The sequence below is a fragment of the Agrobacterium sp. 22-221-1 genome, from assembly GCF_053522445.1.
In genome coordinates this window covers 114,851-170,586 of record NZ_JBNWCL010000004.1, presented here as the reverse complement: position 1 = coordinate 170,586, position 55,736 = coordinate 114,851, and the positions used below count along the sequence as shown (strand labels likewise).

Genomic DNA, 55,736 nt, shown 5'->3' with positions numbered 1-55,736 from the left:
TGACGATCCCTATCGCGTCACCTATCTTCTTGAGCATCTCGGTCTCACCGGGCAGGAACATCCGGCGAGCCTTTCCGGCGGTGAAGCGCGACGTGCGGCTCTTGCCCGCGTCATGGCGCCGGAACCCGATATCCTGATGCTGGACGAACCGACCAACCATCTCGATTTGCCCACCATCGAATGGCTTGAAAGCGAGCTGCAGCAGACGCGCAGCGCGCTGGTGCTGATTTCGCATGACCGGCGTTTTCTCGAAAAGGTCTCGACCTCGACCGTCTGGCTGGATCGTGGCCAGTCGCGCCGTCTCAATCGCGGTTTTGCTCATTTCGAGGAATGGCGCGACAAGGTGCTGGAAGAGGAAGAGCTGGAACAGCACAAGCTCGGCAAGGCCATCGAGCGTGAAGAACACTGGATGCGTTATGGCGTGACCGCAAGGCGCAAGCGCAACATGCGCCGCGTCGGCGAGCTTCAGGCCATGCGTGCGGAATATCGCGGCCATAAGGGGCCGCAGGGCACGGTGCAAGCGACCGTTACCGAAGGGCGTGAATCCGGCAAGCTCGTCATCGAAGCCGAGGCCATCACCAAGGCTTATGGCGAGCGCGTGATCGTCGCACCGTTTTCGCTGCGCGTCCATCGCGGCGATTGCATCGGTTTCGTCGGCCCGAATGGCGCCGGTAAAACCACGCTTCTGAAGATGCTCACCGGCCAGATGGAGCCCGATAGCGGCACGGTGAAGCTCGGCACCAATCTGGAAATCGCGACGCTCGACCAGAAACGCGAGGATCTCAATCCCAACGATACGCTCGCGCATTATCTGACCGATGGTCGTGGTGAAAATCTGCTGGTCAACGGCGAATTGAAGCATGTGACGGGCTATATGAAAGACTTTCTGTTCCAGCCGGAACAGGCCCGCACACCGATCCGCAACCTTTCCGGGGGCGAGCGCGCGCGCCTTATTCTGGCGCGCATTCTGGCGCGGCCGACCAATCTTCTGATCCTCGACGAGCCGACCAACGATCTCGATATCGAAACGCTCGATCTGTTGCAGGAAATCGTTGCTGGCTTTTCCGGCACCGTTATCCTCGTCAGCCACGACCGCGATTTCCTCGACCGCACCGTCACCTCCACCATCGCGCCCGTCAATCCGGATGAGCCGGACGGACGATGGATCGAATATGCCGGCGGCTATTCGGACATGATGGCGCAGCGCAAGGGCGCGGCGGAAGAAAAACGCAAGGCTGAGAAACAGGAAAAGGCGAAGGCCGCACCTTCCGCCTCCGCATCGCAGGATCCTTCAAAGGCCAAGGGCAAGCTTTCCTTCAAGCAGAAATTCGCGCTCGAAAATCTTCCGAAGGAGATGGAAAAGGCGCAAGGCGAAATCGCAAAACGCGAGCAGCGCATGGCCGATCCGGAGCTTTTCACAAAGGACCCGGCGGCCTTCAACACGCTGGCGCAGGAAATGTCGAAGCTGCGCGACAAGCTGGAGGCCATGGAAGAAGAATGGCTGGAACTGGAGATGCTGCGCGAGGAACTGGAGGGCTGAAGGCAATCAGTTCCCCGTTTGACCGGTCCTCCTCCCGCCTTTGATAGAAAAGCAGAATTGCCGTTCTATGCCGGCGTTCGTTTGGAGGAGTTGTGAAAATGCGCATGATTTTCGTCAATCTGCCGGTCAAGAATATCGAGACATCAAGAAACTTCTTCACCGCTCTCGGTTTCAGCTTCAACCCGGAATATTCGGATGACCGCACGCTCTGCATGATCGTGGAAGAGAATATCTTCGTGATGCTTCTCCAGGAGGGACGTTTCCGCGATTTCATCAACGGCGACATTGCCGACGCGACGCGAACCACCGAGGTTCTGACCTGTCTTTCCGCCGGAAGCAGGGAGGAAATCGACCGGATGATCGCGACGGCGCTCGCCTCCGGCGGCAGCGGCTGGAAGCCCGTTCAGGACCATGGCTTCATGTATGCCGGCAGCTTTCAGGATCCCGACGGGCACGTCTGGGAACTGGTGCATATGACGGAACAGGGCTGACCTCGGCCATCTTGCCAATCAGGGACGGCGGGACTACACCATCATCTTGATCTAACGGGGTGTCTTTTGCGCTTGGGTGTAAAAGGCTGAGAGGCTTGCCAACCCGAAGAACCTGATCCGGTTCATACCGGCGGAGGGATTAGACGGCTTTAATGCAGGCGGCTATTTCCCTATCGTTTTTTTGAGGAGATACCCGTGCGCCGTCGTCTTTTCCTGAATTCCCTCGTTGCCGCCTCGCTGTTTCTGCCCGGTCTTGCTGTTGCACAGGATAGACAGGAACTGACCGTCTACACCTATGAGAGCTTCGTTTCCGAATGGGGTCCCGGTCCCAAGGTGAAGGAGGCCTTCGAGAAGGTTTGCAATTGCACGCTCAATTTCGTCGGCGTGGCCGATGGCGTGGCGCTGCTCAATCGTCTGAAGCTTGAAGGGGCGGGGTCCAAGGCGGATGTCGTCGTCGGTCTCGACACCAATCTTGTCGCGGAAGCAAAACAGACCGGTCTGTTCGATGTCAGCGGCATCGATGCATCGGCGGCCAAGGTGCCGGGCGGCTACACGGACGATGTTTTCGTTCCCTATGATTACGGCCATTTCGCTGTCATCTATGATACGCAGACGGTGAAAAACCCGCCGGCGAGCCTTAAAGACCTTGTGGAAGGCGACCCCTCGCAGAAAATCGTCATTCAGGATCCGCGCACCTCCACACCGGGGCTTGGCCTGCTGCTATGGGTGAAATCGGTTTACGGCGACAAGGCCCCGGAGGCCTGGGAAAAGCTCAGGAAGCGCATTCTCACCGTTACGCCGGGCTGGTCGGAATCCTATGGCCTCTTCACCAAGGGTGAGGTGCCGATGGTGCTCTCCTACACCACCTCACCCGCCTATCACATGGTCGCTGAAAAAACGGATCGTTATCAGGCCGCCGCCTTTTCCGAAGGGCATTACATCCAGATTGAGGTTTCCGGTCTCCTTAAAAACGCGCCGCACAAGGAACTGGCAAAGCAATTCCTCGCTTTCACGCTGACATCCGGTTTTCAGGATGCCATTCCGGAAAACAACTGGATGATGCCGGTCGCGGCGACCTCCAAGCCCTTGCCGGAGGCGTTTTCAAAACTCGTGGTGCCGCAGAAGACTTTCCTGATGGATCCGGAAGAGGTGGCGAAGAACCGCAAGGCATGGATCGATGAATGGCTTGCCGCCATGAGCATGAATTGAGGAAGAGGCACACTCGCGCATGATGCTGCGTCGCGATTACCGGCGGTCGATCATTTTCGGAACGGCGGCTTTTGCCGCCGTTTTCCTGTTCATGGCGCTCGCGGTTGCGGCTCTCCTGTCCTTCGATGCTGGCGCGTCCGCTGCCGGCATCATGGATGCCTATACGCTGCGCATCCTGCGTTTCACGCTTTATCAGGCAATGCTTTCCACCCTTCTTTCCATTGTTCTCGGCCTGCCGGTGGCGCTGGCGCTTTGCCGTCGGCGCGAGTTTCCGGGAAGAATCTGGATCGTCAGGCTGATGGCGGTACCGATGGGTCTGCCTGTCATCGTTGGCGCCTTCGGCATCATCACCATCTGGGGCAGGCAGGGCGTTTTGAATTCGGCACTCGTTTTTGCCGGGGAGGATGAACCTTTCAGCATTTACGGCCTGTCTGGTATTCTTATTGCCCATGTGTTTTTCAATCTGCCGCTTTCGGTGCGGCTGATGCTGGCAGGGCTGGAGCGCATTCCGGGCGAATATTGGCGCATGGCGGCGAGCCTCGGCATGGGGCCGGTTTCGATTTTCCGTTTTATCGAATGGCCGGCGGTCGCGCGTCTCGTCCCCGGCATTGCCGGGCTTGTCTTCATGCTGTGCGCCACCAGCTTCACGCTCGTTCTTCTGTTGGGCGGCGGGCCGGCAGCAACGACGCTGGAGGTGGCGATCTATCAGGCGCTGCGGTTCGATTTCGATCCGCAGCGGGCGATTGCGCTTTCGGTTTTGCAGATTGGCCTCACCGCAATCCTGCTCGGCCTTCTTGCCTTTTTGCCGTCGCCCGAAGCGGAAATTCCCTCGCTTGGTCGTTCCCTTCGCCGTTTCGACGGAAAGGGCATCGGTGTCCGCCTCTGGGATGGGGCGGCAATCGTTTTCGCTGTTCTGCTGATCGGCCTGCCGCTTGTCGCCATCGCTGTCTCGGGTTTGAGGGCCGATCTGCCGCGTCTTCTGTCCGCGCCGATTTTCCTGCGCGCGGCGGCGACCAGTCTTGCAATCGCCGCACTCTCCGCAGCCCTCGTCGTGCTTTGCTGCATGGCGATCATCGGCGCACGCCAGGCGATAGGCTCCAGACGGCAGGCAGGGCAACCCCTGCGCTTCCTCTCCGCCATGCTGGGGGCAGGGTCTTCGCTGGTGCTTTTGGTGCCGCCAGTCGTAGTGGGAAGCGGATGGTTCCTGTTATTGCGCGTTTTCGGCGATGTCAGCTTTTACGCGCCAGTTCTCGTGGCGCTCATCAATATGCTGATGGCTTTGCCGCTTGCCATGCGGGTGCTTGAGCCGGCCTGTACCAGTCATTTTTTGCGAACCGGCCGGCTTTCCGCCAGTCTCGGGCTTCAGGGCCTGACGCGGCTGCGGTTCGCCGATCTTCCGGTTCTGTGGCGGCCGCTGGCCATGGCGTTTTCCTTCGCCATGGCCCTGTCTCTCGGCGATTTAGGCGCGGTTGCCCTGTTCGGGTCGGAAAGTTTCGTCACCCTGCCATGGCTGGTTTATAGCAATATGGGCAGCTATCGTACCAATGACGCCGCCGGTTATGCCTTCCTTCTCGGTGTCGTCTGCCTGCTGCTTGCCGCAGGCGGTGTTGCACGGCAATCCCAATCAGCAAGGGCGAGCATATGACAGGCGATGATTTTGCCGTTGAACTGGACAAGGTCAGGCTGCGGCTTGGAACACAGGATTTCGACCTCGATTGCGCATTCCCGCAGAGCCGGACAACTGCCGTCGTCGGCGCGTCCGGTTCGGGCAAGTCGACGCTTCTCAACCTCGTCGCCGGTTTCGAGGCGCCGGATTCCGGCCGCGTGATGATCGGCGGGCAGGACATGACGGCGCTCGACCCTTCGGAAAGACCGGTCTCATCGATCTTTCAGGACAACAATCTGTTTGCACATCTCGATATCTTCACCAATGTCGCTCTCGGTGTCAGCCCCGGGCTGAAATTGCGGCTGGAAGACCGGGAACGGATTGAGATGGCGCTTGTACGTGTCGGTCTGGCGGGTTTCGACAAACGTTTGCCGGGCACGCTTTCCGGCGGAGAAAGGCAGAGAGCGGCGCTGGCGCGTGCGCTGGTCAGGAAAAAACTGGTCATGCTGCTCGACGAGCCTTTTGCGGCACTCGATCCGGGACTGCGGGCGGGTATGACCTCCCTGCTTCTCGACTTGCATAGAGAAACAAAAAACACGGTGATTATTGTCACCCATCATCCCGAAGACATAAAGAAGCTGGCGCAGCAGGTGGTTTTTCTTGATCGCGGCCGGGTTGTCTATGTCGGCCCGACCGCAGATTTCTTCGCCACACAAAATGTGAAGGCGGTGGACAGTTTTCTGAACGGGTGATCGCCTTATTTTCGACGTGTGCCGCTGGCAATCGCTTTAGATGACTTCAATGGCGCTAATTTGCACTTGCCAGTTTCAAGTTGTTGCCCGAGAAAAGATGGGAATTATTGCGTTCTTCAGGAATAATCCGGACTTGATGGATCGTTTTTACCGTTTCGGCATTCATCGCCCGTTGGGGCGAATCTGTTATTCTGGTCTGCAATTAACGGATGATCAGGAACGTTAGGGGCAGGCATAGAGAATGAGAAATAGCATGACTGCACAGTGGAGGCTCTTCTCCCGTTCAGGCCTTCGCCGTTCGGGCAGGATGGCTGTCGCCTGTTCCGTGCTGACCGCGTCTGCGGTGTTCCTGTCGTCGTGCCAGTCTCTCTTCAGCCCGGCCTACCAGTCCACCCTGCGCCCGTCGGATAATCCGCAGACTGTGGAAGAGGTGCAGAAGAATGATCCCCGCGCCCAGATGGGCGCGCGCGAGCATCCGCGCATCGTGGCGAGTTATGGCGGCGAATATCGTGACGCCAAGACGGAGCGGCTTGTCGCCCGTATTGCCGGCGCTCTGACCGCCGTTTCGGAAAATCCGCAACAGTCTTACCGCATCACTATCCTCAACTCGCCGGCCATCAACGCCTTTGCTCTGCCGGGCGGATATCTTTACGTGACGCGCGGGCTTCTGGCGCTTGCCAACGATGCTTCGGAAGTGGCCGCCGTGCTTTCGCATGAGATGGGCCATGTCACCGCCAATCACGGCATCGAACGCCAGCGCCGCGAAGAGGCGGAGGTGATTGCCAGCCGCGTGGTTGCCGAAGTGCTGTCGAGCGATCTTGCCGGCAAGCAGGCGCTTGCGCGCGGCAAGCTGCGGCTCGCGGCCTTTTCGCGCCAGCAGGAATTGCAGGCGGATGTGATCGGTGTGCGGATGCTGGGTGAGGCCGGTTACGACCCCTTTGCCTCACCGCGTTTTCTGGATTCCATGGCGGCCTATGCGCGGTTCTCTTCTGCCGATCCCGAAAACGACCAGAGCCTCGACTTCCTTTCCAGCCACCCCAACACGCCGCAGCGCATCGAGCTCGCGCGCCGTCATGCCCGCGCCTTCGGCCAGGACGGTCAGGTCGGTGATCGTGGTCGCGACTGGTTTCTGGATGGCATAGACGGCCTGCTTTATGGCGATAGCCCGCAGGAAGGTTATGTCCGCGGCCAGACATTCCTGCACGGAACGCTCGGCATTCGTTTCGATGTGCCGGAAGGCTTCGTCATCGACAACAAGGTCGAGGCCGTTCTGGCGACAGGACCGGGCGATATGGCGATCCGTTTCGACGGCGTTGCCGATCCGAAACAGACGAGCCTTGCCAATTACCTGACCAGTGGCTGGGTTGCCGGCCTGTTGCCGGAAACAGTCAAGGAAACCCAGATTAATGGTCTGGAGGCCGCGACAGCCCGGGCAAGTGCGGATAAATGGGACTTCGACGTGACCGTCATTCGTGTCGGCCAGCAGATATTCCGTTTCCTGACGGCCGTGCCGAAGGGCAATACGCAGCTCGATTCCATCGCCAATACATTGCGCACCAGCTTCCGCAAGATGACGCCGCAGGAAATCGCCTCGCTGAAGCCGCTCAGGGTACGGGTGGTGACGGTGAAGCCCGGTGAAACCGTGGCGACGATGGCGGCGCGGATGATGGGAACCGACCGGAAGCTCGACATGTTCCGCATGATCAATGCCATGAGCGCTACGGCCACCATTCAGCCGGGTCAACGGGTGAAGATCATTTCGGAATGAGCTTACGGCCTCTTATTCACCGGTTGCCTGAGACAGGTAGGCGTGAACGAGTGCAATCATTTCCCGTCTGACTTTGGGCGACTGCAACTCTCCGCGGCGGGCGGCATTGTGAATGATGCCGTCAATGGCATCGGATACGATCAGCGCCGCGGTTCTGCTTTCGCCCTTTGTGCCGGCCGTCATATGTGCCGCGAGCGCTGCAGCGTAGAGACCGAGATATTCCTGTTCGAAAACGCTGTTGGGATCGTTCGTCCCTTCGTGGCTGGGCGCATCGTCCAGAAGGACCTTGTGAAGACCGGGATGGATGCTGTGGACCCCGATCATGCCGGTCACGAGCTCTTCCACGAATTTCGCAAGCGATTGCCGCTTTTGCGAGACGCTCTTCATGACGGAGAGACAGTCTTCGAGGTGACGATGGCGCACCGCTTCCACGATTGAAATCTTGTCCGGGAAATATTGATAGAGCGAGCCGATGCTGGCGCCGGCCGTTTCGGCGACCCTGTTCGTGGTAAAACCCGCCCAGCCATGATCGCTCAAAATGCGAGCCGCCGCGTGAACGACGGCATCGACCGTGGCGCGGGAACGCTCCTGACGCGGCTCCTTGCGCATCTCGGTCTTCCGCTTTGCAATGCGAGTAGACAAGACACCCTCCATGACGAAAATATAAACATAGTGCTCACATTTTTCAGATGTAAAGGATATTGTGATGAGGGATCTGCTCAGGAGCCTGCTCGGCTATCACCAATGGGCGAACAGGGACTTGTTCGAGAAGCTGAAACACCTCGATCCCGTCCAAAATGCATCCGAACGGCACACGGCAATCCGGCTGATCAATCACTATTACGTCGTCGCGAGGATTTTTTCGGGTCACCTCACGGGAACGGCACATGGTTTTCTCTCGGATAATACCGAGGCAACGCCGCAGCTGGATGATCTTGCGAAGGATGTCGCCGCTCTCGATAGCTGGTATCTCGACTATCTCGAGAAAACATCGCCGGTATCGCTTGGCGAATTTGTCGCCTTCACCTTCACGGATGGGGACAAGGGTTACATGTCCCGCGCTGAGATGATCTCACATATGGTCCTGCATGCGGGCATTCACAGGGGCGAGGTCGCGCGTATTCTGAGCCAGCTCTCCATCACGCCGCCCTGGGATACTTTTGCCGTGTTTCTGCACGGCACGCAGCCGCAGCGGCGTTTGCAGGGACTATAATAAAAACCACCCGCCCCCTGCGGGGGACGGGTGGCTTTCGTGAAACGATGGCCTCAGGAACTTATTGCCACTCACGCACGTCGACGAAATGACCGGCGATCGCCGCCGCCGCCGCCATGGCGGGGGAGACGAGGTGGGTGCGGCTCTTATAGCCCTGACGGCCCTCGAAATTGCGGTTCGAGGTGGAGGCGCAGCGTTCGCCGGGTTTCAGGCGGTCGTCATTCATGGCAAGGCACATGGAGCAGCCTGGCTCGCGCCATTCGAAACCGGCTTCGAGGAAAATCTTGTCCAGACCTTCCTTTTCCGCCTGTTCCTTCACGAGACCGGAGCCGGGCACGATCATGGCCGAAACGGTGGGAGCGACTTTACGGCCGTCGACGATCTTCGCCGCCGCGCGCAAATCCTCGATGCGGCCATTGGTGCATGAGCCGATGAAGACACGGTCGATGGCGATATCGGTGATGCGCGTGCCGGGCTTCAGGCCCATGTAGTCAAGCGCACGCCACTTGGAAGCGCGCTTGTTTTCTTCCTCGATGTCATCGGGATTGGGAACAATGCCTTCAACGGAGGTCACGTCTTCCGGAGACGAACCCCAGGAGACGATGGGCGGCAGGTTGGCCGCGTCCAGCACCACGACCTTGTCGTAATGGGCGCCTTCGTCGGATTTCAGCGTTTTCCAATAGGCGATAGCCTGTTCCAGCGTTTCGCCCTTCGGCGAGCGCGGCTTGTCCTTGATGTAATCGAAGGTGGTTTCGTCCGGTGCGATAAGACCCGCACGGGCGCCGCCCTCAATGGTCATGTTGCAGACCGTCATGCGGCCTTCCATGGAGAGCGAACGGATCGCCTCGCCGGCAAATTCGATGACGTGGCCGGTGCCACCAGCGGTGCCGATCTCGCCGATAATGGCGAGGATAATGTCCTTGGCGGTAACGCCATCGGGAATTTTGCCGTCGACACGCACCAGCATGTTCTTGGCTTTCTTCTGGATCAGCGTCTGGGTCGCCAGAACGTGCTCCACTTCCGAGGTGCCGATGCCATGCGCCAGTGCGCCAAAGGCGCCGTGGGTCGAGGTGTGGCTGTCACCGCACACGATCGTCATGCCCGGCAGGGTGAAGCCCTGTTCGGGGCCGACGATATGAACGATGCCCTGGCGCTTGTCGCGCTCGGAATAATATTCGACACCGAAATCCTTGGCATTCTGCGCAAGCGCTTCCACCTGAATACGGCTTTCCTCGTTCTTGATGCCTTCCAGCCGGTCGGCCGTGGTCGGAACGTTATGGTCGACGACGGCCAGCGTGCGGGCAGGCGAGTGCACAGGGCGACCGGCCATGCGCAGGCCTTCGAAGGCCTGCGGGCTCGTCACCTCGTGGACGAGGTGACGGTCGATGTAGAGAAGACAGGTTCCGTCCGGGTCACGATTGACGACGTGGTCGTCCCAGATCTTGTCATATAAGGTGCGGGGTGCGCTCATGGCTCTATGCCTTGTCATGGAAAAGGGTAATCAGGGTTCAGGAAGGCGTGGACAGCAGTGCTGTCAGGCGAGCCTAAGTCGGCTGGTGAGCGCCCCGGAAACACGCGCAAAGAACCGTGCCGGCAGACGCTTGTGGTCCTGCAGCACATAAACATTCTGCGCGAGACATCCGAATTTAGATCCCATGGCAGCCTTCATAGCAGATCGCCGGTTTTACGGCAATATGAATGCGCATAGCCCGGAACGCGACGGCTCGGCATTCTCTATGTGCGCTGCATCACGGCTGAAGGCCCGTAATGGGCCTGTCCTGCTGGGGTTCTCCAATGGTTATGATGCAATGCAACTTGCGTATTTTGCGATGCACATATAGATGGGTTCCCTTATCATTTGCGTTTCGACGAGAAATCGAAGGGAGGGAAAAGCATATGGTATCCGAAAAAGCCCTTATCTCGAAGATCACCTGGCGGCTGATGCCGTTTCTTGGCCTTCTCTATCTCATCGCTTATATCGACCGCCAGAATGTCAGCTATGCCAAGCTGCAGATGGTCGATGCGCTGAGCCTCAGCGAATATGCCTACGGTCTTGGCGCTTCGCTGTTCTTCATCGGTTACTTCATCTTCGAAGTGCCGAGCAACCTGTTCCTAAACCGTTTCGGCGCCAGCAAATGGTTTGCCCGCATTCTGGTTTCCTGGGGCGCCGTCACCATCGCGCTTGCCTATACGCAGAACGCCACGATGTTTTACATCCTGCGCTTCCTGCTCGGGCTTTGCGAAGCGGGCTTCTTCCCCGGTGTGCTCTTCCTGATGACGCTCTGGTTCCCGCGCGATTATCGCGGCCGCATGATCGGTCTGTTCATGATTTTCAGCGCGCTTGCCAATGCCATCGGCGCGCCGCTCGGCGGCATGCTGCTCGATCTGGATGGTTTCCTCGGTTATGCCGGATGGGAATGGGTATTCCTCGCCACGGGTATCCCGGCTGTCATCGCCGGCGTCGTCACCTTCTTTTATCTCGACGACACCCCGGAAAAGGCGAAGTTTCTGACGCAGGATGAGAAAACCTGGTTGAGGAACCGGCTGGCCGAAGAAAACAAGGGCATGGAAGAACATGCGGAGGACGGCTTCAAGGCGCTGGTCAATCCGCGCGTTCTGTTCATGGCGCTCTGCTATGTCGGCTTTCCGCTGGCGGCCTATGGTCTCAGTTACTGGCTTCCGACCATCGTGAAGAGCTTCGGCGTTTCCAACACCGCCAATGGCTTCATCAACATCATCCCCTGGGTGATCGTGGCCATCGCCCTGTTCGTTGTGCCCCTGGCCGCCGACAAGGCAAAGAACAAGACGCCCTATATCGTCGGTCCTGCCTTCATCGGCGCCTTTTGCCTGTTGATGTCGGCATTGCTGAGCGATCCGGTCTTGCAATTCGCCTTCCTCTGCATCGCCGCCGCAGGCATCTTTGCCGGCCAGCCGGTGTTCTGGAGCCTGCCCGGCCGCTTCCTCAAGGGAGCAGGGGCGGCCGCCGGCATCGCCGCGATCAATTCCGTCGGCAATCTGGGTGGCTTCGTGGCGCAGAACGTGGTGCCCTGGATCAAGGATCAGACCGGCAGCACCATTGCGCCGATGTTCTTCCTTGCTTTCTGCCTAGCGCTTGCTGGCGTGCTGGTCATCGTCGCAACGCGTAGAATGAGCACTCAGGTCAAGCCTGCCTGACTTTGGAAGATTGCGACGGCTGCCATGAGTGCCGGTGGTCGCATATGTAAAAAATCGTGGCCCGGATGTTTCCGGGCCACGATCATTTTAAGCGGCAAATAATGAAATTCTCTTCGAGAGAATTACGCGGTGAACCAGTCGCTACCGGTCAGGTGAACACCGGCGACAACGATCTTTTCGCCCTTGTGCTCGCCAGTGACGTTGTAGGTGAGGACGGTGTCGCTATCGATCGTCGACACCGCCCAGTTATCGATTACCGTGCCGACCAGCTTGAGCTTGTCCACAGCGGCGTTGAAGCCTTCAATGCTGTCGGTGGCAATGCTCTTGGCCATGTCGCCGAGATTGAAGACGAAGGTATCGGCGCCACCGCTTGCAATGATGCGGTCGATGCCCTTACCGCCGGTTACCAGCGAGGAGGCAAGGTTCACGCCACTCAGGTCTATTTTATCGTCACCCGCACCGGCGTCGATCTTGACGGAGGTGAAGCTGCCGTCGGTGATGCCAGCGCCGCCGTTCACAGCGCCGGTATTGGCGGCAAGACCACCCGTGCCAGCCGCAGACGCGTCATTGAATGCAGCGCCGGCCTTGACGGTGATCGTGTCGTTGCCCGCGCCGGTGTCGATGTTGAAATTGTTTACCCAGGTCTTTTCATTCGAAACGACAGAGACAGTAACCGTGTCGTTACCTGCACCGGTCGAGATGTTGCCACGCTTGGCATTGAGAACTTCCACGGTGGACGAACCGGTGCCGCCGAGATGAACGTCGACCTGAACGAAATCCTTGAAGATGAGGTTTTCAGAAGTGTCGGACTGGGCGAGAGCGTTCTTTACCGAATTCCATGCCGACGACACGTCAAATTTGAAGCCGTTCGAGCTGGGGTCATAGCCAACATCGACCGTGCCGCCCGCGCCGGTGCCGGGAACGGATACCGCGCCGACATTGACCACGCCGGAGTCGAGCGAAGAACCGTTTTTGACCTGTGCTGTGGATTCGGTGAGGAGCTTATAAGCTTCCTGATCGACCAGGTTGGTGAGCGAAGAGACCGAAGCAGCGCCACCATTACCAAAAGTTACTTTTAACGCCATTTTACACTCCCATAAATTTTTGAGAAATCGATGAATTGAAATTAAATTTATAATAAATATTGCGGGTGATATTTAATACGTAAAAAATGATAATACAATATAAGAAATTGTTTTTTTGAATAAAGTGCGTCTTTAACGTGCTGCGGAAATTCCTTTCGCAAAATTATGCAATGGAAACTGTTTATTCCTGCACGAAGGTCTTTTTGAGCCTGTCCTGGAACGGCTTCACAAAATAAGAAAGAACACTCCTTTCGCTGGTTTGTATGAATACTTCGGCCGGCATGCCGGGATATAATTTCCCGCCAGGCAGATGACCCATTCCGGCCTTGTCGGGTTTGATGCGCAGCGCGTAATAAGGTGTGCCAGTTCGGGAATCCGTCTGCAGATCGGGTGCAACGACAGCAACTTGCGCGCTCAAGTCCGGCGTCGTGCTTTGATTGAATGCCGTGAAACGAATGGTAACCGGCTGTCCGACGTAAATCTGGTCGATGTCTCGCGGGGTTATATTGGCCTCGATGGCAAGCTCATCCTGCTCTGGCACCACCAGCATCAGCACTTCACCCGGTTGAATGACGCCGTTTATATTGTGCACCGAGAGCTGGTAGATGCGACCGGCAATCGGCGAGCGGATGTCGAGGCGATCCAGCTGGTCGCGCGTTGCCGCCAGCCGCTCTTCATATTCCGCGACGGTCGCTTCGATCGATGTCAGATCTTTCGTGACTTCCGATTTGCGGTCTTCATCGAGCTGAAGCAATTGCAGGTCCAATTCGCTCAGCTTGCCCACCGTCTGTGCCCGGGCGGCGATATATTGGCCCTGCTGACCTTCGAGATTGGAAAGCTGGCGCTTGAGGAGATTGAGGCGCTGAAGCGTGACAAGCCCTTTTTTGAAAAGCTCGTCCGTCTTGAAAACGTCTTCCTTTACAATGGCAAGCTCATTGTCCGTTGCCTCCACCTGCACCTCGAGGCCACGCGCCTCGTCGGCGAGCTGGTCCTTGCGTGTTCCCAGCTGCTTTTTCATGCCGATCAAGGCGTTGCGGCGGCTGCTGAAAAGGTTCTGTTCGCTGTCGATAAAGGTCTTGGCAGCCTTCGAACTCGTCAGTGCCGCCAGATCTTCCTGCACGGTGAAAGACGGCGCTTCGGCAATTTCCGCACGCAGACGAGCCCGACGCGAATAAAGCTGCGCAAGCGTATTTTCGACGATGGAGAGGTTCGCCTGCACGACGGTGGCGCTCAGCCGCAACAGGACCTGATTGGCCTCGACCCTGTCGCCTTCGGCGACATTGATCTCGCTGACGATGCCACCGGAAAGATGCTGGATTTTTTTTGAATTGCCTTCAACGACAACCCGGCCGGTGGCCACCACTGCGCCGGCAAGCTTTGCAAAAGCCGCCCAACCGCCCAATCCGACCAACAGGCCAAGGGCGAGAACGACCACTGCGGTCGAGTGTTTGAGAATGGAGGCATTCGTCATACCGGGTTTTTCCGCCTCAACCATTTTCGCTCACCCGGTTTTCAATCTTGCGCGTTTCTTCCTCCTCAGGCACCTGGCGGATGTTCTGCCGCAGGATTTGCGCGAGCACCTCCTCCTTCGTGCCAAAGCGCAGCATTCGGCCGTTGCTCATCACCATCACCAGATTGACGCTTTCGATAGCGCTGGGGCGATGGGCAATGACGACGACAATGCCGCCACGCGCCCTGATGTCGCCCATGGCATTGCGCAAGGCCGCTTCGCCTTCGCTGTCCAGATTGGAGTTCGGCTCATCGAGAAGAACGAAGAAGGGTTCGCCAAACAGTGCGCGGGCAAGGCCAATGCGCTGTTTCTGCCCGCCCGACAAGGCCTCGCCCCGATCGCCAATGTAGGTATCGTAACCGTTGGGCAGGTTGAGGATCAGCTCATGCACCTGCGCGGCCTTGGCTGCGGCGACAACCGCTTCCGCTGTCGCATCGCGGTCGAAGCGTGCGATATTCTGCGCCACGGTCCCGGGCATCAGCTCCACCTGCTGGGGCATATAGCCGATGGATTTGCCGAGAAACTCGAAATCCCACTGGTTGAGCGCGGCCCCGTCGAAACGGACGGAACCGCGTTCATAGGGCCAGATGCCGGTCATCAAGCGTGCCAGCGTGGATTTGCCCGAGGCGCTTGGGCCGATGATGCCGAGACCATCGCCTGCGTTCAGCGTGAAGGAAATATCGGCGACCGTATCGCGCGCGCCGTTTGGCGGCCCACCGGTTACACGGTCAACGGCGACGGTATATTGCGGGCGGGGCAGGGAGAGCGGCGGCGAGGGTTCGGGCACCAGTTCCAGGAACTCGTTGACGCGTTTCCAGCCCTGTCTTGCGGTCATGAAGCTGCGCCAGTTTGCAATCGCATGTTCGACAGGGCCGAGCGCCTTTGCCGAGAGGATCGAGCCTGCGATGATGCTGCCCGCCGATGCATTGCCGTCGATGACAAGCACGGCGCCGATGGCCATGACGCCGGATTGCAGCAACAGGCGGAAGGTTCGCGACATGGCGCTTAGCATGCCGGCCGTATCGGAGGTCGACAGGGTGACGGCGCGATATCTGGAGTGCAATTCGTCCCACATGGATGTCACCGCCCCCATCATGCCCATTGTCTTGATGGATTCGATGTTGCGCTGGCTGCTGCCGACGAGGACGTTTCTCTGCCCTCGTGCGGTATAAGCCTGCTTTGTCGCCCGTTCGGTCAGCCAGTTCGTGAGGAGCGTCAGCACGATGAGAACTACGGCTCCGCCGAGCACAGCGAACCCGATCCACGGATGCAGGGCAAAACAGATCAGCAGATAAATGGGCAGCCAGGGAATGTCGAAAAAGGCGGCCGGGCCCGGTCCCGAGAGGAACTGGCGGATCTGATCGAGATCGCCGACGATCTGCAACCCATCGACCTTTCCCGAGGCAAGGAGTGGCGCACTGATCGACGCCCTGAAAAGCTTCTGATTGAGCGCGTCGTCCATATTGTCCGAAATACGCGCCAATATACGGCCTCGCAGCGCATCGAACCCCATAAGGAACGCGTAGAGAACGATCAGGAGAACGACCAGTGCCACAAGGGATGGAATGCTCTTGCTTGGCAGAATGCGGTCGTAAACTTCCAGCATGAAAAGCGAGCCGGAAAGATTAAGAATGTTCATCAACGCGCTGGCGAGACCAACGGCGAAAAAAGCGGACTTATTTTTTGTTAAAAAAGAATTAAATAAAAACATAATAACACCTGAAACGGCAAGAAAATCGCACAATAAATGCAATTAGGCAATGCTGTTCGAGGATGGGCTAAAACACTCGAGCAAGAAATCAGGCGGGCATTTGTTGCCGGTCGAAATCCGCCGCATCTTTCCGCAAAGGAAATGACTGAAAGAGTTTCGGTATTCTCTGGCCAGCCAATGTTCGCCAAACGCGGTTTTCAAGCCGCATGCGTGCCTTGCTACGTTATATCGGCGCAACAAAAAAGGCGGCCCGAAGACCGCCTTTTAATCAATCCATCGAAATGGAAATCTTATTCCGCTGTGGCTTCCGCAGCCTTTGCTGCTTCTTCCGCTGCCTTGGCTTCTGCGGCTTCGGCTGCTGCCTTCTCGGCGGCGAGAGCCTGTGCTGCTGCTACCTTTTCGGCTTCCAGACGTGCCTTTTCGTCGGCAAGCGCCTGACGCTCGGACTCGTTCAGCTTGCGGGCGCGCGTACCGGTGTTCTCAACGATACGGGCAGCCTTGCCGCGACGGTCGCGCAGGTAGTAGAGCTTCGCGCGGCGAACCTTACCGCGGCGAACGACTTCAACGCCTTCGACCAGCGGGGAGTAGATCGGGAATACGCGCTCGACGCCTTCGCCGTAGGAAATCTTGCGAACGGTGAAGCTTTCGGAAAGACCGCCGCCGGAACGGGCGATGCAAACGCCTTCGTAAGCCTGTACGCGGGTACGGTTACCTTCGGTAACGCGCACGTTGACGCGCAGGGTGTCGCCCGGAGAGAACTCGGGCAGGGTGCGCTTTGCTTCGATCTTGGCGGCCTGTTCGGCTTCCAACTGCTGAATGATGTTGGTCATGTTAACCTCTGATTTCTTCTGAAACAGCCAGAGCGCTCAACGGTTCGTCTGTCGGTCAATGCCTTCAGACCATGCCTTGCGGCAGGAGCGGGTTCGCCATTCTTTGCTTTCGGTTGGGATATTTCCCATTTCCACGCGGGCACATACACGAGGATGCGCCGTTTGTCATCCCTTTCATGACAATATTTTATCAATTACGCGCCGCGTTCCGGCAGTTGCGAAGCGGCGCGCTGGCGGATATGGCATGGGAACCTTGGGAGGGGCCATGTCCATATTCATTATTATCATGCTGTTCGCCACCGGCTTTCTGTCGGGTGTCGTCAATGCGATTGCCGGTGGCGGCACCTTCCTGACCTTCGGGGCGATGACGCTGGCCGGCCTGCCGCCCATCGTCGCCAACGCCACGTCAGCCATCGTGCAGTTTCCGGGCTACATCACCTCCGTGATCGCCTATGGGCCGGAAATCCGCGCCCATTGGCGCGAGGCGATCCTTCTGTCGGGCGTTTCAGTCGTCGGCGGGCTGGCCGGAGCGCTTCTGCTTTTGTCGCTCGACAATCCTTCCTTCCGCCAGCTTGTGCCATGGCTGCTTCTCGCTGCAACCGCCGTTTTCGCTGCCGGCCCGTGGCTGCGGCCGAAGGCGAGCGCCGAACGTTCACCCGGCAATCTGCCGAGCCTCGTCTTTCAGGGTCTCGCTTCCGTCTATGGCGGGTTTTTCGGCGCCGGCATGGGCATCATGATGCTGGCCATCCTCGGAATAACCTCGGGCGGCAGCTATCATCATCTGAATGCGCTGAAAAACCTCTTGTCAGTCGTGATCGCTGTCATCGCAATCACGATCTTCGTCAGCGGTGGCGTCGTTTCCTGGTGGGCGGCGCTCATCATGTTCCCCGCGGCCGCACTTGGCGGCTATGCGGGCGTCCATACGGCACGGCGGGTGCCGCAATGGATCATTCGCTGGCTGGTGATCGCCGTCGGGCTGGTGCTGACGGCCTATTATTTCGTTTCGGCCTGAGCCTTTACCAGAAGGTCCGGACGTCTTTCCTGCGTCAGCTTCAGCGCCTGTTCATGACGCCACCTGTCGATGACAGCGTGGTTGCCGGAGGTGAGAACGGCTGGAATGTCACGGCCTTCCCAGACCTGCGGGCGGGTATAGTGCGGATGTTCCAGCAGTCCGCCTTCGAAGCTCTCATGCACACCGGAAAGATCGTTGCCCATGACGCCCGGCAGGATGCGGACGATGGCATCAAGAAGCGTCAGCGCCGCCGGCTCACCGCCGGAGAGGATGTAATCGCCGATCGACACTTCCTCCAGCCCGCGCGCCTCTATCACCCGCTGGTCGACGCCTTCGAAACGGCCGCAGACGATGATCGCGCCTTCTCCGGTTGCCAGTTCGCGCACACGGTTTTGCGACAGCGGCTTGCCGCGCGGGCTCATCAGCAGCCGCGGCCGTGTATCGCCATCCGAAACATGGTCGATGGCGGCTGCCAGGACGTCGGGCTTCAGCACCATGCCGGCGCCGCCGCCTGCCGGTGTGTCATCGACGCTTCTGTGTTTGTCGGTGGCAAATTCGCGGATCTGTACGGCGTCCAGCGACCATTGCCCCCGCTCCAGCGCCTTGCCCGCCAGCGAATATCCGAGATGCCCCGGAAACATTTCCGGGTAGAGCGTCAGAACGGTAGCCTTGAAGGTCATTGTTTATTTCTTGCCGAAAGGCGATACGCCGGTTTCGTCCTTGTCGTCGGGATTGTCGATCAGTCCGGCGGCCATCGGATCGATGAGAATGCGACCAGCTTCGAGGTCGATTTCCAGCACGGCCGCTTCCGAAAAGGGAATGAGGGCAGGGCGACGGCCTGCACCTTTCAGTTCCAGCAGGTCACCAGCGCCGAAATCATAGACGGCGCTGACGGCGCCATAACTTTTGCCATCGGCATCGACGGCTTCCAGCCCTTCGAGGTCGGCATAATAAAACTCGTCATCGTCAAGCTCGTCGTCAGGCAGATTGTCGCGCTCGATGAACAGTTCCAGACCGTTCAGGCTCTCCGCCGCATTGCGGTCGTTGATACCTCTGAAACGGACAACGACGACATTCTTGCCCTCGCGGACTTCCAGAATTTCGAAGATGCGGCCATCGGCGGTAACCAGATTGCCATAATCGCCGAGCGCCATCGGATCGGCCGTATAGGTGCTGACACGGACTTCGCCGCGCAGGCCCTGTGCGCCGCCGATTTTTGCCATGAGTACCGGGTTTTCCAGCTTTGCCATCGGGCCGTCCGTCTTCTGGTGTTGGTTGCGTCAGCTTTAAGGTTTGTTGACGCCAAAATAAACAAAAAACGGGCGGCATGGAAAACCACACCACCCGTTCTTCAAAAGTTTCCGTGCAGATTATTCTGCAGCAGAGGCTTCCGCAGCAGCAGCGGCTGCATCTTCAGCCTTCTGCTTCTTTTCAGCGATACGCTCGAGAGCGCGCTTGCCCGGCTTTGCCTTTTCCGGGTTGCTGCGAGCGGCGCGCTCGGCAAGGCCGGCTTCTGCGAGGAAGCGCAGAACGCGGTCGGTCGGCTGTGCGCCCTTGGCGATCCATTCCTTGATGAGGTCAGCCTTCAGCTCAACGCGCTGCGGGTTGTCCTTGCCGAGCATCGGGTTCCAGGAACCGACCTTCTCGAGGAAACGGCCGTCGCGGGGCGAACGGGCGTCAGCAACGACGATCTGGTAGTACGGGCGCTTCTTGGAACCACCGCGTGCGAGACGAATTTTCAGTGCCATGTTATTTACTCCTTAGGATGGCTTGTCCGCCGTTCAGGCGGTCTTTTCAGTGCCGCCATGTTCGGCGGCGATTGCTTCATGATGCCGGATGACTTCCTTGATGATGAAGTTCAGGAACTTCTCGGCGAAATCCGGGTCCAGATTGGCATCCTTCGCCAGGCGGCGGAGGCGTTCGATCTGGTATTCCTCGCGCGCCGGGTCGGCCGGCGGCAAATTGTACTTTGCCTTCAGCACGCCCACCGCCTTGGTACAGCGGAAACGTTCGGCAAGAATGTGAACCAGTGCGGCATCGATATTGTCGATCGACTGGCGGTATTCGGAAAGCTGGGCTTTCACCTCTGCATTGTTCACTGGTGTCCCCCTCACTTCTTTTTCGGAAAGCCGGGCAGGCCCGGCATGCCGCCAAGACCGGGCAGCTTGGCGCCACCCAGACCCGGCAATCCGCCCGGCAGACCGCCAAGACCGGGCATGGCGCCCGGCTTGCCGAGACCGGCGGCTTCCGCCTGTTTCTGGAGCGCTTCAAGCTGCTTCGGATCGATGTTCGACAGATCAGGCATGCCGCCGCCAAGGCCACCGAGGCCCATCTTGCCGGCAAGGCCGCCCATCATCTGCTTCATGATGCCGCCTTTGCCCTTGCCGCCCATGGCCTTCATCATGTCGGCCATGCCGCGATGCATCTTCAGAAGCTTGTTGATTTCAGCGGCATCGGTGCCGGAACCGGCGGCGATGCGCTTCTTGCGGCTGTGTTTCAGAATGTCCGGGTTGGCGCGCTCGGCCTTGGTCATGGAAGAGATAATGGCGATCTGGCGGTCGAACATCTTGTCGTTCAGACCGGCCGAAGCCATCTTGTCCTTCATGCCGGCCATGCCGGGCATCAGCCCCATGATGCCGCCCATGCCGCCCATCTTCTTCATCTGGGCAAGCTGGTCGGAGAGATCGTTGAGGTCGAACTTGCCCTTGGCCATTTTCTCGGCCATGGCGCGGGCTTTTTCCGCATCGATGTTTTCGGCGGCCTTTTCGACCAGCGAGACGATGTCGCCCATGCCGAGAATACGGTCGGCGATACGGCGCGGATGGAACTCGTCGAGTTCGTTCATGCGCTCGCCGATACCGATCAGCTTGATCGGCTTGCCGGTGACGGCGCGCATGGAGAGGGCCGCACCACCGCGTCCGTCGCCGTCCATACGGGTCAGCACGAGGCCGGTGATGCCGACGCGCTCATCGAAGTTGCGCGCGAGATTAACGGCGTCCTGACCGGTCAGCGAATCCGCGACCAGCAGGATTTCATGCGGGTTGGACTTCTTCTTGATGTCGGCCATTTCCAGCATCAAGGGTTCGTCGATATGGGTACGGCCGGCGGTATCGAGAATGACGACGTCATGGCCGCCGAGTTTTGCTGCCTGTACGGCACGCGCGGCGATATCGGTCGGCGACTGGCCGGCGATGATCGGCAGCGTGTCGATGCTTGTCTGGACACCGAGCTGGCGAAGCTGTTCCTGCGCGGCGGGACGGCGCGTGTCGAGAGATGCCATCAGCACCTTCTTCTTATCGCGGTCGGTCAGGCGCTTGGCGATCTTGCCGGTGGTCGTCGTCTTGCCCGAACCCTGCAGACCCACCATCATGATGACGACGGGGGCAGGGGCGTTGAGATCGATGGAGACGCCTTCGGTGCCGAGCATCTCGACAAGCTCGTCATGTACGATCTTGACGACCATCTGGCCGGGCTTGATGGACTTCAGGACGGCTGCGCCGACAGCCTTTTCACGCACCCTGTCGGTGAAGGAACGCACGACTTCCAGTGCAACGTCCGCTTCCAAAAGCGCACGGCGAACCTCGCGCAGCGCGGCAGCAACATCGGCTTCCGTCAGCGCGCCACGGCCGGTCAGTCCATTCAGAATGGAACCAAGGCGGTCCTGGAGGTTTTCAAACATCGTTTCTTCCTTCTTCGTTCCGGGGTCTCCGAAACGTCGGTGCTTTCGCTGGCAAAAACAAGACGCAAAGCCAAAAAGCACCCGAGGGCGCATCGCGCTGTCGGGTGTTGACCTCCGGGATCTCTTTATACCTTTGCGGGTCCCGGTCGGCGGCTTGGAGTCGTGAAACTGCCAGCTGATGGGCGGGATAAACAGGAAAGTGCGGGAAAAGTCAAGGCGGCGCGGGTTTGTGGCCGAAAAGGCCCGTATTTCATCTTTGCGTGATTGGCCGCAGGCTGCCATTGGCGGCGCTTGAACGGGCCCCTTTCGCTCCCTATACCTTTGTCATGAAACGTCGAAACTTCTTTCGTTTTTCCGCTCTTGGTCTGCTCGCTCTGGCGGGTGGGGGCCTCTATGCCCGCCGTTCGAACGCGAGCGCCTATTATAGCGGCCCGATCTCCGATCATTTCGACGGGGTGCGCTTCTTCAATCCCGGCGGTTCGCCGCCCGGCAATTTCATGGGCCTTATGAAATGGCGCCTCAATGGCGAGCGCGCCACATGGCCGGAAAGCTATCCGAGCCCCTTTCCCTTCGCAAAACCGGAAGCCCGGATCGAAGGCAGGGACATGCGCGTCACTTTCGTCGGCCATGCCTCCTTCCTCATCCAGACGGCGGGGCTGAATATTCTCATCGATCCGGTGTGGTCGCAGCGCACCAGCCCGTTCAGCTTCGCCGGTCCCAAGCGGGTCAATCCGCCCGGCATCCGTTTCGAGGACCTGCCGCCCATCGATCTGGTACTCGTGACGCATAATCACTACGACCATCTGGATATGGAGACGCTGAAGCGCCTGCATGTGGCGCACAAGCCGCTTTTCATCACGCCGCTCGGCAATGACGCCATCATCCGTACCGGGGTCGAGGCAGCCCGCATCAAGGTGGGCGACTGGGGCGATGTGGTGGAGACGGGGCCGGTTAAAATCCACTTCGAGCCGTGCCATCACTGGTCGGCCCGCGGCCTGAACGACCGGCGCATGGCGCTATGGGCAGCCTTCGTCATCGAAACGCCCGGCGGCAAAATCTACCATATCGGCGACACTGGCTTCCACGAGGGCCTCAACTACCACGCCGCGCGCAAGAAGCACGGCGATTTCCGCCTCGCCAACCTGCCCTTCGGTGCTTATGAACCGCGCTGGTTCATGAAAGGCCAGCACCAGAACCCGGCCGAAGCCGTGGAAGGCATGAAGCTTTGCGGTGCGGCGCATGTCTGCGGGCACCATTGGGGCACCGTGCAGCTGACCGATGAGGCGGTGGACGCCCCGCTCGTGGCGCTCAAGGCGGCACTGAAAGAGCAGGGGGTGGATGAGAGCCGTTTTCAGCCCATGCGCCCCGGCGAGGTTTTTGACGCTCCTTCCGCCTGATCGCTGCCCCGTTTGCGCCGTAACAGTCTGGTAATTTGCCGGCCTTTCCGCCATATAGGGCGAAAGCGCGGGGAAATACCCTATGCAATCCGATTTTCAGACAGTTTTCAGGTTTAGGGCGATGGCGGATACGGTCGAATTTGCAAAGATGAACGGGCTTGGCAACAAGATCCTCGTTATCGACATGCGCGGCCGTAAGGATATGGTCACGCCAGCGGCGGCGATTGCGCTGAACGCCGATCCTGCCACACAGTTCGACCAGATCATGGCCATCCACGATCCGCGTGTCAGTGGCACGGATGCATTTATCGACATCCTCAATTGCGATGGCACGAAGGCGCAGGCCTGCGGCAACGGCACGCGCTGTGTGGTGCAGGCTCTGTCTTCCGAAACCGGCAAGACCAGCTTCACCTTCCAGACGGTGGCAGGCATCCTGAATGCCGTCGAGCATGAAGACGGCATGATATCGGTCGATATGGGTTTGCCGCATTTCCGCTGGAGCGACATTCCGCTTTCGGAAGAGTTCCACGATACGAGCCGCATCGAATTGCAGATCGGGCCGATCGACGCACCGATCCTGCATTCGCCGGCCGCCATGTCCATGGGCAATCCGCATGCGATTTTCTGGGTGGATCGCGATCCGATGGAGTTCGATCTCGAACGTTTTGGGCCGCTGCTCGAAAATCACCCCATGTTCCCGGAAAAGGCCAATATCACGCTGGCGCAGGTGATTTCCGACAGCGCGCTGCGCACCCGCACCTGGGAACGCGGCGCGGGGCTGACGCTCGCCTGCGGTTCGGCCGCCTGCGCTTCAGCGGTTTCTGCAGCGCGCACGGGCCGCACCGGCAGGAAGGTTGCCATCGATGTCGCCTCCAGCCCCATCCGTGTGCCGCTGACCATCGACTGGCGCGAGGACAACCACGTCATCATGACCGGCCCTGCCGAATGGGAATGGTCGGGTTCCGTCGATCCCGTCACCGGCGCATGGTCGCGGGATGTTGCGGCCGAGCAGCAGGGGGCCGTATGAGCGGCGTCGAGGTCATAACCTTCGGCTGCCGTCTCAACACCTATGAATCGGAAGTGATGCGGACGGAGGCTGAAAAGGCCGGGCTCAACAATGCCGTGCTGGTCAATACCTGCGCGGTGACGGGCGAGGCCGTACGTCAGGCGCGCCAGGCCATCCGTCGGGCGCGGCGGGACAATCCGCATGCCCGTATCATCGTCACCGGCTGTGCCGCGCAGACGGAAAAACAGACCTTTGCCGAAATGCCGGAAGTGGATGCCGTGCTGGGCAATGAGGAGAAGCTGAAAAGCGCCTCCTATCGCGCGCTGCCCGATTTCGGCGTTTCGGCGGAAGAAAAGTTGCGCGTCAACGACATCATGAGCATCAAGGCGACCGCGCCGCAGATGGTGAAGCACATAGACGGGCATGTGCGCGCCTTCATTCAGGTGCAGAACGGCTGCGATCATCGCTGCACCTTCTGCATCATTCCTTATGGGCGCGGCAATTCCCGCTCCGTGCCGATGGGTGCCGTGGTGGATCAGGCGCGCAGGCTGACGGAAAGCGGCTATTGCGAGATCGTTCTGACGGGGGTGGACGCGACGAGCTATGGCGCGGACCTCCCGGGCGAGCCTTCCCTTGGCTACCTCGCCAAGACATTGCTGAAGCAGGTGCCGGATATTCTGCGCCTGCGGCTGTCTTCGATCGACAGCATCGAGGCCGACCGCCATCTGATGGATCTGATTGCCGATGAGCCGCGTTTCATGCCGCATCTGCACCTGTCCCTCCAGCATGGCGACGACATGATCCTGAAACGCATGAAACGCCGCCATTTGCGGGCTGATGCCATTCGCTTCTGCAACGAGGTGCGATCACTGAGGCCCGATATCGCCTTCGGTGCGGATATGATTGCCGGTTTCCCGACCGAGACGGAAGAGATGCTCGAAAACGCCGCGACGCTTGCGGAAGAATGCGGCATTTCCAGCCTGCATGTCTTTCCCTACAGCCCGCGTGCCGGTACGCCGGCGGCACGCATGCCGCAGCTTGACCGGGCTTTGGTGAAGGAGCGGGCGGCGAGGCTTCGGGAGCGCGGCGAGGCGCTGAAGCTGGCGCATCTGCAAAATATGGTGGGGTCGGTGCAGACGATCCTCGTTGAAAACAACGGTTTTGCCCATACCGACAATTTCACGCTGGTGGAGGCGCTGCATCTTGCTCCGCGCACTCTTGCGCAGGTTGCGATTACCGGCCACAACGGCAAACATCTGAACATGAAGCTTCTGGCGGCGGATGCGGCCTGAGGCGACCAAAGAGAAAAGACACGGGAACGACCATGGCCCTCGGCTTCATCAAAAAAGTCTTTTCGTTCGGCAAGGACAAGGCCGAAACGGACGACCGGCCGCAAGAGGACGCCGCGCCCGAGCGCGGCAATGAAAACGCTTCCTTCGAAGCGGCGCTGAGCGATGCCGAAGCGCATGGCCCTGTCGATAAGGACCCGGTTTCCGAATTGGAGATGGAGACGGCCGGCGGACCAGCCCCGGACGAGGCGACAGAAACGCTCCTTTCCGACGATGACGAGGAAGAGGACGCACCGCTTCTGCCCGGTGCCGAGCTTTCCGGCGATATGGGTGTAGTGCCGCTGTCGTTGCTACAGGCGGAAGCCGCCGCCGAAGAGCAGGTCGAATCTGCCCCAGAAGCAGCGGATGTCGTGCTTGATGCGGATGCGATGGATGCGCTGCTTGATGAGGCCGAAGCCGCGACTGCCGCCGAGCCCTCCGCTACACCGCCAGCTCTACCAAAGGGTTTTTCGTCCGCCAGTGAGCGGCAGGAGCCTGCCCCTGCCGCACCGCAGGTAAAACTGACATGGTTTCAGCGCCTGCGGGCCGGGCTTGCCCGCACGTCGTCGCAGCTGACCACGCAGATTTCGGCGCTTTTCACCAAGCGCAAGCTGGATGAGGATACGCTCGACGAGCTGGAGGATCTTCTCATCCAGTCGGATCTCGGCGTCGAGACCGCCATGCGTATCACCGGCGCCCTGTCTTCCGAGCGTTACGGCAAGGATGTGAGCGGCGAGGATGTGGCGCGCATCATGGCGGGCGAGATCACCAAGGTCCTGAAGCCTGTGGCCAAGCCGCTGGAGCTTGATCTTTCACACAAGCCGCATGTCATTCTCGTTGTCGGTGTGAACGGTACGGGCAAGACGACGACCATCGGCAAGCTTGCCGCCAAGCTTTCCGGTTCTGGCCTCAAGGTCATGCTGGCGGCGGGCGATACGTTCCGCGCGGCGGCCATCGAGCAGCTCAAGATCTGGGCGGACCGTACCGGTTCGCAATTCATCGGCACCAAGCTTGGCGCGGATGCGGCCGGGCTTGCTTATGACGCCTATGAGCAGGCGCGGGCGCAGAAAAGCGACGTTCTCATCATCGATACGGCCGGTCGCCTGCAGAACAAGACAGAGCTGATGGCGGAGCTGGAAAAGATCGTGCGCGTGCTCGGCAAGCTCGATCCGGATGCGCCGCACACCGTGCTGCAGACGCTGGATGCGACAACCGGCCAGAACGCCATGAACCAGGTGGAAATATTCCGCAATGTCGCGGGTGTTTCGGGCCTGATTATGACAAAATTGGATGGCACGGCGCGGGGCGGTATCCTCGTTGCCATCGCTGCTAAACACAAGCTGCCGGTTTATTTCATCGGTGTGGGTGAAGGTGTTGATGATCTGGAGCCCTTCGAGGCGGAAGATTTCGCCAAGGCCATTGCGGGAGTTTGAGTATGGATATTGAAAGCAATTCCAAGGAAAGCGAAAAGATGGTGGCGGAAATCAGCCCGCTCCTGAAATTCGTGCTCGAGCTTGGCCCGCTCATGGTGTTCTTCTTCGCCAATTCCCGCGGCGAATGGCTGGCCTCCACCTTCCCCGTGCTGACGGAATTCGGCGGGCCGATCTTCATCGCCACCGGTCTGTTCATGATCGCAACGGCTCTGGCGCTTTCCGTCTCATGGGTGCTGACGCGCAAGTTGCCGATCATGCCGCTGATATCGGGCATCGTGGTGTTTGTATTCGGCGCGCTGACGCTTTGGTTGCAGAACGACACCTTCATCAAGATGAAGCCGACCATCGTCAACACGCTGTTCGGTGTCATTCTGCTCGGCGGCCTGTTCTTCGGGCAATCGCTGCTCGGTTATGTCTTCAATTCGGCCTTCCGGCTGACGGATGAGGGCTGGCGCAAGCTCACCCTGCGCTGGGGCGTATTTTTCCTCTTCCTTGCGGTGCTGAACGAGGTGGTATGGCGCATGTTCACCACCGACACCTGGGTTGCCTTCAAGGTGTGGGGCACGATGCCGATCACCATCATCTTCACCATGGCGCAAATGCCGCTCGTCATGCGCCATTCGCTGGAACCGCTTAACAAGGACGAAAAATGACAGTTGCAGAGATGTCGGCTTCCCGTTCGCGCTCGCTTAAATGGTTCGGCGTGGCCGCCGGGCTGCTTCTCCTGCAGATCGTCATCCTTTATTTTATGGGCCGCATTCCGATCTGCGAATGCGGTTATGTGAAGCTGTTCGAGCCGGGCGTGAACACGCCGGGCAATTCCCAGCATCTGGCCGACTGGTATACGCCCTCGCATATCATTCACGGCTTCCTGTTCTACTGGTTCGCCTGGCTGCTGTTCCGTAACAGGCCGCTTTCCATGCGGCTTTCGCTTGCGGTTCTCGTGGAAGCGGCATGGGAAATTCTTGAAAACTCGCCTCTTATCATCGATCGTTATCGGACCGCGACGATGGCGCTGGGTTACGCCGGCGACAGCATCCTGAACTCGGCGATGGATACCGTCTTCATGGTGCTGGGTTTCCTGTTCGCCGCCCGTGTGCCGGTGTGGCTGACGGTGGCGATCGCCATCTTCTTCGAAATCTTCACCGGCTGGCTGATCCGTGACAACCTGACGCTGAACGTGGTGATGCTGCTCTGGCCTGTGGACGCGATCAAGGAATGGCAGAACGCGCTCCCGCAAATGTGAACGGGTTTTCCTGGGCCGCAGTCCGAAAGGCACGGAAGCCGCGCAATATATGCAGGTTTTCTTAATGGCATTGCGGTAGTGTCAGGCAAAGGCTCGTCTCTCCCTCCGGCAGAACCCATTGCAAGACAACTTCGCCTATCTTCTCCCCTTCATCATGCTGACATTCGGCGTGGTGTTCCTGTTCCTGCAAAGGATCGGCCACGCTTCTGCCCGCTATTGGGGTATAGGATATCTTTCGGCGGCCTTCGGTTTTGCGACGCCTTTGGTGCTTGGCGGCCTGCCCTTCGAAATACAGGCGATTGTTTCGAACCTGTTGTTCTTCTCCGCCTTCTTCCTCTATGGCCACGCTCTGCTCGTCCATTTCGGGCGGCCGCTTTATATCATGGCCAGGCTGTCGATCGTGGTTGCCGCGGTTTTACTGGTCTCTTTCCATGTCTTCGTCACGCCGGATCTGAAACGCGAGCTCGTCATCGGCGATCTCGTCTGCGCCCTTTTGCTCGCGATCCCGGTCTGGATCGTGCGGAAGCGGCCAGTGGCGCTTGCCGACAGGCTGATGGTGGGAATTGCCTGCCTTGTGGTGCTGGAGACGCTGGTGCGTATCGGCATGCTGTTGGTGATGACGCCGAGCGGCTCGATGATCGAACTCAGCGAATTCTTCGAATCCGACTATGCTTTCTACATGCAGCTTGCGGCGAGCATCTTCGGTTTCCTGCTGGCGCTCTCCGTGCTCGCGAGCCAGATTTCCGTCACCGTCGACCGGCATCTGCATGCGGCAGAGCATGATCCGCTGACGGACGTACTGAACCGGCGCGGCTTCGACCGCCGAGTTCCCGATTTTCGCAACGATACCCCTGAGGGTGCGGTCATCGCCTGCGACATAGACCACTTCAAGCGTATCAACGATGTTTACGGCCATGCGGCCGGAGATATCGTTCTCATCGGCCTTTCCGATCTGCTCAGGCGAAATGCGCCCGAGGATGCGCTGGTGGCGCGCTTTGGCGGTGAGGAATTCGTGGTCTTCCTGCCCGGCCAGACAGCCGCCGCAGCCGGCCAGCTTGCCAATGCCATGCGGACAGGTCTTTCGTCGCTCGATTGGCGCAACCGGGGTGTAACCAGCCAGATCACCGCGAGCTTCGGTGTCTCGGCCGTCGCGAGGGGAGATCATTCCATTCATGACGCCATCAAGCGGGCCGATGACAGCCTCTATGCCGCAAAACGCGGCGGTCGCGATCAGGTGGTGCTGGAAGGCATACGTCTGCCGGCTGAAGGCCCTTCGCTGAGGGTCGTTACCAAGGGGTGATGCCTTACCGAGCGGGTTATTTCCCGGCTGCGGCCGCGATGGCTGGCAGCAGGTCGCGCTCGACGCTGCGGGCATCGAAGGGGCCGACCTTTTTATAAAGGATCGTGCCGTCCGCGCCGACCAGATAACTCTCGGGAATGCCATAGACGCCCCAGTCTATCGCGGCCTTGCCGTTCGGATCGACGCCTATCGCAGCAAAGGGATTGCCGAGCTCGCCGAGGAAGCGCAGCGCATTATCCTGCTTGTCCTTGTAATTGATGCCGACGACGGTGATGCGGCTGTCTTTCGCCAATTCCTGAAGCAGCGGATGTTCCTGCCGGCAGGGAATGCACCAGGAGGCGAAGACGTTCACCAAAGTCAGCTTGCCCTTGATGGCGGCATCGGTCAGTGCCGGCAGGTTGGAGCCCTCCAGCGGCGGTAGCGACAGGGTCGGCGCCCTGGTGCCGATCAGCGCCGAGGGAATGGCGCTGATATCCAGCCCGTTCACATCCTGATCGTAAAGCATCTTGCCGGCGACAAGGGCGAAACCGCCGAACAGCAGCAACGGCAGAAGCGCAAGCGCATAGCGTGCACGGCCTGTCGTTTTGGCCTTGGTGTCCCGGTCAGCCTGCGTCATTGCGCGTCACCTGCGGAACCGGCTCTCGCCCTGCGGTGTACGCCGGATGCTTCGAGTTCCTTCAGTTCCCGTTTGCGTGCCTGACCGTCCACGACGACCCAGGCGATGAGACAGAGAACGACAAGGCCGGTCGCCGCATAGGACATGCCGATATAAAAGGCGTGCGTCATCACTTTAGCCCTCCCGGTTCGCCATGCGGGCGGCGAGACGCCGCTGCGCGGCCACGCGCCGACGCCAGATTTCGTTACGCATCGCGGCGATGTGTAGGGTGAAGAACAGCAGCGTGAAACCCACGGCCATGGTCAGCAGCGGCCAGAGGAATTCCGCATCGATGGCGGAGCCGCCCATCCGGATGACGCTTGCCGGCTGGTGCAGCGTGTTCCACCATTCGACCGAAAACTTGATGATGGGAATATTCACGAAACCGACAAGGATCAGCACGGCGCTGACGCGGGCGGCTCTCGACGGATCGTCCATGGCGCGGTTGAGCGCGATCAGTCCCAGATACATCAGGAAAAGCACGAAGACGGAGGTCAGCCGCGCATCCCACACCCACCAGGTTCCCCACATGGGCTTGCCCCAGAGCGAGCCGGTGACGAGCGCAATCAGCGTGAAGGCCGCGCCGATGGGGGCAGCGGCCTTGTGGCTGACATCCGCCAGCGGGTGACGCCAGACGAGGGTGCCGATAGCGGAGACCGCCATGACCGAATAACACATCATGGCGAGCCAGGCTGAGGGCACATGCACATACATGATGCGCACCGTATAACCCTGCTGATAATCGCCTTCGGTGGTGAAGGACAGATAAAGACCGACGGCCAGCACCAGCGCCGTCAAGGCAGCGAGCCATGGCAGAATGCGCGCCGCCAGCGCCAGAAACCGGGTGGGATTGGCGAGATCACTGAATTTGGTGATGGTGAAGGTCTGCTCGTTCATGCCGTTTGTGTAACCCGAGAATGGCCGCCCCGCAATTGATCCCTGTCAATCGGGGATCGTCTGGCGTGGTTTCATCAATCCATAACATTGCGCAGCGCCAAAGCGGCGAAGAAAGGTCCGGTCACGGCTGAAAATAACGTGATCGCGCTCAAAATGAGAAATGGCGGCATGAAGGGCGCCGGGTCCTGTACCGCCGCATAGGAGGCGCTGACGCCGAAGATCAACACGGGGATGGCGAGCGGCAGGACGAGGATGGAAACCAGAAGCCCTCCGCGCGGCAGGGCAACGGCAACCGCCGCGCCCACCGCGCCGATGAAGGTGATGGCGGGCGAGCCGACGAGAAGGGTAAGCATCACGGCGCCGATAGCCACTTCGTCCATGTTCATGAAGAGGCCAAGCAGAGGGGAGGCAAGCACCAGCGGCAGACCGGTCGTGACCCAGTGCGCCAGGCATTTCACGAACACGGTCAGGACCAGCGGGGTTTCCTGCATCAGGATCAAATCGAGGGAGCCGTCATCCCGCTCGGCTTGAAACAGCCGGTCGAGGCCGAGAAGGGCGGAGAGCAGCGCGCCAATCCAGACGATGGCCGGGCCGATGCGGGCGAGCAGGTTGAGATCGGGGCCGACGCCGAAGGGAATGACGGCAACCACTGTCATGAAAAACAGCACGCCGATCAGCGCGCCGCCGCCGGCGCGGATGGAGAGTTTGATGTCACGGAGGAGGAGGGCGGTCATTGGGACGCCCTCGAGTTCGCGGCGTTACCCCCCTCTGCCCTGCCGGGCATCTCCCCCTCAGGGGGGGAGATCGGCAAGAGGCTCTTCCGCCGCTTTATTCTCAGGCGTAGAGATGGCCGAGACCTTGCCGCAGATCGGTCTCCCCCCTTGAGGGGGAGATGCCCGGCAGGGCAGAGGGGGGTATGCCCCGCGCACATCGCCCTCATGCCCAAGCCTCCACACCCGCAAACCCCGTCATCCGCAATTCCCGCGCATTCTCCAGCCCCAAAGGCTGATGGGTCGCGGCCAGAACGATGCCGCCTTTCCCAAGGTGGTTTTTCACGAGATCGGTAAACATCCCGTCCGCAGCCTTGTCGAGCGCCGCCGTCGGCTCATCGAGAATCCACACCGGTCGCCATGCAATCAAAAGTTTCGCCATGGCAAAACGCCGCTGCTGGCCGGCGGAGAGATAACCGAAGGGCAGGTGGGTAATGCCGGCGAGGCCGACGATTTCCGCCGCCTCATCGATCGCCACGCCCGCACCACCGGAAAAATCGCCGAGGAAGTCTTTCCAGAACCGAAGATTCTCCGAAACGGTCAGTTCGGTTTTCATCGCATTGCGATGGCCAAGATAGTGGCAGGCCTCCGACGGGCGCATGTCAGCGTCTATTTCTTTGCCGGCTATCTTTATTCGTCCCTGTTCGGGCCGCAGCAGGCCGGCCACCGTGCGCAGCAGAGTGGATTTTCCTGAACCGTTGCGGCCGGTCAGCACAAGAGCCTCACCGTCACTTAACTTGAAGGAAATATTCATGAATATGAAATCTTCGCCGCGTCGCACGCCAAGATTTTCCGCCGTCAAATCCATGCTGCGGTTCCGATTACGATTTCGTCGTCTCGATCATAAAAAAATCGATTAGGTTCGTTGAATGGTCTGGCACGTTTTAGAGAAATTATCTATATGGGTGTCAACACGCCAGCGGCCGGCGTGAACATCATCTTGCGCCGGACTTGACGATTGCGAGGAGCAATTTTCACGTGCGGACAGCGGAAATGGTCGTACCCGCATCCTGATGTGCATGAGTGCATAGGTGTCCGCACGCACGTGTTGGCTATCAGAGTAAGCGGGGTTTTTATCCATGCCCAAATCACTCGACAGTTTCCAATGTCGTTCCGTCCTTACCGTTGACGGTAAGGAATACGTCTATTTCAGCCTTCCCAAGGCTGAAGCCAATGGCCTGAAGGGCGTTTCCAAGCTGCCCTATTCCATGAAGGTTCTCTTGGAAAACCTGCTGCGTTTCGAGGACGGCCAGTCCGTCACCAAGGAACACATTCTGGCGGTTTCCGAATGGCTGAACAACAAGGGCCTGACCGAAACCGAAATCGCCTATCGCCCCGCCCGCGTTCTGATGCAGGACTTTACCGGCGTTCCCGCCGTTGTCGACCTTGCCGCCATGCGTGACGGTATCAAGGCCCTTGGCGGCGATCCGGAAAAGATCAACCCGCTGGTTCCCGTCGATCTCGTCATCGACCACTCGGTCATCGTCGACGAATTCGGCACGCCGAGCGCCTTTGCCCGCAACGTCGAGCTGGAATATGAGCGCAACGGCGAGCGTTACCGCTTCCTGAAGTGGGGCCAGCAGGCGTTCGAGAATTTCCGTGTGGTTCCGCCCGGCACCGGCATCTGTCACCAGGTCAACCTCGAATATCTCGGCCAGACCGTCTGGACGAAGGAAGAGGATGGCGAGACGATTGCTTATCCGGATACCTGCGTCGGCACCGATTCGCACACGACCATGATCAATGGTCTCGGCGTTCTCGGCTGGGGCGTTGGCGGTATCGAGGCTGAAGCGGCTATGCTTGGCCAGCCGGTCTCCATGCTTCTGCCCGAGGTTATCGGCTTCAAGCTGACCGGCAAGGTGAAGGAAGGTGTGACTGCGACCGACCTCGTGCTGACCGTGGTGCAGATGCTGCGCAAGAAGGGCGTTGTCTCCAAATTCGTCGAATTCTTCGGCCCCGGCCTCGATTCGATGTCTCTGGCCGACCGCGCCACCATCGGCAATATGGGTCCGGAATATGGCGCGACCTGCGGCTTCTTCCCGGTCGATAGCGAGACCATCAATTACCTGACCATGTCCGGTCGTGCGAAGGATCGCATCGCGCTCGTCGAAGCCTATTCGAAGGCTCAGGACATGTGGCGCACCGGCGACGGTTCCGACCTCGTCTTCACCGACACGCTGGAACTCGACCTCGGCGACGTCGTGCCGTCGATGGCGGGCCCGAAGCGTCCTGAAGGCCGCCTGCCGCTCGAAACCATCGCGCCGAATTTCGCGACGGCTCTTGAAAACGACTATAAGAAGCCCGGCCAGCTTTCGAGCCGTTATGCGGTCGAAGGTGAGGCTTTCGATCTCGGTCACGGTGATGTGGCGATTGCCGCCATCACCTCCTGCACTAACACTTCCAACCCCTCGGTTCTCATCGCTGCCGGCCTTCTCGCCCGCAACGCCGTCGCCAAGGGTCTGAAGTCCAAGCCGTGGGTGAAGACATCGCTCGCGCCCGGATCGCAGGTCGTTGCCGAATATCTCGACAAGTCCGGTCTGCAGAAGGATCTCGACGCGATCGGCTTCAACCTCGTCGGCTTCGGCTGCACGACCTGCATCGGTAACTCCGGCCCGCTGCCGCCGGCGATCTCCAAGACGATCAACGACAAGAGCCTGATCACCGCCGGTGTTCTCTCGGGCAACCGCAACTTCGAGGGTCGTATTTCGCCGGATGTTCAGGCGAACTATCTGGCCTCGCCGCCGCTCGTCGTGGCCTATGCTCTTGCCGGCACGGTCCAGAAGGATCTGACGAAGGAGCCGATCGGCGACGATCAGAACGGCAATCCGGTCTACCTCAAGGATATCTGGCCGACCTCCAAGGAAATCCAGGAATTCATCCTGAAATACGTCACCCGTGAGCTTTACGAAACAAAGTATGCCGACGTGTTCAAGGGTGATGCGAACTGGCAGGCCGTTCAGGTTCCGCCGGGCCAGACCTATGCCTGGGACGACCAGTCGACCTATGTTCAGAACCCGCCCTATTTCGTCGGCATGGGCAAAAAGGGCTCGGGCCTCAAGAACATCAAGGGCGCGCGCGTCCTCGGTCTCTTCGGCGACAAGATCACCACCGACCATATTTCTCCGGCCGGTTCGATCAAGGCTGCTTCGCCTGCCGGCGCCTATCTGACGGAACATGGCGTCGCCGTGGCCGACTTCAACCAGTACGGCACGCGTCGCGGTAACCATGAAGTGATGATGCGCGGCACCTTCGCCAATATCCGCATCCGCAACCACATGCTTGGCCCGAACGGCAAGGAAGGTGGCTACACCATCCACTATCCGTCCAAGGAAGAGATGTCGATCTATGATGCGGCCATGAAATACAAGGCGGAAGGCGTCCCGCTCGTCATCTTCGCCGGTGTTGAATATGGTAACGGCTCGTCCCGCGACTGGGCGGCGAAGGGCACCAACCTGCTCGGCGTCAAGGCTGTCATTGCGCAGTCTTTCGAACGTATCCACCGTTCGAACCTCGTCGGCATGGGCGTCGTTCCCTTTGTCTTCGAGGAAGGCACGACCTGGGCGAGTCTCGACCTCAAGGGTGATGAAATCGTCGAGATCGACGGGCTCGAAGGTGAAATCAGGCCGCGTGAAAAGAAGATCGCCAAGATCACCTATAGCGACGGTTCGGTGAAGGAAGTTCCGCTTCTTTGCCGCATCGATACGCTGGATGAAGTGATCTACATGAACAACGGCGGCATTTTGCAGACCGTTCTTCGCGATCTGGCCGCATAAAGCTTCAACAATCGAAGACGCCGGGAGAAATCCCGGCGTCTTTGCATTTCATCGTCTCTTTTTTTGTGATTGTCGCTCACCCCTTCGTGACTTTCTATTGAAGGGCAATAGACGTTATTTTCCGGTTTGCATCCCGGCAGGATTGATCGCATCAATTCGTCTGGATCTCTTCCGGACAAAGGTTTTTGTAATGCCGCTGAAATTTCCCCTGTCGATATGTCTTCTCGGCACGTTCCTCGTCACCTCCGCGCAGGCGCAGGAGGCCGTGAAGGGCGTCGTCGAATTGTTCACGTCGCAGGGATGCTCATCCTGCCCGCCGGCCGATGAAGCCCTGCGCAAGATGATCCAGAAGGGCGACGTCGTCGGTCTTTCCTACCATGTCGATTACTGGAACTATCTCGGCTGGACGGATTCGCTCGCCTCGAAGGAAAATACCGACCGGCAATATGGTTATATGCGCGCGCTCGGCCGCAACGGGGTCTATACGCCGCAGGCCATTCTGAACGGCCGCGACCACGTCAAGGGTGCCGATGTCCGTGGCATCTATGAGAGGCTCGATGCGTTCAAGCGCGAGGGCAAGGGACTGAACGTGCCGGTCTCGTCGAAATTTGCCGGTGACGAGGTGGAGATCGATATTGGCGCCGGCAGCGGTAAGGCCGATGTCGTCGTCGCCTATTTCACGCGCGAACAGACCGTGGATGTGCAGAAGGGCGAAAACCAGGGGAAAAAAATGTCCTACTGGCACAGCGTCTATGATGTGCAGACAGTCGGCATGTGGGATGGCTCGCCGATGACGGTGAAGCTTCCGGCGAGCGTGGTGGCCAAGGTGAAAAAGGGCGGCTGCGCCGTGCTGTTGCAGACGGCCAATGCCGGCGGCGATCCCGCGGCAATCGTCGGCGCAAGTATTCTGCTTGGAAATGAAAACCCCTGATCGCCTGTCGGGCGATGGAAGATCCGGTCCGGGCATTGGGGGCTGGGGGTAAAGGGTCAATGCACCGGACCGGGTCATCTTGGTGCCTAGGCATCAATTGACAATAGGACTATTCCACCCAATTCGGGCCATGGTTTGACCGAAATACGGCAGCCCATGTGAAAATGGCTGCCTAAATGGTTACCATTTTTAACCCCTGCTTTTGCCGTTGGCAGCGCTTGTCGGGGAATCGGCGGGCGCAATTCTGTGCTGCCGTCTTCCGGTTCCGCTGCGCATCGAAGGCTTGTCGAACCTTTCCCGGAATTCCCCGTCCTGTGCGCCATGCCGGTGCAAAGACTTGCAATTTCGCCCTCTCAGGCTCACACTGCATGGATGATTTGGGTGGAATCGGAGGTATTGGATGACCGATCAACCGGATGTGCAGCAGGTGCAGACCGCTTCACGTGACAATTCCACCGTTATCGATCTCCGCGAATATAAAAAGAACAAGGACCCTTTGCCGGTCACCTTTCACCGCCGCGAACTGGATGCGATCCTGCGCATCTATGGCCGCATGGTGGGAGAGGGCGAATGGCGTGACTACGCCATCGATCACCTGAAGGAAAAGGCGGTGTTTTCCGTCTTCAAGCGTTCAGGTGAAATGCCGCTTTTCAGGATCGAGAAAAACCCCAAGCTGGCTGCGAAACAGGGCGCCTACTGCGTGGTGAATACGGATGGCCGCATTCTCAAGCGAGGGCATGAGTTGCCGCAGGTTCTGAAGGTCTTCGACAAGGTTTTGAAGCTCATCGAGTGAGCTTTCGCAAAAGCGGACTGCCCGCCTCTGGCGGATAAGAGTGAAGAATCTTCCCAAATAAAAAGGCGGCCGAAGGGCCGCCTTTCGTATGTCTGGCAATCGAACCCTTAACCTTAGTCGTCGCGGTTTCCGAGGAACTGCAGGAGGAAGGTGAAGAGGTTGATGAAGTCGAGATACAGCGTCAGTGCGCCCATGATGGCCTTGCGGCCAGCGACGGCAACATCGTCAGCATCGAAATACATTTCCTTGATCTTCTGGGTGTCGTAGGCGGTCAGGCCTGCGAAGATCAGCACGCCGATCGCGGAAATCGCGAACTGCAGCGCGGAGGATGCAAGGAAGATATTGACGATGGAAGCGATGATGAGGCCGAACAGACCCATGATCAGGAACGAACCGAAACCGGAAAGGTCCTTCTTCGTCGTATAACCGTAAAGCGAGAGCGCGCCGAACGAGGCAGCGGTCACGAAGAACGTCTGCACGATGCTTCCTTCAGTATATCGCAGGAAGATCGACGACAGCGAAACGCCCATCAGAGCAGCGTAAACCCAGAAGGTGGTCTGAGCGGCGGAAACGCTCATGTTCTGAATACGGAAGCTAAGGAAGAAAACCAGTCCGAGCGGAGCCAGCATGACGACCCAGCGCAGCGGTGACGCATAAACCAGGGCACCGAGGGAGGTCAGCATCTTGCCGTTCGGCAGCGTGGCAACCGCCGCTGCGGGATCACTTGTCGTCGCGAGCATGGCAAAGCCGAACGCTGCAACGCCGGTGATGACCAGAGCCAGCGCCATAAGGTTATAAACCTTGAGCATATAGGCGCGAAGACCTTCATCGATCATCGCACCAGTCTGAGCACGGTTCTGCGCCATGCGGTTCTGGTAGTTATTGAAGTCAGCCATTGTTTCCTCTTTTGAGCTCCGTGATTGCTACGGTGTCGGGATACCTCCCGGGCGCCGCTGCGGAGCTTCAGCAAGCCTGATCAAGAATATGATGGCAGAACGTGTTCTATACAAGGCCTTTTCCTTTCGAAAAGACACCATATGCGCGAAAAGCGCTCACGTTTTGGCGATCATTACAAAGAATTAATCGTTAAAGTTAAGCGGCGCACAACCGACGATCATTCACCTGCCTGCCGGAGAACCGGGGCCGCTTTCTGCCCGAGAATCCGCCATGTGCCGATGAGGCCGATGCCCACCGTCATGACGAGGGCGACGACGAGCGTTCCGATCGCCACATCCGGCAGGAAGCTGGAGGGCAGCTTCATGATGCGGGCGATCACGAACCATGCGGAGACGCCGCCGGCGAAAAGTGCGAAGACGGCGGTGGCGAGGCCGAGCATCATATATTCGTAGGAGAAGGCGCGGATGAGCAGGTTTCGTGTGCCGCCCAGCGTTTTAAGAATGACCGCGTCATGGGTACGGGCGCGGTTTCCGGCGGCAAGAGCGCCGGCGAGAACCAGGACGGAGGCTATCAGGGCAACGGCTGCGGCGGCGCGAATGGCGGTGGCAAGCTGGCCGACAAGCCGGTTGACGACGTCGAGCGCATCCTTCACGCGCACGCTGGTGATCGTCGGATAGGCGTTGGTGACGGCGCGCAGGATACGGCCTTCGTCGGCGGCGGTTGCGGAAGGGTCGGCGAGTGTCGCCAGCCATGCATGCGGCGCGCCGCGGAAGGTGTTTGGCGAAAACACCATGACGAAATTGATCGACAGGGATTCCCATTCGACATTGCGCAGATTGGCGATCCTTGCCGTTATGCTGCGGCCGAGCACGTTGACGGTCACCGTGTCGCCAATCTTGAGACCCAGTTCCCCGGCTTCCTCGGCCGCGAAGGAGACCAGCGGCTCGCCGCTATAGTCCGGTCCCCACCAGCTTCCTTCTGTGAGAGTCGCGTTTTCGGGAATATCCTGCGAATAGGTGATGCCCCGGTCGCCGCGCAGCACCCAGCGCCCGGCCGGAGGTACCTCCATCTTCGTGACGTCCTCGCCGTTGAGCGCCAGAATGCGGCCGCGCAGCATCGGCACTTCGGTCAGCGCGCCTTCCGGCGCTTCCCGTTTCAGAAGATCGCGGAAGCCCTGAAGTTCGCTGCCCTGAATATCCACGAAGAAGAAATTCGGTGCGCGGTCCGGCAGGCTGTCTGTCAGTTCGCGGCGCAGATTGCCGTCGATCAGCGTGAGCGTCACGAGCAGGGTCAGGCCGAGGCCGAGCGAAAGGACGACCGAGGGGGTGAGCGCACCCGGCCGGTGAATATTGCCGATCGCCAGCCTGAGCGCAGCCGAATGAACGCGCGGGCTGCGCTTGGCGATGGCTTTCACGCCAGAGGCAACGAGCCTCAGCACCACGAAGGCAAAAGCGATGGCCGCGAGGAAGACCGAGGCGATGAAGCGGTCTTCCGCCGAGAAGATGGCCAGCGCGGCGAGCGCCGCCAGCAGCAGGCCGGTTGCGGCCAGATAGGGCCAGGATGGCCAGCTTCCCTCCTCGAAACCCTGTTCGCGGAAAAGCGCCGTTGCCGGCACTTCGCGCGCCTGGCCAAGCGGCACGATGGCGAAGGCGAGCGTCGTCAGGAGGCCGAACAGGGCGGCGAGGCCGAGAGCGCCGGGATAGAAGGCAAGCTCCTCCGGCACGGGCAATACGCCCTCCAGAAACCGCATGGCGATGAGGGGCGCGACGGCGCCGACGACAAGGCCGATGACGATGCCGACGGCGGCAATGAAGGCGATCTGGAAAAGATAGGTCATGGTGACCACCGAGGCCGGCGCACCCAGGCATTTCAGCGAAGCGATGGTGGTGCGCTTGGAATCCAGAAACGCGCGAACGGCATTGGCAACGCCGACACCCCCGACGATGAGGGCGGTGAGGCCTACCAGCGTCAGGAATTGCGAGAAGCGGTTGACGTTTTCGGTGAGCGATGGAGCCGCCCGGTCACTGGTGCGGATGGACCAGCCGGCATCGGGAAAGGCCTTGTTTGCCGCATCGGTCATCGTTGACCGCGCCGCAGGATCGCTCAGCCTGATCTTGTAGGCGTGTTCGACGAGACTGCCGTTCTGAACGAGACCCGAGGCGAAAAGGGCGTCGCGGCTGACCATCAGTCGTGGAGCAAAACCGAAACCGTCGGAGAGAGCATCCGGCTCGTCGACCACTGTGCCGGTCAGTTTCAGCTTCACATTGCCGAGCAGGATTTCATCGCCGACCTTGATGCCGAGCCGTTCCAGCAGAAGCGGCGCGGCAATGGCGCCATAGCTGTTGCCGTCGCCAGCCAGAAGCTCGCTTATCGGTCGGTTGGGTTCGGCTACGAAGGTGCCATAGAGTGGGTAAGCGCCGTCTATGGCTTTCACTTCAGTCAACGTCTGTTCGGAACCGTCGGCAAGACGTGCCATGGAGCGCAGACCGGTGGACACCGCGACGCTGCCTAACCCATCAAGGTAGGCTCGCTCTTCTGCTGTCGCTTCTCTGTTGCGCAGTTCGAAACGCACATCGCCTGCCAATATAGACTGACCTTCGGTGGCGATGGCGCTGGTGACCGCGCGCGAGACGGAATTGACGGCGGCGATGGCGCCGGTTCCAAGCGCGATGCAGGCGAGGAAAATGTAAAAGCCGCGTAACCCGCCGCGAATTTCGCGCCGCGCGAGCCTTGCGGCGTTTCTAATATTGGCAAGAGACGGGATAATGGATCCGGTCATGCCGACACCGCCCGCGCCATAGGGGAGGTGGCGCTGTCGCCCTCTATCTCGCCGGAGCGCACCTTGATCTGGCGTGAGCACCGGGCGGCAAGCGACGGATCGTGGGTGACGAGGATCATCGTCATGCCGCGTTCGGCCTGTTTGGCAAAGAGAAGATCGGCGATCTGCCTGCCGGTATCGGTATCGAGATTGCCGGTCGGTTCGTCAGCAATCAGCACGGCCGGTGAGGGGGCAAGCGCGCGGGCGATGGCGACACGCTGCTGTTCGCCGCCGGAGAGCTGGCCGGGATAGTGGTTGAGGCGTTCGCCGAGACCGACGGCGACGAGCTCGCGTCTGGCGATCTCGAAGGGGTTCGGGGCGTTTGCCAGTTCGAGCGGAACGGCAACGTTTTCCAGCGCCGTCATGTTGGCGATGAGATGGAAGGACTGGAAAACAATGCCAATGTTGCGGCCGCGGAAATCCGCCAGCGCGTCCTCACCGAGCTTGTGCAGTTCCGTGTCGGCAATGATGATTTCGCCGCTATCGAGCCTCTCGAGACCGGCAAGCACCATAAGAAGCGTCGATTTTCCCGATCCAGAGGGGCCGACGATACCAACCGCCTCGCTCTCTCCGATTGAAAGATCGATGTTCTTGAGAACGTGAACGGAGGCGGCGGCATTGCCGAGCGTGAGGTCGGCTTTCTTCAGCTCTATGATGCTTTTCGTCACAATTCTCGTTCCTATATAGGGTGATGAAAACGGTCTGGCGGTCGATGCGGTCGGTATTTCAGACAATGGGAACCAAGTTAGGAAAGCCGTGATGAGATTTAAAGCTGCCCTGTTTCACTTCATCGTCATTTTTGCCGCCGCCTTTTCCGCAACTGTAGTCATGGCTCAGGAGCGGACATTGCAGCTCGTCGGACTCGGCGACAGCCTGATGGCCGGCTATCAGCTTCCCCCCAACGACAGCTACACCGCACAGCTTGAGGCTGCATTAAAGGGCAAGGGCGTCAATGTCGCCATCGCCAATGCCGGTGTGTCCGGCGATACCTCTTCCGGCGGTCTGGCGCGGGCGGAATGGTCGGTTCCCGATGGCACGGACGGGGTCATCCTGGAACTCGGCGCCAATGATGCTCTGCGCGGAATTCCCCCGGAACAGACCGAAAAGAACCTCGACACCATCATTTCCGGTTTTCAGAAGCGCAACATAGCCGTGTTGCTGGTCGGCATTATGGCGCCGCCGAATATGGGCGATGATTATGCCAGCCGCTTTAATCCGATCTTCCCGAAGCTCGCCGGAAAATACAACCTGCCGCTTTATCCCTTCTTTCTGGATGGCGTGGTGACGGACGATGCGCTGAAGCTGGACGACAAGATGCACCCCAATACCAGGGGTGTGGCGATGATGGTCGAAAAATCTTTGCCGGCTGTTGAAAGCTTCATCACGACAATCGGTGCGCAAAAAAAATAAGCACTTGCGCCCGCCTGCATTGCGTGATTCGCTATGCTTGTTCTGCCAAGAGATTCGGGGAGCTCGCCATGCCGAGACTGTTTACCGCCCTCGAAATTCCGCGCAATGCGGCTATGAGCCTCTCATTGTTGCGCGGTGGTCTGCCGGGAGCCCGGTGGATCGATGTGGAGAATTATCACATAACCCTGCGTTTTATCGGTGACATCGACGGGCGGACCGCCGATGAGGTCGTTGACAGGCTGGACCGGATCGAAAGGCCGGAATTCCAGCTCAGTCTCACCGGTATGGGGTCCTTCGGTTCCAAGAAACCGCATTCCATCTGGGCCGGGGTTTCTCCCTCGCCGGAAATGCATGCGCTTCAGGCGGAAATCGAGCGGATCTGCCAGAGGATCGGTCTCCCACCCGATCCGCGCAAGTTCATGCCGCATGTCACGCTGGCGCGGTTGCGCTCCTCCCGCGTGGACGATGTGGTGCAGTATCTTTCCGGACGCGGCAACTTCCGCACCTCGCCCTTCACGGTCGGCCGTTTCGTGCTGATGTCGTCGAAGGAATCGGTGGGCGGCGGACCCTATATCGTTGAAGAGGCGTTTCCGCTTCACGAGGCGCGGTCCAGCTCCATCTTTTCGAGCAACGATCTGCATCCTGCCAAGAGCATGTTGTAGACATTGAGGAACCCGTCTTCGGCCCCGTAATAGGGATCGGGGACGTTCTCGCGGCGGCCAGTGGCATAGTCCATGAAGAGATGGATCTTGTGCCGCTGCCTTTCCGGGCTCGATTGCAGCAGGTTCGCCAGATTGTTTTCGTCCATGGCGAGTATCAGGTCGAAGGTCTCGAAATCCGCAGGGGTGACCTGTCTCGCCCGCTGCCGGGAAATATCGACGCCATGCCGTTGCGCCATGGCGATGGATCGCGGATCGGGTGCGTCACCCGCGTGCCAGCCGCCAGTGCCGGCGGAATCGATGGTAAGCCGATCAGACATGGCCGCGCCGTCGGCAAGGTGTCTCAAAACCCCTTCGGCCAGCGGTGAACGGCAGATATTGCCCATGCAGACAAAAAGAATAGCTGTATGTTTCATGGAATATGCGTCGATCCGGTCGTTGAAGCGTTAATGGGTCTCAAGCGGAGGCAAGTTCATGAAATATCCCAGACTCGAGCCGGACGCCATCCGGCAGGCCCTGTCGAAACTCGAGGGCTGGTCCCTGCGTGAGGACGGAGCGGCTATCGTCCGTTCCTTCAAGTTTTCAAGTTTTGCGGAAGCCTTCGGTTTCATGGCCGAATCCGCACTTGTCGCGGAAAGGCTCAATCACCATCCCGAATGGTCCAATGTCTATTCGCGGGTCAAGGTCTGCCTTACCACCCATGATTCGCAGGGTGTGACGGAGCGGGATTTTCTTCTTGCCGAGGCCATGCAGAAGGCGGCTGCGGGCCGAAGCAATTGAACGGCGGACCTTAAATCCCATATAATAGCCGTGACCGGAGGACCGTCGATCATGGATGATGTGAAAATCGGTGAAATTCTTCTGCCGGGTGAAACCGACAGGCAGCAGGAGCGCGAGACTGTGGTGAGGGCGAAATTCTGGCCCAAGCTGAAGCGTGTGATGTCGAAGGTGCCTTTCGCACGCGATGCGGCTGCTGCCTATTATTGCGCGATCGACCGCGATACGCCGCTGCGCGCCAAGGGTATCATTCTGGCGGCGCTCGCCTATTTCATCATGCCGATGGATGCCGTGCCGGATGTGCTGGCCGTTATCGGATTCACCGATGATATTGCCGTCATCACGGCAGCGCTCGCCATGATCCGCGCCCATATCAAGATGGAGCACTACGAGGCGGCCGACGCCATGCTGAAACGGCAGCAGGAAGCCGGGTAACGCCTCTGTGATCTGCCTGTTCGGGTGAGCCCGACGCGCGACAAATTCTTGCCTGAATTTATGTGTCATACACACGGAGGAAGGGTGTTTCGCGCCCTTCTCCTCAGGGCGTCGGGAGTCGCCAATCTGTAACACCGCAAGACGTTTCCGGCATTTTATGCGTGTTGTTGACGGTTTGGTAACCGCTTCCCGACCACAATGAGAAAAGACGATCCGCACCTGAACGTGGCCGATCCAGAAACTGGGCTCGCCGATGCTTCGGGCCAATGGAAGACAATAACCCGGCAGGAAATTCTATGTTTGTAAGAAGTGTAGCAACCGCAGCGGCCATTTTGCTGACCAGCGTCGGCGTAGCATCTGCACAGTCGCCCACGCGCATCCAGCAGTTCAATGCATGGGGTGCCTATTCGTACAAATCGGGCAACAGCACCGTCTGCTACGTTCTTTCCATTCCGACCGCCAAGGAACCGGCAAGCGTCGATCACGGCGATATCTTCTTCATCGTCTCGCAGCGTCCGGGCCAGAACATTTCCTATGAGCCGCAGGCCATGGTGGGTTATCCGCTGAAGCAGGGCTCCAAGGTCAACGTGACGATCGACAACAAGAACTTCGTTATGTTCACCAAGGACAAGGCCGCCTGGGTTGAAAACGCCGCTGAAGAACCGGCGCTCGTTGCCGCCATGAAGGGCGGCAAGTCTATGACCGTCAAGGCAGTTTCCGGCCGTGGCACCGCGACCTCCTATTCCTATTCGCTGTCGGGTATTTCGGCGGCTCTCAAGCAGATCGAGGGCTGCAAGTAACCCTGACGCTTTATCGCATTCAAGGATGGCCGGTCATTGACCGGCCATTTGCGTTTTTGCTTGTTTGATGCTAAAGGCGCGGCAACATTGACAGGCGGATGCGCGAAAAGTGCTCCGCCTTTGATTTTCTCGACATGCAGACGATTTTCCGCCTATCCGACAGGCCGGTCGTGCGATGCATGGAATGATGGGATAGCGTAATGTCCGTAATGCAAGCCCCTGCCGGCCTGGCAGTCAAAACCCCGCTGATCGCCAATAGCGATCTCATGTCCGGCAAGCCGTCGCTGATCGGCCTGACCCGTGAGGACATGGGCGAGGCGCTGGCCGAAATCGGCGTGCCGCAGAAGCAGGTGAAGATGCGCGTCAGCCAGTTGTGGAACTGGCTTTATGTGCGCGGCGTCTCGGATTTCGACAATATGACCAATGTCGCCAAGGAGCTTCGCGAGAAGCTGAAGGCGGCCTTCACCATCGCCCGCCCGGAAATCGTCGAGGAGCAGATCTCCAATGACGGCACCCGCAAATGGCTGATGCGGTTCCCGCCGCGCGGCGCGGGACGTCCGGTCGAAATCGAGACGGTTTATATTCCCGAAGAGGGTCGCGGCACGCTGTGCATTTCGAGCCAGGTGGGCTGTTCGCTGACCTGTTCCTTCTGTCACACCGGCACCCAGCGCCTCGTGCGCAACCTGACGGCTGAGGAAATCCTCTCCCAGCTTCTGCTGGCCCGTGATCGGCTCGGTGATTTTCCCGATGGTTCGACGCCGGTTGGCGCTTATGTGCCGAGCGAAGGCCGCAAGGTTTCCAACATCGTGATGATGGGCATGGGCGAGCCGCTCTATAATTTCGAGCATGTGAAGACCGCGCTTCTGATTGCCACCGATGGCGACGGCCTGTCGCTCTCCAAGCGTCGCGTCACGCTCTCCACCTCGGGTGTTGTGCCGGAAATCTTCCGCACCGGCGATGAGATCGGCGTCATGCTGGCGATTTCGCTGCATGCGGTGCGTGACGAGCTGCGCGACATGCTGGTGCCGATCAACAAGAAATATCCGCTGAAGGAGCTGATCGAGGCCTGCCGCAAATATCCGGGCCTTTCCAATGCCCGCCGCATTACCTTCGAATATGTGATGCTGAAGGATGTCAATGACAGTCTGGAAGACGCCAAGATGCTGGTGCAGCTTTTGAAGGGCGTTCCGGCCAAGATCAACCTCATTCCGTTCAACCCATGGCCGGGTACGAACTATCAGTGCTCGGACTGGGCGCAGATCGAGAAGTTCGCCGATTTCATCAATCAGGCCGGTTATGCCTCGCCGATCCGCACGCCGCGCGGCCGCGATATTCTCGCCGCCTGCGGCCAGCTGAAGTCGGAATCGGAGCGCATGCGCAAGACCGAAAGGCTGGCTTTCGAGGCGATGATGATCGCCAACCACGGCGCGGATGACTGAATAAGCCGCAATTGCCGCCTGAAAGCTTGTTTTGCAGCGGTCTCCGATTGATTTCGGGCTGTCTTGTTCCTAAGAAGACGAAAACAGGGAACCAACAGGAGGATATCCATGCGCGCATTCATTCTGGCTCTCGCTGCCGCGAGCGCCCTCGTTCTGCCGGCCAAGGCTGAAAACGTCACCGTTGCCGTCACCGCCATCGTCGAACATCCGGCGCTTGATGCCGCCCGCGATGGCGTCAAGGCCGCGCTTGCCGAAGCCGGTTACAAGGAAGGCGAGAACCTCAAGTTCCTTTATGAGTCCGCGCAGGGCAATCCCGGCACTGCGGCGCAGATCGCGCGCCAGTTCGTGGGCGATGCGCCGAACGTCATCGTGCCGATCTCCACGCCGTCCGCCCAGGCCGTCGTTGCCGCCACGCGCGACATTCCGGTCGTCTTCACGGCGGTTTCCGATCCGGTCGGCGCACAGCTCGTCAAGGACATGCAAAAGCCCGGCCGCAACGTGACCGGCCTTTCCGACATGCTGCCGGTTGGCGAACATCTGGCGCTCATCAAGGAAATTTCCCCGAACGCCAAGTCGATCGGCTTCATCTACAATTCGGCCGAGGCCAACTCCGTTTCGACGCTGGCCCTCTTGAAGGCCGAGGCCGAGAAGGCGGGTCTCAAGGTTGTTGAATCCGTCGCCACCAAGTCCGCAGAAGTGCAGGGCGCAACCCGCGCGCTGGTCGGCAAGGCCGATGTGATCTACGTTCCGACCGACAACACCATCGTTTCGGCCTTCGAAGCGGCTGCCGGCGTTGCATCCGAAGCCAAGATCCCGCTTTACGCCGCCGATACGGATTCCGTCGCCCGCGGTGCGGTTGCTGCTCTCGGCTTCAACTATTTCGACGTGGGCAAGCAGACCGGCGCCGTCGTTGTCCGCATCCTCAAGGGCGAAAAGCCGGGCGATATTCCGGCAACCGTTGCTGTCGGCACTGATCTGGTGATCAACAAGAAGGCCGCCGAAAAAGCTGGCGTCACCTTCCCGGAAAGCATCACCAAGCGCGCCACCAAGGTCATCGACTGAACCGAAACCAGACTGAATAACGGGCGGCGGCAAATTCGCCGCCCGTTTTACGTGGCACGAGACGGTGCCCGTCTCCGCCTGATGGCGGCAATAACAAGGACATTACCGTGAGCCAAATCGCCTTCTGGGGTGCCGTGGAGCTGGGACTGGTCTTCGCTTTCGTGGCGATCGGCGTTTATCTCGCTTTCCGGGTGCTTGATTTTCCTGACCTGACCGTGGACGGTTCGTTTCCGCTCGGTGCCGCCGTGGCTGCCGTGCTGATCATCGCCGGTCTGAATGCCTGGGTTGCGACGGCGATTGCGATGGTGGCCGGTGCCGCCGCCGGCATCGTGACCGCGACGCTCAACGTTCGTTTCAAGATCCTCAACCTGCTTGCATCGATCCTGACGATGATCGCGCTGTTTTCCGTCAATCTGCGCGTGATGGGAAAGCCGAATGTGGCGCTGCTCAATCAGGATACGATGATATCGCCGTTTTATGGCCTCGGCCTGTCGGAATATCTGGTGCGGCCGCTGTTCGTTGGCGCGCTGGTGCTGATCGCGGTCATCCTCGTCTGGCGTTTCCTTGAAAGCGATGCGGGCCTTGCCATGCGCGCGACGGGCGCCAATGCCCGGATGGCGCGGGCGCAGGGCGTGAAGACCGGCAACCAGATCTATCTCGGCATGGCGCTTTCGAATGCGCTGGTCGCTCTCGGCGGCGCGCTGTTTGCGCAGACCAACGGTTTTGCAGATGTGACCTCCGGTGTCGGCACCATCGTCGTCGGCCTTGCCGCCGTCATCATCGGCGAAACGCTGTTCGGCGCGCGTGGCATTCTGATCGCGCTGATCGGCTGCATCTTCGGCTCCATCGCCTATCGTCTCGCCATCCAGCTCGCTTTGTCGAGCGATGTGCTGGGCCTCAAGGCGTCCGATCTCAATTTCGTAACGGCGGTATTGGTGGCAATCGCATTGATCCTGCCCCGACTGCGCCGCGGGGGAGCAACATCGTGATTTCCCTTTCCGACATCCAGGTTGTCTTCGGGCGCGGCACGCCGCTGCAGAAGCAGGCGCTCTCCAAGATCGATCTCACCATCGACGATGGCTCCTTCGTCACCGTCATCGGCTCCAATGGGGCCGGCAAATCGACGCTGCTCGGCGTTCTGGCGGGCGATGTCCTGCCGACGGCGGGTAAGGTGATGATTGGCGGCGCCGATGTTACCCGCAAACCGACCGCCAGCCGGGCTGGGCGGGTGGCGCGCGTGTTTCAGGATCCGCTGGCGGGCAGCTGCGGTGCGCTCACCATCGAGGAAAATCTGGCGCTGGCGGCGTCGCGTGGCGAGCGTCGCGGCCTTTTGCCGGCGCTTGGGCGCGGCCGTCGGGATTTCTTCAAGGAGCGCATCGCCTCGCTCAATCTCGGGCTGGAAAATCGTCTGAAGGACCGTATGGACCTTCTGTCCGGCGGGCAGAGGCAGGCGGTCTCGCTCGTCATGGCGACGCTGTCCGGCTCGGACGTGCTGCTGCTCGATGAACATACGGCTGCTCTCGATCCCGGCATGGCCGAATTCGTGATGGAGCTGACCCGCAAGGTCGTGTCGGAGCGCAAGCTGACGACGCTGATGGTCACCCATTCCATGCGTCAGGCGCTGGATTATGGCACCCGCACGATCATGCTGCATGCCGGTGAGATCGTGCTCGACGTCTCCGGCGATAGCCGCAAGGATCTCGAGGTCGAGGACCTGATCGACATGTTCCGCAAGATACGCGGCCAGAAGCTCGATGACGATGAGTTGCTGATCGGTTGATTAAAAAAGGCGCCGTGAGGCGCCTTTTTTGTTTGCCGTCAGCGCGCCTGGGTGAAGAAAATCTTGACGGCGAAAAGCGAAAAGACGCCGGCGATCGTATAATCCAGTCCGCGCAGAATTTTCCGGTTGCGTTGCAGCCAGGCTGAAAGAACATCTGCGGCGATCACGATGCCGATGCCTATCGGCAGCGCGACGATGATCGACCAGATGCCGAGGAAGATCAGCTTGCCGGTTACATGCGGGTCGGATGCGCTGACGAATTGCGGCAGAAAGGTCATGAAAAAGATGATGATCTTCGGGTTCAGCAGGTTGACCCAGATGCCGTTCAACAGCGCCGATTTCAGGGAGGACTGCGCTTTTTCGCCGGTGCTTTTCACCATCACGAAATCCGAGCCCTTGCGGATCGCCTGAATGGCGAGCCAGACGAGATAGGCGGCCCCGCCGGTCTTCAGGATCATGAAAGCGGTCGGCGAGGCGACGATAAGGGCGGCGACGCCGAAGGCGACGAGCATCGTGTGCACGGTAATGCCGATATTGGTTCCCAGAAGCGTCATGAAACCCGCCGTCCGGCCCTCGCGCAGAGAGCGGCTGATCCACAGCGTCATGTCAGGCCCCGGCGTCACCGCCAGAAGCAGAATGGCGATGGTGAAGGCGATCAATGTTGGCAGGCCTGGAACGAAATCCATCGCGGCACCCGTAAAATCTGGAGGTTGCCGTGCTTAACGCGATTTCGCGCTTCTGCCAATGTTTTTGAGCGCCAATGCATCGGCGCGAAAAGCCGCCGCAACGGTTACATCGCGGCGGCCCGGAACATTCAGTTTTTCAGGAAGCTGGTGAAGGCGGCGGAATATTCCGTGTGCCAGCGCGACAGCGGCGGGCGGTTCTGAACGATGTCATAGGCCGCCCAGAGAATGCGTTTTTCATCCGTCGGGCGGTCCACCTCGCCATCAGGGCAGAGAATGTAGAAATCGCCGCGGCCGATGCTTTCGACCATGAAGTCGACGGTCTGCTCGCCGGTCCATGCGCCTTCCGGCTTTTCCGTTCTGCCATGGGCGGTGAGGCCGGTGAAAACGTAACCGGGGATCAGCAGATGGGCGGAAACCGAGCCGTTCGCAATATTGCGCAATTCGTGCTGAAGCGCTTCCGTGAAGGTTTTGACGCCGGACTTCGAGACGTTGTAGGCGGGATCGCCGGGAGGTGTGGTGATACCCTGTTTCGAGCCGGTATTGATGATGAGCGCCGGCTCGCCATGGGCGATCATGCCCTGGCCGAAAACACGGCTGCCGTTCACGACGCCCATCAGATTGACGTTGATGATTTTTTCCCAATTGGCCTGCGGGCCGAAAATGGCACTGCCGGGCTGGATGCCGGCATTGTTCATCAGAACGTGGACGCGTCCGAAACGCTGGATCACGGCGCGCTCCAGCGCCTCCAGTTCATCGAGTTTGGATATGTCGGTCGGGATGGCGACGATCTGCGCTTCGCCGTCCTTGGCGACGGCCAGAATATCCGCATGGGCTGCGGCAAGCCTGTCGCCGTCGAGATCGACGAGCACGACACTCATGCCGAAACCGGCGAATTTGCGGGCGGCGGCAAGTCCGATGCCGGATGCCGCACCGGTGATGACAGCGACATTATCTTCCTTGAATGCGGGGTGGATGGTCGTCATAGGTTTCTCCTTCGCGTCGTTTCGGCTGTTTCCAGCGGTTTGCAACGTTGCCTGAACCTGAGTGGCTTCATTCACGGTCTTCAAGTCGATCGCGCCGCTTATGATAAAGCGCGAATTTTCATAATGCATGTGACAATTGCTTCGTTCCCATCGATGCGCCCGGTCATCGCCCGCTGTCGTACCCGCCCATCAATTGTTTTGTCGCTTATCTCACGGAAAAGCGCTTCACACATTTCGGGTTGCACTGTAAAAGTGCCGAAATCCCAAGGAAATGGCGGTGTCCCAATGCCGTCATCATGCAGATGGACATCACTATGGCACTTCCGAAAGACGTTAAGAAAGTCGTTCTCGCCTATTCCGGCGGTCTCGACACCTCGATCATCCTGAAATGGCTTCAGACGGAACTCGGCGCGGAGGTCGTGACCTTCACGGCCGATCTCGGCCAGGGCGAAGAACTTGAGCCGGCGCGCAAGAAGGCCGAGATGCTGGGCATCAAGGAAATCTTCATCGAGGACGTCCGCGAAGAGTTCGTGCGTGATTTCGTGTTCCCGATGTTCCGCGCCAACGCCGTTTATGAAGGCGTCTATCTGCTCGGCACTTCCATTGCCCGTCCGCTGATTTCCAAGCACCTGATCGAAATCGCCAAGAAGACCGGCGCCGACGCCATCGCCCATGGCGCCACCGGCAAGGGCAACGACCAGGTCCGTTTCGAGCTTTCGGCCTATGCGCTGAACCCGGATATCAAGATCATCGCTCCCTGGCGCGACTGGACGTTCAAGAGCCGTACTGACCTCTTGAACTTCGCCGAACAGCACCAGATTCCGGTTGCCAAGGACAAGAAGGGTGAGGCGCCTTTCTCGGTCGACGCCAACCTGCTGCACTCCTCTTCCGAGGGCAAGGTTCTGGAAGACCCGGCGCAGGAAGCACCGGAATATGTGCATATGCGCACCATTTCCCCGGAAGCCGCGCCCGACAAGGCAACCGTCATCAAGGTCGGTTTCCGCAAGGGCGATGCCTGCTCCATCAACGGCGTCGAAATGTCGCCGGCGACGCTTCTTGCGACGCTGAACAACTATGGCCGCGAAAACGGCATCGGCCGTCTCGATCTGGTCGAGAACCGCTTCGTCGGCATGAAGTCGCGCGGCGTTTACGAGACGCCCGGCGGCACCATCCTGCTTGCCGCGCACCGCGCCATCGAATCCATCACGCTTGACCGGGGTGCAGCCCACCTCAAGGACGAGCTGATGCCGCGTTACGCCGAGCTCATCTATTACGGCTTCTGGTTCTCGCCAGAGCGCGAAATGCTGCAGGCCCTGATCGACAAGAGCCAAGAACATGTGGAAGGCGAAGTGACGCTGAAGCTCTACAAGGGCAATGTCATGGTAACCGGCCGCGAGAGCGCCAAGTCGCTCTATTCCGACGCGCTGGTGACCTTCGAGGACGACCACGGCGCTTATGACCAGAAGGATGCGGCAGGCTTCATCAAGCTCAACGCGCTGCGTCTTCGCACGCTCGCAAAGCGCAATATCAGCAAGTAATTCTGCTGGAATGAAAATAATGAAACCCGCTGGCGGCGACGCCGGCGGGTTTTTTCATGTCTCTCTTCTGGAGACGATGCGGAAGCCGATGTAGCTGGCGATTGCGGTGAATTCCATCACGGGGATGATGATGCCGAAGCCGGTCAAAGGCGAACCGATAAGCGAGGCTGCGGCGCCGCCTGCAAAACCCGACCCCATCTGAATGAAGCCCATCATCGCCGATGCCGAGCCGGCAATATGTGGGAATGGGGCGAGGGCCGCCGTCACCATGGATGGCGTCAGCAAGGCGATGCCGACCGTTGCGACCGCCACGGGTCCCATGATCGAAAGAAAGGATGGCGGTATCAGGAACACCGACAGCAGGATGAGGAGACCGCCTGTTCCCGAAAAACAGAGGCCGAGGACGACCGAACGGCGGTCGCCCAGCCGCGGTGCGATATAACGCAGGGCGATGGAGCCGAAGAAATAAGCGCCGGTCTGCATCAGCATGCCGATGCCGAAGGCGGTGGGTGTCATGCCGACCTTGTTGATGAGGATGAAGGTCAGCATGGTCGCCTGCGCATAAAGCGCGCCGATGGAACCGCCGAGCACCAGTGCGGCCAGAAGAAAACGCGGCTCGGTGAGCAATGTCCCGTAGGCCGACAGGAGGCGACGCGGGCGGATCAGGTTCTTGTCCGGGCTCGTCGTCTCGCGTAGGAAGACCACGACGGAGAAGATGGCGATGGCCCCGAGGCCGGCCATGAGGAAAAATACCGATTGCCACCCGAAAGCCGCAAGCGAAAGCCCGCCGATGGTCGGGCCCATGGCTGGGCCAACGGCCAGCATGATGCCAATGAGGTTCATGATGCTGGAGGCTTCGGCGCCCGTGAATTGATCGCGCACGATGGCGCGCGCCACCGTCATGCCGACGGAGGCGCCAATGCCCTGAACAAGCCGGGCGAAAAGGAGTACTTCAATTGTTGGGGCGAAGATCGCCAGCAGTCCGCCGCCCAGAAAGATGGAGAGGAAAACGAGGCTCGCCTTTCGCCGACCGAAGGCATCGGATGCTGGGCCGGCGAGCAGCTGGGCGATGGCGAAACCGGCGAAGTAAAGCGAGAGGCTGAGTTTGGCGGCGGATTCCGTGGTGGAGAAAACCCGCGTCAGTTCCGGCATAGCCGGTGTGTAGATCGCCATGGAAATCGGCGCCAGCGCCGTCAGCAACGCACCGAGTATGGCCGTGCGCTTTCTGGACATGATCGTTTCTGGCGACATTGCGATCAGCAGCTCTGGCCCGGCTGTTCCGGCTGGAGATTGTTGCGAAGGGTCTGCAGGAAGCTGCGGAAAAGCGCGACTTCTTCTTCGTTCAGGCCCTGCGTGGCGTGACGGACGAGTTCATCGATTTCCTGGCGCACGGCTTCCAGCATGTCGGTGGAGTTTTTTGTCAGCACGATGCGCTTGGAGCGCCTGTCCTGCGGGTCCTGCTGGCGTTCGATGAGATCGAGAGACTGCAGCTTGTCGAGATAGGCGCAGATCGTCATCGGTTCGATGCCGAGCCGGGCGGCGATATCCGACTGTTTGCTGCCATCAACGACGGCAACCGTCAGCAATGCGCGGGCTTCGCCGGGCGTCAGGCCCAATCCGGCTTCAGAAATTCGGCGCTCAAACGCACTGTTCAGCAGGCGTGCGCCGCTGTTCAGTAAAAATGCCAACGAGTCTTTTTCGCGTTTAGTGCCCATGCTTCGCCTTTTCGTAAGTCAGCCTTACTAAAATCCCGGCGATAATCAATGGCGCATAAATCATATTGTTGAAAATCGAGTAAAGTATGTGTCAGTTCGATTGCGTTACGGTCGGCAACATAATCGATGATTGTTACGCCAAAGCAAAGAAGATCGGACTTCCCGCGTTTTATTTCATCTGCCATGCCGGTCCATATGTCGGTCAAGTCCCTTACACAGGTCACCCGCCATCGGTATCCGGCGTCTGTGCCGGCAGTCGGGGCAAAAGCACAAAATCAGGTCGCAGCCAATCTCCCTTGCACCAAAGTCCGGCATTGAATTGCCGGTGGAGGCGTGCCCATATGGGCTTAAACCGGAATTGTACAAGGAAGATGAAATGCCATCCAAGACCGCGCTTTATCCCGCACTCGTTGACTGGAACGGCCACAATGGTCTGCCGAAATTCGATGCGGTCAGGGATGAGGATTTCGCTCCGGCCTTCGATGCCGCTCTTCTGTCCCACGAACAGGAAATCGATGCGATCGCCGGCAATGCTGAGACCCCGAGCTTCGAAAACACCGTGACCGCGCTCGAAATCGCCGGAGACGATCTTTCGCGCATTTCGTCGCTGTTCTGGAACAGGGCAGGCGCCAATACCAATGGTGTGATCCAGGCGCTGGAGCGGGAGATCGCACCGAAACTGTCGCGGCACTATTCGAAAATCGGCATGAACGAAGCGTTGTTCAAGCGTATCGATACATTGTGGGAAAAGCGCGGAGCGCTTGGGCTGACGGGTGAGGAGAGCCGTGTCCTTGAGCGGCACTGGAAGGGTTTCGTGCGCTCCGGCGCCAAGCTGCCGAAGGACCGGCAGGAACGGCTGGCGGCGATCAATGAGGAGCTTGCCGGTCTCGGTGCGAGATTCGGGCAGAATGTGCTGGCGGATGAAAAGAACTGGAAGCTTCTGCTTTCCACGGAAGAGGAACTTGCCGGCATTCCCGGTTTCCTGCGCGACGCGATGGCGGGTGCGGCCCGTGAACATGGCGAGGACGGCAAATTTGCCGTCACCCTTTCCCGTTCCATCATCGAGCCTTTCCTGACCTTTTCCGAACGCCGCGATCTGCGCGAGCAGGCCTTCAGGGCCTGGGTGGCGCGCGGCGAGAATGGCGGCGAGACCGACAATCGTAAGATTGTCCACCGCACGCTCGAACTGCGTGAGGAAAAGTCAAAGCTTCTCGGTTACGCGAATTTCGCCGCCTACAAGCTTGATGATACGATGGCGAAGACGCCCGATGCCGTGAACGGCCTTTTAGGGCAGGTCTGGGAAAAGGCCGTGCGCCGTGCGGGCGAGGAAGAGGCCGAACTGGCCGCCATCATCGCCGAGGAGGGCAGGAATCACGAAGTGCTGCCCTGGGACTGGCGGCATTATGCCGAAAAGTTGCGGGCACGGAAATTCAGCTTCTCCGAGGCGGAGTTGAAGCCCTATCTGCAGCTCGAAAAGATCATCGAGGCCTGCTTCGATGTGGCCGGGCGGTTGTTCGGGATTCGAGCGGTCGAAGTCAAAGGCGTCGCCGCCTATCACCTGGATGTGCGGGTTTTCGAAATCCGCGATGAAAAGGGCGATCTGAAGGCCATGTTCCTCGGCGATTATT

General features: G+C 59.4%; 55 protein-coding genes and 1 riboswitch (2 of these 56 running past the window's edge). Of the genes, 30 read left to right on the top strand and 25 right to left on the bottom strand.

Annotation, left to right across the window (positions count from 1 at the left end; genetic code table 11):
* The 6 genes from ACQZ5N_RS08235 to ACQZ5N_RS08210 form a co-directional block, all read left to right on the top strand.
* Nucleotides 1-1,540 carry the 3' portion of an ABC-F family ATP-binding cassette domain-containing protein gene (locus ACQZ5N_RS08235; RefSeq protein ID WP_448732636.1) on the top strand. The gene continues 287 nt to the left of window position 1, outside the view, so the window shows 1,540 of its 1,827 coding nt (coding positions 288-1,827); its start codon lies off the left edge, out of view; it ends in the stop codon at nt 1,538-1,540.
* 98 nt (nt 1,541-1,638) lie between these two features.
* Nucleotides 1,639-2,031 carry a VOC family protein gene (locus ACQZ5N_RS08230; protein WP_003520331.1) on the top strand — a complete coding sequence of 131 codons (393 nt, stop codon included), beginning with the start codon at nt 1,639-1,641 and terminating at the stop codon, nt 2,029-2,031.
* 45 nt (nt 2,032-2,076) lie between these two features.
* A riboswitch (TPP riboswitch) is annotated at nt 2,077-2,187 on the top strand.
* 39 nt (nt 2,188-2,226) lie between these two features.
* The gene (gene thiB, locus ACQZ5N_RS08225; RefSeq protein WP_448732635.1) at nt 2,227-3,240 is read left to right on the top strand and encodes a thiamine ABC transporter substrate binding subunit; all 1,014 of its coding nucleotides are present in this window, start codon (nt 2,227-2,229) and stop codon (nt 3,238-3,240) included.
* 19 nt (nt 3,241-3,259) lie between these two features.
* Nucleotides 3,260-4,885 carry a thiamine/thiamine pyrophosphate ABC transporter permease ThiP gene (gene thiP, locus ACQZ5N_RS08220; RefSeq protein ID WP_448732634.1) on the top strand — a complete coding sequence of 542 codons (1,626 nt, stop codon included), beginning with the start codon at nt 3,260-3,262 and terminating at the stop codon, nt 4,883-4,885.
* Nucleotides 4,882-5,598, top strand: a complete 717-nt coding sequence (locus tag ACQZ5N_RS08215) for a thiamine ABC transporter ATP-binding protein (protein WP_448732633.1) — start codon at nt 4,882-4,884, stop codon at nt 5,596-5,598. The genes thiP and ACQZ5N_RS08215 overlap by 4 nt, the downstream gene beginning before the upstream one ends.
* 307 nt (nt 5,599-5,905) lie before the next feature.
* On the top strand, nt 5,906-7,366 hold the full coding sequence (locus tag ACQZ5N_RS08210) for a M48 family metalloprotease (RefSeq protein WP_448732726.1): 1,461 nt from the start codon (nt 5,906-5,908) through the stop codon (nt 7,364-7,366).
* Between the two features lie 12 nt (nt 7,367-7,378).
* On the opposite strand, the gene ACQZ5N_RS08205 is transcribed toward ACQZ5N_RS08210, so the two are convergent.
* Nucleotides 7,379-7,975: a TetR family transcriptional regulator gene (locus tag ACQZ5N_RS08205; protein WP_448732725.1), complete on the bottom strand. Its 597-nt coding sequence runs from the start codon at nt 7,973-7,975 to the stop codon at nt 7,379-7,381.
* 97 nt (nt 7,976-8,072) lie between these two features.
* Between ACQZ5N_RS08205 and ACQZ5N_RS08200 the strand changes: the two genes are divergently transcribed.
* Entirely contained in the window at nt 8,073-8,579 is a 507-nt protein-coding gene (locus tag ACQZ5N_RS08200; protein ID WP_448732632.1) for a DinB family protein, read from the top strand.
* A 61-nt stretch (nt 8,580-8,640) separates the two neighbouring features.
* Here the strand turns inward: ACQZ5N_RS08200 and leuC are convergent, their stop codons facing one another.
* Nucleotides 8,641-10,050, bottom strand: a complete 1,410-nt coding sequence (gene leuC, locus ACQZ5N_RS08195; protein ID WP_003520336.1) for a 3-isopropylmalate dehydratase large subunit — start codon at nt 10,048-10,050, stop codon at nt 8,641-8,643.
* Nucleotides 10,051-10,475: 425 nt separating this feature from the next.
* On the opposite strand from leuC, the gene ACQZ5N_RS08190 reads away from it, so the two are divergent.
* Nucleotides 10,476-11,753 (top strand): MFS transporter, encoded by a 1,278-nt coding sequence (locus ACQZ5N_RS08190; protein WP_448732631.1) that lies wholly within the window; start codon nt 10,476-10,478, stop codon nt 11,751-11,753.
* Between the two features lie 122 nt (nt 11,754-11,875).
* Here the strand turns inward: ACQZ5N_RS08190 and ACQZ5N_RS08185 are convergent, their stop codons facing one another.
* From ACQZ5N_RS08185 to rplS, 4 genes are all read right to left on the bottom strand, one after another.
* Entirely contained in the window at nt 11,876-12,838 is a 963-nt protein-coding gene (locus ACQZ5N_RS08185) for a rhizobiocin (protein ID WP_448732630.1), read from the bottom strand.
* 181 nt (nt 12,839-13,019) lie between these two features.
* Entirely contained in the window at nt 13,020-14,333 is a 1,314-nt protein-coding gene (locus ACQZ5N_RS08180; protein WP_448732629.1) for an HlyD family type I secretion periplasmic adaptor subunit, read from the bottom strand.
* Nucleotides 14,326-16,059: a type I secretion system permease/ATPase gene (locus ACQZ5N_RS08175; RefSeq protein WP_448732628.1), complete on the bottom strand. Its 1,734-nt coding sequence runs from the start codon at nt 16,057-16,059 to the stop codon at nt 14,326-14,328. The genes ACQZ5N_RS08180 and ACQZ5N_RS08175 overlap by 8 nt, the downstream gene beginning before the upstream one ends.
* A gap of 290 nt (nt 16,060-16,349) precedes the next feature.
* Complete coding sequence (rplS, locus tag ACQZ5N_RS08170) at nt 16,350-16,889, bottom strand: 50S ribosomal protein L19 (RefSeq protein WP_059759847.1); 540 nt, start codon at nt 16,887-16,889, stop codon at nt 16,350-16,352.
* 265 nt (nt 16,890-17,154) lie between these two features.
* Here rplS and ACQZ5N_RS08165 point away from each other — a divergent pair, with 265 nt between their 5' ends.
* Entirely contained in the window at nt 17,155-17,901 is a 747-nt protein-coding gene (locus ACQZ5N_RS08165) for a sulfite exporter TauE/SafE family protein (protein WP_142779854.1), read from the top strand.
* Here the strand turns inward: ACQZ5N_RS08165 and trmD are convergent.
* From trmD to ffh, 5 genes are all read right to left on the bottom strand, one after another.
* Entirely contained in the window at nt 17,883-18,581 is a 699-nt protein-coding gene (gene trmD / locus ACQZ5N_RS08160; protein ID WP_448732627.1) for a tRNA (guanosine(37)-N1)-methyltransferase TrmD, read from the bottom strand. The two genes, ACQZ5N_RS08165 and trmD, sit on opposite strands and share 19 nt — an antisense overlap.
* A 3-nt stretch (nt 18,582-18,584) precedes the next feature.
* Nucleotides 18,585-19,151: a ribosome maturation factor RimM gene (rimM, locus tag ACQZ5N_RS08155; protein ID WP_448732626.1), complete on the bottom strand. Its 567-nt coding sequence runs from the start codon at nt 19,149-19,151 to the stop codon at nt 18,585-18,587.
* Between the two features lie 120 nt (nt 19,152-19,271).
* Nucleotides 19,272-19,649, bottom strand: a complete 378-nt coding sequence (gene rpsP, locus ACQZ5N_RS08150; RefSeq protein WP_003520510.1) for a 30S ribosomal protein S16 — start codon at nt 19,647-19,649, stop codon at nt 19,272-19,274.
* Nucleotides 19,650-19,682: 33 nt separating this feature from the next.
* The gene (locus ACQZ5N_RS08145) at nt 19,683-20,000 is read right to left on the bottom strand and encodes a chorismate mutase (protein WP_003492497.1); all 318 of its coding nucleotides are present in this window, start codon (nt 19,998-20,000) and stop codon (nt 19,683-19,685) included.
* Between the two features lie 11 nt (nt 20,001-20,011).
* Nucleotides 20,012-21,580 (bottom strand): signal recognition particle protein, encoded by a 1,569-nt coding sequence (gene ffh / locus ACQZ5N_RS08140; protein WP_003520512.1) that lies wholly within the window; start codon nt 21,578-21,580, stop codon nt 20,012-20,014.
* A gap of 326 nt (nt 21,581-21,906) precedes the next feature.
* Between ffh and ACQZ5N_RS08135 the strand changes: the two genes are divergently transcribed.
* The 7 genes from ACQZ5N_RS08135 to ACQZ5N_RS08105 all read left to right on the top strand — a co-directional run bounded on the left by ACQZ5N_RS08135 (nt 21,907) and on the right by ACQZ5N_RS08105 (nt 29,290).
* Nucleotides 21,907-22,977 carry an MBL fold metallo-hydrolase gene (locus tag ACQZ5N_RS08135; RefSeq protein ID WP_269831274.1) on the top strand — a complete coding sequence of 357 codons (1,071 nt, stop codon included), beginning with the start codon at nt 21,907-21,909 and terminating at the stop codon, nt 22,975-22,977.
* Nucleotides 22,978-23,098: 121 nt separating this feature from the next.
* Nucleotides 23,099-24,004, top strand: coding sequence for a diaminopimelate epimerase (gene dapF / locus ACQZ5N_RS08130; RefSeq protein WP_448732625.1), 906 nt, complete (start codon nt 23,099-23,101; stop codon nt 24,002-24,004).
* Nucleotides 24,001-25,275 (top strand): tRNA (N(6)-L-threonylcarbamoyladenosine(37)-C(2))-methylthiotransferase MtaB, encoded by a 1,275-nt coding sequence (mtaB, locus tag ACQZ5N_RS08125; protein WP_448732624.1) that lies wholly within the window; start codon nt 24,001-24,003, stop codon nt 25,273-25,275. The genes dapF and mtaB overlap by 4 nt, the downstream gene beginning before the upstream one ends.
* Nucleotides 25,276-25,307: 32 nt before the next feature.
* Nucleotides 25,308-26,744: a signal recognition particle-docking protein FtsY gene (ftsY, locus tag ACQZ5N_RS08120; protein WP_448732623.1), complete on the top strand. Its 1,437-nt coding sequence runs from the start codon at nt 25,308-25,310 to the stop codon at nt 26,742-26,744.
* A 2-nt stretch (nt 26,745-26,746) separates the two neighbouring features.
* The gene (locus tag ACQZ5N_RS08115) at nt 26,747-27,397 is read left to right on the top strand and encodes a septation protein A (RefSeq protein ID WP_003520517.1); all 651 of its coding nucleotides are present in this window, start codon (nt 26,747-26,749) and stop codon (nt 27,395-27,397) included.
* Nucleotides 27,394-27,990: a DUF2585 domain-containing protein gene (locus tag ACQZ5N_RS08110; RefSeq protein ID WP_448732622.1), complete on the top strand. Its 597-nt coding sequence runs from the start codon at nt 27,394-27,396 to the stop codon at nt 27,988-27,990. Before ACQZ5N_RS08115 ends, ACQZ5N_RS08110 begins: the two co-directional genes overlap by 4 nt.
* A gap of 118 nt (nt 27,991-28,108) precedes the next feature.
* Nucleotides 28,109-29,290 (top strand): GGDEF domain-containing protein, encoded by a 1,182-nt coding sequence (locus ACQZ5N_RS08105; RefSeq protein WP_448732621.1) that lies wholly within the window; start codon nt 28,109-28,111, stop codon nt 29,288-29,290.
* 16 nt (nt 29,291-29,306) lie between these two features.
* On the opposite strand, the gene ACQZ5N_RS08100 is transcribed toward ACQZ5N_RS08105, so the two are convergent.
* The 5 genes from ACQZ5N_RS08100 to ccmA all read right to left on the bottom strand — a co-directional run bounded on the left by ACQZ5N_RS08100 (nt 29,307) and on the right by ccmA (nt 32,420).
* On the bottom strand, nt 29,307-29,906 hold the full coding sequence (locus tag ACQZ5N_RS08100; protein ID WP_121490288.1) for a DsbE family thiol:disulfide interchange protein: 600 nt from the start codon (nt 29,904-29,906) through the stop codon (nt 29,307-29,309).
* Nucleotides 29,903-30,076: a heme exporter protein CcmD gene (gene ccmD, locus ACQZ5N_RS08095; protein ID WP_448732620.1), complete on the bottom strand. Its 174-nt coding sequence runs from the start codon at nt 30,074-30,076 to the stop codon at nt 29,903-29,905. The genes ACQZ5N_RS08100 and ccmD overlap by 4 nt, the downstream gene beginning before the upstream one ends.
* Nucleotides 30,077-30,080: 4 nt before the next feature.
* A complete protein-coding gene (locus tag ACQZ5N_RS08090; protein WP_059759868.1) occupies nt 30,081-30,842 on the bottom strand; it encodes a heme ABC transporter permease in 762 nt (253 codons plus the stop codon).
* 74 nt (nt 30,843-30,916) lie between these two features.
* Nucleotides 30,917-31,576, bottom strand: coding sequence for a heme exporter protein CcmB (gene ccmB / locus ACQZ5N_RS08085; protein ID WP_196378314.1), 660 nt, complete (start codon nt 31,574-31,576; stop codon nt 30,917-30,919).
* A gap of 202 nt (nt 31,577-31,778) precedes the next feature.
* Entirely contained in the window at nt 31,779-32,420 is a 642-nt protein-coding gene (gene ccmA, locus ACQZ5N_RS08080; protein WP_035263230.1) for a heme ABC exporter ATP-binding protein CcmA, read from the bottom strand.
* Between the two features lie 271 nt (nt 32,421-32,691).
* Here ccmA and acnA point away from each other — a divergent pair, with 271 nt between their 5' ends.
* The 3 genes from acnA (at nt 32,692) to ACQZ5N_RS08065 (ending at nt 37,109) form a co-directional block, all read left to right on the top strand.
* Nucleotides 32,692-35,385: an aconitate hydratase AcnA gene (acnA, locus tag ACQZ5N_RS08075; RefSeq protein ID WP_448732619.1), complete on the top strand. Its 2,694-nt coding sequence runs from the start codon at nt 32,692-32,694 to the stop codon at nt 35,383-35,385.
* Nucleotides 35,386-35,575: 190 nt separating this feature from the next.
* Entirely contained in the window at nt 35,576-36,316 is a 741-nt protein-coding gene (locus tag ACQZ5N_RS08070; RefSeq protein WP_269828502.1) for a DUF1223 domain-containing protein, read from the top strand.
* 400 nt (nt 36,317-36,716) lie between these two features.
* Nucleotides 36,717-37,109, top strand: coding sequence for a DUF2794 domain-containing protein (locus ACQZ5N_RS08065; protein ID WP_003523170.1), 393 nt, complete (start codon nt 36,717-36,719; stop codon nt 37,107-37,109).
* 113 nt (nt 37,110-37,222) lie between these two features.
* On the opposite strand, the gene ACQZ5N_RS08060 is transcribed toward ACQZ5N_RS08065, so the two are convergent.
* The 3 genes from ACQZ5N_RS08060 to ACQZ5N_RS08050 all read right to left on the bottom strand — a co-directional run bounded on the left by ACQZ5N_RS08060 (nt 37,223) and on the right by ACQZ5N_RS08050 (nt 41,492).
* Complete coding sequence (locus ACQZ5N_RS08060; RefSeq protein WP_425646716.1) at nt 37,223-38,005, bottom strand: Bax inhibitor-1/YccA family protein; 783 nt, start codon at nt 38,003-38,005, stop codon at nt 37,223-37,225.
* Nucleotides 38,006-38,223: 218 nt separating this feature from the next.
* The gene (locus tag ACQZ5N_RS08055) at nt 38,224-40,785 is read right to left on the bottom strand and encodes an ABC transporter permease (protein ID WP_448732618.1); all 2,562 of its coding nucleotides are present in this window, start codon (nt 40,783-40,785) and stop codon (nt 38,224-38,226) included.
* Nucleotides 40,782-41,492, bottom strand: a complete 711-nt coding sequence (locus ACQZ5N_RS08050; protein ID WP_448732617.1) for an ABC transporter ATP-binding protein — start codon at nt 41,490-41,492, stop codon at nt 40,782-40,784. The genes ACQZ5N_RS08055 and ACQZ5N_RS08050 overlap by 4 nt, the downstream gene beginning before the upstream one ends.
* Nucleotides 41,493-41,583: 91 nt before the next feature.
* Between ACQZ5N_RS08050 and ACQZ5N_RS08045 the strand changes: the two genes are divergently transcribed.
* The gene (locus tag ACQZ5N_RS08045) at nt 41,584-42,234 is read left to right on the top strand and encodes an arylesterase (protein WP_174057471.1); all 651 of its coding nucleotides are present in this window, start codon (nt 41,584-41,586) and stop codon (nt 42,232-42,234) included.
* A 68-nt stretch (nt 42,235-42,302) separates the two neighbouring features.
* The gene (thpR, locus tag ACQZ5N_RS08040) at nt 42,303-42,896 is read left to right on the top strand and encodes an RNA 2',3'-cyclic phosphodiesterase (RefSeq protein WP_003523177.1); all 594 of its coding nucleotides are present in this window, start codon (nt 42,303-42,305) and stop codon (nt 42,894-42,896) included.
* On the opposite strand, the gene ACQZ5N_RS08035 is transcribed toward thpR, so the two are convergent.
* Nucleotides 42,830-43,309 (bottom strand): low molecular weight protein-tyrosine-phosphatase, encoded by a 480-nt coding sequence (locus ACQZ5N_RS08035; protein WP_448732616.1) that lies wholly within the window; start codon nt 43,307-43,309, stop codon nt 42,830-42,832. The genes thpR and ACQZ5N_RS08035 overlap by 67 nt on opposite strands.
* 58 nt (nt 43,310-43,367) lie before the next feature.
* Here ACQZ5N_RS08035 and ACQZ5N_RS08030 point away from each other — a divergent pair, with 58 nt between their 5' ends.
* The 7 genes from ACQZ5N_RS08030 (at nt 43,368) to ACQZ5N_RS08000 (ending at nt 49,186) form a co-directional block, all read left to right on the top strand.
* Nucleotides 43,368-43,673 carry a 4a-hydroxytetrahydrobiopterin dehydratase gene (locus ACQZ5N_RS08030; protein WP_003505045.1) on the top strand — a complete coding sequence of 102 codons (306 nt, stop codon included), beginning with the start codon at nt 43,368-43,370 and terminating at the stop codon, nt 43,671-43,673.
* A 51-nt stretch (nt 43,674-43,724) separates the two neighbouring features.
* Nucleotides 43,725-44,105, top strand: coding sequence for a YkvA family protein (locus tag ACQZ5N_RS08025; protein ID WP_003523181.1), 381 nt, complete (start codon nt 43,725-43,727; stop codon nt 44,103-44,105).
* Nucleotides 44,106-44,401: 296 nt separating this feature from the next.
* Entirely contained in the window at nt 44,402-44,905 is a 504-nt protein-coding gene (locus ACQZ5N_RS08020) for an invasion associated locus B family protein (protein WP_448732615.1), read from the top strand.
* Nucleotides 44,906-45,171: 266 nt separating this feature from the next.
* The gene (gene rlmN / locus ACQZ5N_RS08015; protein ID WP_078052458.1) at nt 45,172-46,344 is read left to right on the top strand and encodes a 23S rRNA (adenine(2503)-C(2))-methyltransferase RlmN; all 1,173 of its coding nucleotides are present in this window, start codon (nt 45,172-45,174) and stop codon (nt 46,342-46,344) included.
* 108 nt (nt 46,345-46,452) lie between these two features.
* Entirely contained in the window at nt 46,453-47,406 is a 954-nt protein-coding gene (locus ACQZ5N_RS08010; protein ID WP_003523186.1) for an ABC transporter substrate-binding protein, read from the top strand.
* A 107-nt stretch (nt 47,407-47,513) separates the two neighbouring features.
* The gene (locus ACQZ5N_RS08005; protein WP_448732614.1) at nt 47,514-48,395 is read left to right on the top strand and encodes an ABC transporter permease; all 882 of its coding nucleotides are present in this window, start codon (nt 47,514-47,516) and stop codon (nt 48,393-48,395) included.
* Nucleotides 48,392-49,186 (top strand): ABC transporter ATP-binding protein, encoded by a 795-nt coding sequence (locus ACQZ5N_RS08000; protein WP_065656934.1) that lies wholly within the window; start codon nt 48,392-48,394, stop codon nt 49,184-49,186. The genes ACQZ5N_RS08005 and ACQZ5N_RS08000 overlap by 4 nt, the downstream gene beginning before the upstream one ends.
* A gap of 38 nt (nt 49,187-49,224) precedes the next feature.
* Here ACQZ5N_RS08000 and ACQZ5N_RS07995 read toward each other — a convergent pair whose 3' ends face one another.
* A complete protein-coding gene (locus ACQZ5N_RS07995) occupies nt 49,225-49,872 on the bottom strand; it encodes a LysE family translocator (protein ID WP_003523192.1) in 648 nt (215 codons plus the stop codon).
* A 128-nt stretch (nt 49,873-50,000) separates the two neighbouring features.
* A complete protein-coding gene (locus tag ACQZ5N_RS07990; RefSeq protein ID WP_448732613.1) occupies nt 50,001-50,855 on the bottom strand; it encodes an SDR family NAD(P)-dependent oxidoreductase in 855 nt (284 codons plus the stop codon).
* 314 nt (nt 50,856-51,169) lie between these two features.
* Between ACQZ5N_RS07990 and ACQZ5N_RS07985 the strand changes: the two genes are divergently transcribed.
* A complete protein-coding gene (locus ACQZ5N_RS07985) occupies nt 51,170-52,393 on the top strand; it encodes an argininosuccinate synthase (protein WP_003523477.1) in 1,224 nt (407 codons plus the stop codon).
* A 54-nt stretch (nt 52,394-52,447) separates the two neighbouring features.
* Here ACQZ5N_RS07985 and ACQZ5N_RS07980 read toward each other — a convergent pair whose 3' ends face one another.
* Genes ACQZ5N_RS07980 through ACQZ5N_RS07970 form a run of 3 tightly spaced genes read right to left on the bottom strand, consistent with a single transcriptional unit; the run spans nt 52,448 to nt 54,293 of the window.
* Complete coding sequence (locus tag ACQZ5N_RS07980; RefSeq protein ID WP_448732612.1) at nt 52,448-53,644, bottom strand: multidrug effflux MFS transporter; 1,197 nt, start codon at nt 53,642-53,644, stop codon at nt 52,448-52,450.
* A gap of 5 nt (nt 53,645-53,649) precedes the next feature.
* Complete coding sequence (locus ACQZ5N_RS07975) at nt 53,650-54,108, bottom strand: MarR family winged helix-turn-helix transcriptional regulator (protein WP_020813564.1); 459 nt, start codon at nt 54,106-54,108, stop codon at nt 53,650-53,652.
* Nucleotides 54,066-54,293, bottom strand: coding sequence for a hypothetical protein (locus ACQZ5N_RS07970; protein WP_448732611.1), 228 nt, complete (start codon nt 54,291-54,293; stop codon nt 54,066-54,068). Before ACQZ5N_RS07970 ends, ACQZ5N_RS07975 begins: the two co-directional genes overlap by 43 nt.
* Nucleotides 54,294-54,484: 191 nt before the next feature.
* Between ACQZ5N_RS07970 and ACQZ5N_RS07965 the strand changes: the two genes are divergently transcribed.
* Nucleotides 54,485-55,736: the 5' portion of a M3 family metallopeptidase gene (locus ACQZ5N_RS07965; protein WP_448732610.1), read on the top strand. 809 nt of this gene lie beyond the right edge of the window; only the first 1,252 of its 2,061 coding nucleotides appear in the window; its start codon is at nt 54,485-54,487; its stop codon lies off the right edge, out of view.

Excerpts from the sequence above, each read along its gene's own strand:
- ACQZ5N_RS08230 (WP_003520331.1), top strand. The coding sequence starts at position 1,639 with ATGCGCATGATTTTCGTCAATCTGCCGGTCAAGAATATCGAGACATCA.
- thiP (WP_448732634.1), top strand. The coding sequence starts at position 3,260 with ATGATGCTGCGTCGCGATTACCGGCGGTCGATCATTTTCGGAACGGCG.
- ACQZ5N_RS08215 (WP_448732633.1), top strand. The coding sequence starts at position 4,882 with ATGACAGGCGATGATTTTGCCGTTGAACTGGACAAGGTCAGGCTGCGG.
- ACQZ5N_RS08210 (WP_448732726.1), top strand. The coding sequence starts at position 5,906 with ATGGCTGTCGCCTGTTCCGTGCTGACCGCGTCTGCGGTGTTCCTGTCG.
- ACQZ5N_RS08205 (WP_448732725.1), bottom strand. The coding sequence starts at position 7,975 with ATGCGCAAGGAGCCGCGTCAGGAGCGTTCCCGCGCCACGGTCGATGCC.
- ACQZ5N_RS08200 (WP_448732632.1), top strand. The coding sequence starts at position 8,073 with ATGAGGGATCTGCTCAGGAGCCTGCTCGGCTATCACCAATGGGCGAAC.
- leuC (WP_003520336.1), bottom strand. The coding sequence starts at position 10,050 with ATGAGCGCACCCCGCACCTTATATGACAAGATCTGGGACGACCACGTC.
- ACQZ5N_RS08190 (WP_448732631.1), top strand. The coding sequence starts at position 10,476 with ATGGTATCCGAAAAAGCCCTTATCTCGAAGATCACCTGGCGGCTGATG.
- ACQZ5N_RS08185 (WP_448732630.1), bottom strand. The coding sequence starts at position 12,838 with ATGGCGTTAAAAGTAACTTTTGGTAATGGTGGCGCTGCTTCGGTCTCT.
- ACQZ5N_RS08180 (WP_448732629.1), bottom strand. The coding sequence starts at position 14,333 with ATGGTTGAGGCGGAAAAACCCGGTATGACGAATGCCTCCATTCTCAAA.
- ACQZ5N_RS08175 (WP_448732628.1), bottom strand. The coding sequence starts at position 16,059 with ATGTTTTTATTTAATTCTTTTTTAACAAAAAATAAGTCCGCTTTTTTC.
- rplS (WP_059759847.1), bottom strand. The coding sequence starts at position 16,889 with ATGACCAACATCATTCAGCAGTTGGAAGCCGAACAGGCCGCCAAGATC.
- ACQZ5N_RS08165 (WP_142779854.1), top strand. The coding sequence starts at position 17,155 with ATGTCCATATTCATTATTATCATGCTGTTCGCCACCGGCTTTCTGTCG.
- trmD (WP_448732627.1), bottom strand. The coding sequence starts at position 18,581 with ATGACCTTCAAGGCTACCGTTCTGACGCTCTACCCGGAAATGTTTCCG.
- rimM (WP_448732626.1), bottom strand. The coding sequence starts at position 19,151 with ATGGCAAAGCTGGAAAACCCGGTACTCATGGCAAAAATCGGCGGCGCA.
- rpsP (WP_003520510.1), bottom strand. The coding sequence starts at position 19,649 with ATGGCACTGAAAATTCGTCTCGCACGCGGTGGTTCCAAGAAGCGCCCG.
- ffh (WP_003520512.1), bottom strand. The coding sequence starts at position 21,580 with ATGTTTGAAAACCTCCAGGACCGCCTTGGTTCCATTCTGAATGGACTG.
- ACQZ5N_RS08135 (WP_269831274.1), top strand. The coding sequence starts at position 21,907 with ATGAAACGTCGAAACTTCTTTCGTTTTTCCGCTCTTGGTCTGCTCGCT.
- dapF (WP_448732625.1), top strand. The coding sequence starts at position 23,099 with ATGGCGGATACGGTCGAATTTGCAAAGATGAACGGGCTTGGCAACAAG.
- mtaB (WP_448732624.1), top strand. The coding sequence starts at position 24,001 with ATGAGCGGCGTCGAGGTCATAACCTTCGGCTGCCGTCTCAACACCTAT.
- ftsY (WP_448732623.1), top strand. The coding sequence starts at position 25,308 with ATGGCCCTCGGCTTCATCAAAAAAGTCTTTTCGTTCGGCAAGGACAAG.
- ACQZ5N_RS08115 (WP_003520517.1), top strand. The coding sequence starts at position 26,747 with ATGGATATTGAAAGCAATTCCAAGGAAAGCGAAAAGATGGTGGCGGAA.
- ACQZ5N_RS08110 (WP_448732622.1), top strand. The coding sequence starts at position 27,394 with ATGACAGTTGCAGAGATGTCGGCTTCCCGTTCGCGCTCGCTTAAATGG.
- ACQZ5N_RS08100 (WP_121490288.1), bottom strand. The coding sequence starts at position 29,906 with ATGACGCAGGCTGACCGGGACACCAAGGCCAAAACGACAGGCCGTGCA.
- ccmD (WP_448732620.1), bottom strand. The coding sequence starts at position 30,076 with ATGACGCACGCCTTTTATATCGGCATGTCCTATGCGGCGACCGGCCTT.
- ACQZ5N_RS08090 (WP_059759868.1), bottom strand. The coding sequence starts at position 30,842 with ATGAACGAGCAGACCTTCACCATCACCAAATTCAGTGATCTCGCCAAT.
- ccmB (WP_196378314.1), bottom strand. The coding sequence starts at position 31,576 with ATGACCGCCCTCCTCCTCCGTGACATCAAACTCTCCATCCGCGCCGGC.
- ccmA (WP_035263230.1), bottom strand. The coding sequence starts at position 32,420 with ATGGATTTGACGGCGGAAAATCTTGGCGTGCGACGCGGCGAAGATTTC.
- acnA (WP_448732619.1), top strand. The coding sequence starts at position 32,692 with ATGCCCAAATCACTCGACAGTTTCCAATGTCGTTCCGTCCTTACCGTT.
- ACQZ5N_RS08070 (WP_269828502.1), top strand. The coding sequence starts at position 35,576 with ATGCCGCTGAAATTTCCCCTGTCGATATGTCTTCTCGGCACGTTCCTC.
- ACQZ5N_RS08065 (WP_003523170.1), top strand. The coding sequence starts at position 36,717 with ATGACCGATCAACCGGATGTGCAGCAGGTGCAGACCGCTTCACGTGAC.
- ACQZ5N_RS08060 (WP_425646716.1), bottom strand. The coding sequence starts at position 38,005 with ATGGCTGACTTCAATAACTACCAGAACCGCATGGCGCAGAACCGTGCT.
- ACQZ5N_RS08055 (WP_448732618.1), bottom strand. The coding sequence starts at position 40,785 with ATGACCGGATCCATTATCCCGTCTCTTGCCAATATTAGAAACGCCGCA.
- ACQZ5N_RS08045 (WP_174057471.1), top strand. The coding sequence starts at position 41,584 with ATGAGATTTAAAGCTGCCCTGTTTCACTTCATCGTCATTTTTGCCGCC.
- thpR (WP_003523177.1), top strand. The coding sequence starts at position 42,303 with ATGCCGAGACTGTTTACCGCCCTCGAAATTCCGCGCAATGCGGCTATG.
- ACQZ5N_RS08035 (WP_448732616.1), bottom strand. The coding sequence starts at position 43,309 with ATGAAACATACAGCTATTCTTTTTGTCTGCATGGGCAATATCTGCCGT.
- ACQZ5N_RS08030 (WP_003505045.1), top strand. The coding sequence starts at position 43,368 with ATGAAATATCCCAGACTCGAGCCGGACGCCATCCGGCAGGCCCTGTCG.
- ACQZ5N_RS08025 (WP_003523181.1), top strand. The coding sequence starts at position 43,725 with ATGGATGATGTGAAAATCGGTGAAATTCTTCTGCCGGGTGAAACCGAC.
- ACQZ5N_RS08020 (WP_448732615.1), top strand. The coding sequence starts at position 44,402 with ATGTTTGTAAGAAGTGTAGCAACCGCAGCGGCCATTTTGCTGACCAGC.
- rlmN (WP_078052458.1), top strand. The coding sequence starts at position 45,172 with ATGTCCGGCAAGCCGTCGCTGATCGGCCTGACCCGTGAGGACATGGGC.
- ACQZ5N_RS08010 (WP_003523186.1), top strand. The coding sequence starts at position 46,453 with ATGCGCGCATTCATTCTGGCTCTCGCTGCCGCGAGCGCCCTCGTTCTG.
- ACQZ5N_RS07995 (WP_003523192.1), bottom strand. The coding sequence starts at position 49,872 with ATGGATTTCGTTCCAGGCCTGCCAACATTGATCGCCTTCACCATCGCC.
- ACQZ5N_RS07990 (WP_448732613.1), bottom strand. The coding sequence starts at position 50,855 with ATGACGACCATCCACCCCGCATTCAAGGAAGATAATGTCGCTGTCATC.
- ACQZ5N_RS07985 (WP_003523477.1), top strand. The coding sequence starts at position 51,170 with ATGGCACTTCCGAAAGACGTTAAGAAAGTCGTTCTCGCCTATTCCGGC.
- ACQZ5N_RS07980 (WP_448732612.1), bottom strand. The coding sequence starts at position 53,644 with ATGTCGCCAGAAACGATCATGTCCAGAAAGCGCACGGCCATACTCGGT.
- ACQZ5N_RS07975 (WP_020813564.1), bottom strand. The coding sequence starts at position 54,108 with ATGGGCACTAAACGCGAAAAAGACTCGTTGGCATTTTTACTGAACAGC.
- ACQZ5N_RS07970 (WP_448732611.1), bottom strand. The coding sequence starts at position 54,293 with ATGGCAGATGAAATAAAACGCGGGAAGTCCGATCTTCTTTGCTTTGGC.